The organism is Rhizobium herbae (genome assembly GCF_017873135.1).
GTDB lineage: Bacteria > Pseudomonadota > Alphaproteobacteria > Rhizobiales > Rhizobiaceae > Pararhizobium > Pararhizobium herbae.
Genome location: NZ_JAGGJV010000005.1, coordinates 447,677 through 503,151 on the forward strand (window position 1 = coordinate 447,677; position 55,475 = coordinate 503,151).

At 62.0% G+C, this 55,475-nt stretch carries 59 protein-coding genes (2 of these 59 running past the window's edge); 38 read left to right on the forward strand and 21 right to left on the reverse strand.

Annotation, left to right across the window (positions count from 1 at the left end):
- From J2Z75_RS16315 to J2Z75_RS16370, 12 genes are all read left to right on the forward strand, one after another.
- Positions 1–148 carry the final stretch of a DUF6107 family protein gene (locus J2Z75_RS16315; RefSeq protein ID WP_209853805.1) on the forward strand. 179 nt of this gene lie to the left of the window's left edge, so only the last 148 of its 327 coding nucleotides appear in the window; the start codon falls outside the window, past its left edge; the stop codon is at positions 146–148.
- 134 nt (positions 149–282) lie between these two features.
- The gene (locus J2Z75_RS16320; RefSeq protein WP_209853806.1) at positions 283–840 is read left to right on the forward strand and encodes an HK97 family phage prohead protease; all 558 of its coding nucleotides are present in this window, start codon (positions 283–285) and stop codon (positions 838–840) included.
- Between the two features lie 16 nt (positions 841–856).
- Positions 857–2,125: a phage major capsid protein gene (locus tag J2Z75_RS16325; RefSeq protein ID WP_209853807.1), complete on the forward strand. Its 1,269-nt coding sequence runs from the start codon at positions 857–859 to the stop codon at positions 2,123–2,125.
- A 135-nt stretch (positions 2,126–2,260) separates the two neighbouring features.
- Entirely contained in the window at positions 2,261–2,833 is a 573-nt protein-coding gene (locus tag J2Z75_RS16330) for a head-tail connector protein (protein WP_209853808.1), read from the forward strand.
- A gap of 2 nt (positions 2,834–2,835) precedes the next feature.
- Complete coding sequence (locus tag J2Z75_RS16335; RefSeq protein WP_209853809.1) at positions 2,836–3,171, forward strand: phage head closure protein; 336 nt, start codon at positions 2,836–2,838, stop codon at positions 3,169–3,171.
- Complete coding sequence (locus J2Z75_RS16340) at positions 3,168–3,566, forward strand: DUF3168 domain-containing protein (protein ID WP_209853810.1); 399 nt, start codon at positions 3,168–3,170, stop codon at positions 3,564–3,566. The genes J2Z75_RS16335 and J2Z75_RS16340 overlap by 4 nt, the downstream gene beginning before the upstream one ends.
- A 101-nt stretch (positions 3,567–3,667) precedes the next feature.
- On the forward strand, positions 3,668–3,943 hold the full coding sequence (locus J2Z75_RS16345) for a type II toxin-antitoxin system TacA family antitoxin (RefSeq protein ID WP_209853811.1): 276 nt from the start codon (positions 3,668–3,670) through the stop codon (positions 3,941–3,943).
- Positions 3,944–3,948: 5 nt separating this feature from the next.
- Positions 3,949–4,455 (forward strand): GNAT family N-acetyltransferase, encoded by a 507-nt coding sequence (locus J2Z75_RS16350; protein WP_209853812.1) that lies wholly within the window; start codon positions 3,949–3,951, stop codon positions 4,453–4,455.
- An 87-nt stretch (positions 4,456–4,542) separates the two neighbouring features.
- On the forward strand, positions 4,543–4,950 hold the full coding sequence (locus tag J2Z75_RS16355) for a phage major tail protein, TP901-1 family (RefSeq protein ID WP_209853813.1): 408 nt from the start codon (positions 4,543–4,545) through the stop codon (positions 4,948–4,950).
- Between the two features lie 2 nt (positions 4,951–4,952).
- Positions 4,953–5,309, forward strand: coding sequence for a gene transfer agent family protein (locus tag J2Z75_RS16360; RefSeq protein WP_209853814.1), 357 nt, complete (start codon positions 4,953–4,955; stop codon positions 5,307–5,309).
- On the forward strand, positions 5,306–5,542 hold the full coding sequence (locus J2Z75_RS16365; RefSeq protein ID WP_209853815.1) for a rcc01693 family protein: 237 nt from the start codon (positions 5,306–5,308) through the stop codon (positions 5,540–5,542). The genes J2Z75_RS16360 and J2Z75_RS16365 overlap by 4 nt, the downstream gene beginning before the upstream one ends.
- Positions 5,543–5,604: 62 nt before the next feature.
- Positions 5,605–6,180 (forward strand): phage tail tape measure protein, encoded by a 576-nt coding sequence (locus J2Z75_RS16370; protein WP_209853816.1) that lies wholly within the window; start codon positions 5,605–5,607, stop codon positions 6,178–6,180.
- A gap of 41 nt (positions 6,181–6,221) precedes the next feature.
- Here J2Z75_RS16370 and J2Z75_RS16375 read toward each other — a convergent pair whose 3' ends face one another.
- The 3 genes from J2Z75_RS16375 to J2Z75_RS29525 all read right to left on the reverse strand — a co-directional run bounded on the left by J2Z75_RS16375 (position 6,222) and on the right by J2Z75_RS29525 (position 7,339).
- Positions 6,222–6,551 carry a hypothetical protein gene (locus tag J2Z75_RS16375; protein ID WP_209853817.1) on the reverse strand — a complete coding sequence of 110 codons (330 nt, stop codon included), beginning with the start codon at positions 6,549–6,551 and terminating at the stop codon, positions 6,222–6,224.
- A 169-nt stretch (positions 6,552–6,720) separates the two neighbouring features.
- Complete coding sequence (locus J2Z75_RS16380) at positions 6,721–7,128, reverse strand: DUF6924 domain-containing protein (RefSeq protein ID WP_209853818.1); 408 nt, start codon at positions 7,126–7,128, stop codon at positions 6,721–6,723.
- Between the two features lie 85 nt (positions 7,129–7,213).
- Complete coding sequence (locus tag J2Z75_RS29525) at positions 7,214–7,339, reverse strand: hypothetical protein (protein WP_268842080.1); 126 nt, start codon at positions 7,337–7,339, stop codon at positions 7,214–7,216.
- A 357-nt stretch (positions 7,340–7,696) separates the two neighbouring features.
- Between J2Z75_RS29525 and J2Z75_RS16385 the strand changes: the two genes are divergently transcribed.
- From J2Z75_RS16385 to J2Z75_RS16465, 17 genes are all read left to right on the forward strand, one after another.
- Positions 7,697–8,338 (forward strand): DUF2460 domain-containing protein, encoded by a 642-nt coding sequence (locus J2Z75_RS16385; RefSeq protein ID WP_209853819.1) that lies wholly within the window; start codon positions 7,697–7,699, stop codon positions 8,336–8,338.
- Positions 8,335–9,225, forward strand: coding sequence for a DUF2163 domain-containing protein (locus J2Z75_RS16390; protein WP_209853820.1), 891 nt, complete (start codon positions 8,335–8,337; stop codon positions 9,223–9,225). Before J2Z75_RS16385 ends, J2Z75_RS16390 begins: the two co-directional genes overlap by 4 nt.
- 115 nt (positions 9,226–9,340) lie before the next feature.
- On the forward strand, positions 9,341–9,757 hold the full coding sequence (locus J2Z75_RS16395) for an NlpC/P60 family protein (protein WP_327791263.1): 417 nt from the start codon (positions 9,341–9,343) through the stop codon (positions 9,755–9,757).
- Between the two features lie 5 nt (positions 9,758–9,762).
- Positions 9,763–13,602: a baseplate multidomain protein megatron gene (locus J2Z75_RS16400; RefSeq protein ID WP_209853822.1), complete on the forward strand. Its 3,840-nt coding sequence runs from the start codon at positions 9,763–9,765 to the stop codon at positions 13,600–13,602.
- 47 nt (positions 13,603–13,649) lie between these two features.
- Positions 13,650–13,856, forward strand: a complete 207-nt coding sequence (locus J2Z75_RS16405; protein WP_209853823.1) for a hypothetical protein — start codon at positions 13,650–13,652, stop codon at positions 13,854–13,856.
- Positions 13,857–13,987: 131 nt separating this feature from the next.
- Positions 13,988–14,239 (forward strand): hypothetical protein, encoded by a 252-nt coding sequence (locus J2Z75_RS16410; RefSeq protein WP_209853824.1) that lies wholly within the window; start codon positions 13,988–13,990, stop codon positions 14,237–14,239.
- Between the two features lie 129 nt (positions 14,240–14,368).
- Positions 14,369–15,055, forward strand: coding sequence for a response regulator transcription factor (locus J2Z75_RS16415; protein ID WP_209853825.1), 687 nt, complete (start codon positions 14,369–14,371; stop codon positions 15,053–15,055).
- A 100-nt stretch (positions 15,056–15,155) separates the two neighbouring features.
- Positions 15,156–16,544 (forward strand): sensor histidine kinase, encoded by a 1,389-nt coding sequence (locus tag J2Z75_RS16420; protein ID WP_209853894.1) that lies wholly within the window; start codon positions 15,156–15,158, stop codon positions 16,542–16,544.
- A 192-nt stretch (positions 16,545–16,736) separates the two neighbouring features.
- The gene (locus J2Z75_RS16425) at positions 16,737–17,186 is read left to right on the forward strand and encodes a hypothetical protein (protein WP_209853895.1); all 450 of its coding nucleotides are present in this window, start codon (positions 16,737–16,739) and stop codon (positions 17,184–17,186) included.
- Positions 17,187–17,282: 96 nt separating this feature from the next.
- The gene (gene ccmI / locus J2Z75_RS16430; protein WP_209853826.1) at positions 17,283–18,437 is read left to right on the forward strand and encodes a c-type cytochrome biogenesis protein CcmI; all 1,155 of its coding nucleotides are present in this window, start codon (positions 17,283–17,285) and stop codon (positions 18,435–18,437) included.
- Positions 18,434–18,886, forward strand: a complete 453-nt coding sequence (ccmE, locus tag J2Z75_RS16435) for a cytochrome c maturation protein CcmE (protein ID WP_209853827.1) — start codon at positions 18,434–18,436, stop codon at positions 18,884–18,886. The genes ccmI and ccmE overlap by 4 nt, the downstream gene beginning before the upstream one ends.
- Positions 18,883–20,868, forward strand: a complete 1,986-nt coding sequence (locus J2Z75_RS16440) for a heme lyase CcmF/NrfE family subunit (protein ID WP_209853828.1) — start codon at positions 18,883–18,885, stop codon at positions 20,866–20,868. Before ccmE ends, J2Z75_RS16440 begins: the two co-directional genes overlap by 4 nt.
- The gene (locus tag J2Z75_RS16445; protein ID WP_209853829.1) at positions 20,865–21,320 is read left to right on the forward strand and encodes a cytochrome c-type biogenesis protein; all 456 of its coding nucleotides are present in this window, start codon (positions 20,865–20,867) and stop codon (positions 21,318–21,320) included. Before J2Z75_RS16440 ends, J2Z75_RS16445 begins: the two co-directional genes overlap by 4 nt.
- Before the next feature lie 199 nt (positions 21,321–21,519).
- Positions 21,520–23,094 (forward strand): Do family serine endopeptidase, encoded by a 1,575-nt coding sequence (locus tag J2Z75_RS16450; RefSeq protein WP_209853830.1) that lies wholly within the window; start codon positions 21,520–21,522, stop codon positions 23,092–23,094.
- Positions 23,095–23,243: 149 nt separating this feature from the next.
- Positions 23,244–23,945 (forward strand): response regulator transcription factor, encoded by a 702-nt coding sequence (locus J2Z75_RS16455; RefSeq protein ID WP_060640009.1) that lies wholly within the window; start codon positions 23,244–23,246, stop codon positions 23,943–23,945.
- Positions 23,942–25,351 carry a sensor histidine kinase gene (locus J2Z75_RS16460; protein WP_209853831.1) on the forward strand — a complete coding sequence of 470 codons (1,410 nt, stop codon included), beginning with the start codon at positions 23,942–23,944 and terminating at the stop codon, positions 25,349–25,351. Before J2Z75_RS16455 ends, J2Z75_RS16460 begins: the two co-directional genes overlap by 4 nt.
- 49 nt (positions 25,352–25,400) lie before the next feature.
- Positions 25,401–28,355, forward strand: coding sequence for a bifunctional [glutamine synthetase] adenylyltransferase/[glutamine synthetase]-adenylyl-L-tyrosine phosphorylase (locus tag J2Z75_RS16465; RefSeq protein WP_209853832.1), 2,955 nt, complete (start codon positions 25,401–25,403; stop codon positions 28,353–28,355).
- A gap of 13 nt (positions 28,356–28,368) precedes the next feature.
- Here the strand turns inward: J2Z75_RS16465 and J2Z75_RS16470 are convergent, their stop codons facing one another.
- On the reverse strand, positions 28,369–30,738 hold the full coding sequence (locus J2Z75_RS16470; protein ID WP_209853833.1) for a PAS domain-containing sensor histidine kinase: 2,370 nt from the start codon (positions 30,736–30,738) through the stop codon (positions 28,369–28,371).
- A gap of 208 nt (positions 30,739–30,946) precedes the next feature.
- Positions 30,947–33,595, reverse strand: coding sequence for an aminopeptidase N (gene pepN / locus J2Z75_RS16475; RefSeq protein ID WP_209853834.1), 2,649 nt, complete (start codon positions 33,593–33,595; stop codon positions 30,947–30,949).
- A 522-nt stretch (positions 33,596–34,117) separates the two neighbouring features.
- Here pepN and J2Z75_RS16480 point away from each other — a divergent pair.
- The gene (locus tag J2Z75_RS16480; RefSeq protein WP_209853835.1) at positions 34,118–35,056 is read left to right on the forward strand and encodes a DMT family transporter; all 939 of its coding nucleotides are present in this window, start codon (positions 34,118–34,120) and stop codon (positions 35,054–35,056) included.
- 15 nt (positions 35,057–35,071) lie between these two features.
- Here the strand turns inward: J2Z75_RS16480 and J2Z75_RS16485 are convergent, their stop codons facing one another.
- From J2Z75_RS16485 to J2Z75_RS16505, 5 genes are all read right to left on the reverse strand, one after another.
- Positions 35,072–36,352 (reverse strand): MFS transporter, encoded by a 1,281-nt coding sequence (locus tag J2Z75_RS16485; protein ID WP_209853836.1) that lies wholly within the window; start codon positions 36,350–36,352, stop codon positions 35,072–35,074.
- Between the two features lie 225 nt (positions 36,353–36,577).
- Positions 36,578–36,724, reverse strand: a complete 147-nt coding sequence (locus J2Z75_RS16490) for a hypothetical protein (RefSeq protein ID WP_209853837.1) — start codon at positions 36,722–36,724, stop codon at positions 36,578–36,580.
- A 64-nt stretch (positions 36,725–36,788) separates the two neighbouring features.
- The gene (locus tag J2Z75_RS16495) at positions 36,789–36,965 is read right to left on the reverse strand and encodes a hypothetical protein (protein WP_209853838.1); all 177 of its coding nucleotides are present in this window, start codon (positions 36,963–36,965) and stop codon (positions 36,789–36,791) included.
- 153 nt (positions 36,966–37,118) lie between these two features.
- Complete coding sequence (locus J2Z75_RS16500; protein WP_209853839.1) at positions 37,119–38,018, reverse strand: uracil-DNA glycosylase; 900 nt, start codon at positions 38,016–38,018, stop codon at positions 37,119–37,121.
- 225 nt (positions 38,019–38,243) lie between these two features.
- Positions 38,244–39,542: an Hsp70 family protein gene (locus J2Z75_RS16505; RefSeq protein WP_209853840.1), complete on the reverse strand. Its 1,299-nt coding sequence runs from the start codon at positions 39,540–39,542 to the stop codon at positions 38,244–38,246.
- 378 nt (positions 39,543–39,920) lie between these two features.
- On the opposite strand from J2Z75_RS16505, the gene J2Z75_RS16510 reads away from it, so the two are divergent.
- From J2Z75_RS16510 to J2Z75_RS16520, 3 genes are all read left to right on the forward strand, one after another.
- A complete protein-coding gene (locus J2Z75_RS16510; RefSeq protein WP_209853841.1) occupies positions 39,921–41,585 on the forward strand; it encodes an electron transfer flavoprotein-ubiquinone oxidoreductase in 1,665 nt (554 codons plus the stop codon).
- A 5-nt stretch (positions 41,586–41,590) separates the two neighbouring features.
- Positions 41,591–42,241: a hypothetical protein gene (locus J2Z75_RS16515; protein WP_209853842.1), complete on the forward strand. Its 651-nt coding sequence runs from the start codon at positions 41,591–41,593 to the stop codon at positions 42,239–42,241.
- Between the two features lie 130 nt (positions 42,242–42,371).
- Complete coding sequence (locus tag J2Z75_RS16520; RefSeq protein ID WP_209853843.1) at positions 42,372–42,989, forward strand: L,D-transpeptidase; 618 nt, start codon at positions 42,372–42,374, stop codon at positions 42,987–42,989.
- A 73-nt stretch (positions 42,990–43,062) separates the two neighbouring features.
- Here the strand turns inward: J2Z75_RS16520 and J2Z75_RS16525 are convergent, their stop codons facing one another.
- Positions 43,063–43,968, reverse strand: coding sequence for a DMT family transporter (locus J2Z75_RS16525; protein ID WP_209853844.1), 906 nt, complete (start codon positions 43,966–43,968; stop codon positions 43,063–43,065).
- Positions 43,969–44,115: 147 nt separating this feature from the next.
- Between J2Z75_RS16525 and J2Z75_RS16530 the strand changes: the two genes are divergently transcribed.
- Positions 44,116–44,589, forward strand: coding sequence for an Lrp/AsnC family transcriptional regulator (locus J2Z75_RS16530; RefSeq protein WP_209853896.1), 474 nt, complete (start codon positions 44,116–44,118; stop codon positions 44,587–44,589).
- 59 nt (positions 44,590–44,648) lie between these two features.
- Here J2Z75_RS16530 and J2Z75_RS16535 read toward each other — a convergent pair whose 3' ends face one another.
- Positions 44,649–45,083 (reverse strand): DoxX family protein, encoded by a 435-nt coding sequence (locus tag J2Z75_RS16535; RefSeq protein ID WP_209853845.1) that lies wholly within the window; start codon positions 45,081–45,083, stop codon positions 44,649–44,651.
- 205 nt (positions 45,084–45,288) lie between these two features.
- Positions 45,289–46,302 carry a zinc-binding alcohol dehydrogenase family protein gene (locus J2Z75_RS16540; protein WP_209853846.1) on the reverse strand — a complete coding sequence of 338 codons (1,014 nt, stop codon included), beginning with the start codon at positions 46,300–46,302 and terminating at the stop codon, positions 45,289–45,291.
- Positions 46,303–46,404: 102 nt separating this feature from the next.
- Here J2Z75_RS16540 and J2Z75_RS16545 point away from each other — a divergent pair, with 102 nt between their 5' ends.
- Complete coding sequence (locus J2Z75_RS16545) at positions 46,405–46,752, forward strand: winged helix-turn-helix transcriptional regulator (protein ID WP_209853847.1); 348 nt, start codon at positions 46,405–46,407, stop codon at positions 46,750–46,752.
- A 118-nt stretch (positions 46,753–46,870) separates the two neighbouring features.
- Positions 46,871–47,767 (forward strand): diacylglycerol/lipid kinase family protein, encoded by an 897-nt coding sequence (locus tag J2Z75_RS16550; RefSeq protein ID WP_209853848.1) that lies wholly within the window; start codon positions 46,871–46,873, stop codon positions 47,765–47,767.
- Positions 47,768–47,785: 18 nt separating this feature from the next.
- Here the strand turns inward: J2Z75_RS16550 and J2Z75_RS16555 are convergent, their stop codons facing one another.
- Positions 47,786–49,303: an ArnT family glycosyltransferase gene (locus tag J2Z75_RS16555; RefSeq protein ID WP_234937373.1), complete on the reverse strand. Its 1,518-nt coding sequence runs from the start codon at positions 49,301–49,303 to the stop codon at positions 47,786–47,788.
- The gene (locus J2Z75_RS16560; protein ID WP_209853849.1) at positions 49,296–50,303 is read right to left on the reverse strand and encodes a glycosyltransferase family 2 protein; all 1,008 of its coding nucleotides are present in this window, start codon (positions 50,301–50,303) and stop codon (positions 49,296–49,298) included. The genes J2Z75_RS16555 and J2Z75_RS16560 overlap by 8 nt, the downstream gene beginning before the upstream one ends.
- A gap of 106 nt (positions 50,304–50,409) precedes the next feature.
- Between J2Z75_RS16560 and J2Z75_RS16565 the strand changes: the two genes are divergently transcribed.
- Positions 50,410–51,366 carry a lysylphosphatidylglycerol synthase domain-containing protein gene (locus tag J2Z75_RS16565; RefSeq protein WP_209853850.1) on the forward strand — a complete coding sequence of 319 codons (957 nt, stop codon included), beginning with the start codon at positions 50,410–50,412 and terminating at the stop codon, positions 51,364–51,366.
- 3 nt (positions 51,367–51,369) lie between these two features.
- Here the strand turns inward: J2Z75_RS16565 and J2Z75_RS16570 are convergent, their stop codons facing one another.
- The 5 genes from J2Z75_RS16570 to J2Z75_RS16590 form a co-directional block, all read right to left on the reverse strand.
- Positions 51,370–52,872: an AMP nucleosidase gene (locus J2Z75_RS16570; protein ID WP_209853851.1), complete on the reverse strand. Its 1,503-nt coding sequence runs from the start codon at positions 52,870–52,872 to the stop codon at positions 51,370–51,372.
- Positions 52,873–52,949: 77 nt separating this feature from the next.
- Positions 52,950–53,270: a YnfA family protein gene (locus J2Z75_RS16575; protein ID WP_209853898.1), complete on the reverse strand. Its 321-nt coding sequence runs from the start codon at positions 53,268–53,270 to the stop codon at positions 52,950–52,952.
- An 80-nt stretch (positions 53,271–53,350) separates the two neighbouring features.
- Entirely contained in the window at positions 53,351–53,524 is a 174-nt protein-coding gene (locus J2Z75_RS16580) for a hypothetical protein (RefSeq protein ID WP_209853852.1), read from the reverse strand.
- Positions 53,525–53,535: 11 nt separating this feature from the next.
- Positions 53,536–53,709, reverse strand: a complete 174-nt coding sequence (locus tag J2Z75_RS16585; RefSeq protein WP_209853853.1) for a hypothetical protein — start codon at positions 53,707–53,709, stop codon at positions 53,536–53,538.
- Between the two features lie 200 nt (positions 53,710–53,909).
- Positions 53,910–54,251: a DUF2147 domain-containing protein gene (locus tag J2Z75_RS16590; protein WP_209853854.1), complete on the reverse strand. Its 342-nt coding sequence runs from the start codon at positions 54,249–54,251 to the stop codon at positions 53,910–53,912.
- A 549-nt stretch (positions 54,252–54,800) separates the two neighbouring features.
- Here J2Z75_RS16590 and J2Z75_RS16595 point away from each other — a divergent pair.
- Positions 54,801–55,067 (forward strand): SEL1-like repeat protein, encoded by a 267-nt coding sequence (locus tag J2Z75_RS16595; protein ID WP_209853855.1) that lies wholly within the window; start codon positions 54,801–54,803, stop codon positions 55,065–55,067.
- 59 nt (positions 55,068–55,126) lie between these two features.
- On the opposite strand, the gene J2Z75_RS16600 is transcribed toward J2Z75_RS16595, so the two are convergent.
- On the reverse strand, positions 55,127–55,475 hold the final stretch of the coding sequence (locus J2Z75_RS16600; RefSeq protein ID WP_209853856.1) for a pyridoxal phosphate-dependent aminotransferase. 773 nt of this gene lie beyond the right edge of the window; the window shows 349 of its 1,122 coding nt (coding positions 774–1,122); the start codon falls outside the window, past its right edge; it ends in the stop codon at positions 55,127–55,129.

Sequence of the window (55,475 nt, forward strand, 5' to 3'; positions counted from 1 at the left end):
CGCCAGGCTCGGCATCGGCGGCAGCCTGTCGGGAACCGAGGTGATGCTGACCGGATCGGCGGCCGCCAGTCTTTCGGCCTGGTGGGTGCTGGGCGCGGCGGCGCGCGTGGCGGAACGGTACGGGCGGAACAAAGGCAATAGCCAATAGGCTGACGGTGCGCTGTTGCGTCACCCTCAGTTTCAGGCCGACGTTTTTCTACTGCCTACTGCCTACTGCCTACTGCCTACTGCCTACTGCCTACTGCCTACTGCCTAACACCTCTCAAATTTCGGAGATATCCCATGACGACCGACAGCTTGCCTGTCTGGCGAACGAAGAAGTTTGCCAATCTGACGCTGTCCGGGGTGACCGGCGAGGGGCGTTTTTCCGGCTATGCCAGTGTCTTCGGCGAGGTCGATCTCGGCAAGGACGCGATCGCGCCCGGCGCCTTTGCTCAGTCTCTGGCCCGGCGCGGCGCCGCTGGCGTGCGCATGCTGTTCCAGCACGATCCGGGCGAGCCGCTGGGGGCCTGGAAGACCATCCGCGAGGACGCGCGTGGACTTTACGTCGAGGGGCTGCTGTCGCCCGGCGTGGCGCGGGCCAAGGAAGTGCACATGCTGATGAAGGCGGGCGCGCTCGACGGACTTTCGATCGGCTTCCAGACCGTCAAGGCCAAGACCGACGGCAAGACCGGCGTGCGCCGCATCCTTGAAGCCGATCTCTGGGAAATATCGATCGTGACCTTTCCGATGCTGCCATCGGCCCGGGTTTCGAACGTCAAGAATGCGCGGTTCTTCCGCGACACGGAAACGGAGCTCGTGCGCGCCATGCGGCGGGCGGCCCGGATGATGAAGCTCTGACAAGAAGGACAAAGCGATGACAGAGACGAGCAGTGTGGCACCGGAAATCAAGGTTGCCCCTGAAATCAAGACGGCCCCGGAGACGATGACCGCCGCCTTCGAGGATTTCATGGGCGCCTTCGAGGCATTCAAGGAAACCAACGACCGACGCCTGGGCGAGCTTGAAAGCAAGCTGACGGCCGATGTCGTCACCCGCGACAAGATGGACCGCATCTCGCGCACCATGGACGAGCAGAAGCGGCTGATCGACCAGATGGCGCTGAAGAAGGCGCGGCCGGCGCTGGGGCGAAGCGGCGAGACCAGCCTCGAGGCGGTGGAGCACAAGGCGGCGTTCGAAAGCTACATCCGCAAGGGCGACGAGCAGGCGCTGCGCGAGCTGGAGGCCAAGGCGTTTTCGATCGGCTCGGCCAGCGACGGCGGCTACCTGGTGCCGAACGAGACGGACACGGAGATCGGCCGCAGGCTTTCGGTGGTCTCGCCGATCCGCTCGATGGCGACGGTGCGGCAGGTGTCCGGCGCGGTGCTGAAAAAGCCCTTCGCGCTGGCCGGCATGGCGACCGGCTGGGTGGCGGAAACGGCGGCCCGGCCGCAGACCACGACACCGCAGCTGGCCGAACTGTCCTTTCCGACCATGGAACTCTACGCCATGCCGGCGGCAACGGCTGCCCTGCTCGACGACGCGGCCGTCGATATCGAGAACTGGATCGCCTCCGAGGTCGACATCGCCTTTGGCGAGCAGGAGGGCACGGCCTTTATCACCGGCGACGGCACCAACAAGCCGAAGGGGTTCTTGAGCTACACAAACGTGGCCGAAAGCGCCTGGAGCTGGGGCAATATCGGTTACATCGCCACGGGGGCTGCCGGCGCCTTCAAGGCGAGCGGCCCGTCCGACACGCTGATCGACACGATCTATGCGCTGAAGGCCGGGCACCGACAGAATGCGTCCTTCGTGATGAACCGCAAGGTCCAGGCCGAGATCCGGAAGTTCAAGGATGCCGACGGCAATTACCTCTGGCATCCGCCGGCCACCGCCGGCCAGCAGGCCTCGCTGATGGGTTTCCCGATCGCCGAAGCCGAGGACATGCCGGATATCGCCGCGAGCAGCATGGCAATCGCCTTCGGCAATTTCGCCGCCGGCTATCTCGTCGTCGACCGCACCGGCGTCCGGGTGCTGCGCGATCCCTATTCGGCAAAGCCCTATGTGCTGTTCTACACGACCAAGCGTGTCGGCGGCGGAGTGCAAAATTTCGAGGCTATCAAGCTGGTCAAATTCGCGGCATCTTGAAAAGCGTAAGGCAGCCCTTTCTCAAGGGGTACGACCATTCGCGCCGGCGGTCTTCCCTGCCGCTGCGCGCGAGGGCGGACGCAGCTCCCCTCCCGCTGCGTCCGCTCATTTTCCTGTCCTTCGACGGAGATTTTCATGACCATCACCGAACTGGCATCGCCCCTCGGCGAGCCGCTGACGCTTGCTGAAACGAAGGCGCATCTGCGCATCGACGGCAGCAGCAGCGAGGACGATCTGATCGCATCGCTGATCCGGGCCGTGCGCGAGCACATAGAGAGCGAAACGGGGCTGGCGCTTCTGACCCGGACGTTTCGTCTCTATCTCGACGACTGGCCTTTGTCGCGCGTGATTCAGATTGCCAGAGGTCCGGTGCAAACGATTGAAGCGGTTACGGTTTATGATACCGGTGGCATTGCGGTTGATGTCGATGCGAGTGGTTTCGTGCTGGACGGGCAGGCACGGCCAGCGCGTCTCGTCCTGCCGCGGCAGCCGGGGCCGGGGCAGGCGATCAACGGCATCGAGATCGATTTTTCCGCCGGCTTCGGGGCGACCGGCGCCGATGTGCCGGACACGCTGAAACGGGCGATGCTATTGCATCTGGCGCTACTCTACGAATTCCGCGGCGCGGTGCCGCCCGACAGCCAGCCGGCGGCGGTGCCGGCCGGATATGACCGGCTGATCGCGCCGTTTTGCCGGCGGGGGCTTTGATCATGAGCGCGATCGCTCTCGATCCCGGGCAGATGTCGGCGCGGCTGGACCTGGAAATGCGCAGCGATGTCGGCGACGGCCAGGGCGGTATCGTCCAGGGTTTTATAACCGTCGCATCGCTCTGGGCGCGGATCGAGCCTGTTGCCATGGCCGAGGAGGAGCGGGCGGATGAGGCGGTGTTCACCGTGACGCATCGCATCTGGATCCGCTTTCGCGCGGACCTGGAAGCCGGCATGCGGTTTCGCAAGGGTGGCCGGATCTTTACGGTTCGGGCTTTTTACGATCCGGACGAGACAAGGCGCTATGTCGTTTGCCGGTGCGTGGAGGAAGGGCGATGAGTGCTGCCAGCGCCTTGCAGAAGGCGATCTTTTCAACACTGTCCGGCGATGCGGCGCTGACGGCGATGGTCGGGGCCGACGGGATTCATGACCATGCGCAGACGCGATCGCACCGGCCCTGCATCTTCATCGCGGCTATCGAGAGCCTTGATGCATCAACCGCGAGCGAGGCGGGTGAGGAGCATCTGCTGACGCTGGAGGTCTTTGCCGGAGAGGGCGGCAACCGGCTGGCGCAGGGGATTGCAGCACGTGTGCGGGCTTTGCTGGATGACGCCGATCTCGAGCTTGATGGCTTTGTGCTGGTCAGCCTGTTTCACCGGCGCACCCGGATCGGGCGGGATGCCAAGGCCAAGGGGCATGTGGCGGACATGGTGTTTCGGGCGGTGACGGAGTAAAACTGCCTGCTGTTTTGCTGTCCGCTAGTCGATAGCGATGTATTTACAATGAATACACAGAAGCGTATTTTCTGATAGCTGGATCGGGCGGGAGCGACTGCATGACGACTGTCAGAAAAAACGAAATTGTCAATTTGCGCATGGACGCAAACACACGCGACGTCATTACCCGCGCAGCGAAAATTCGCGGGAAATCCCTGACGGCGTTTATGACTGAGGCAGCGTATCAGTCAGCGCAGAAAGATCTGCTCGAACAACAGTTTCTGGGCGTCGATGCCTCTGTGTTCGATGCGGTTGAAACTGTGTTATCGCAGCCAGGCCGGGTTCGCCCTGAACTTGTCGAGCTGTTCAAGACAGACCTCGACTGGGCTGACTGAGGCGGATGTTGAGAAAACCGGCGCTGCTGAGCAGCGATCATCGCATCGACGAATTCGATAGCGGTAAACCGATGTTGGACGGATTCTTGAAAGAGGTAGCGCTCTATAACCAGCAGCACGGATATACGCGAACATTCGTCATTGCTGATACGGATCAAAAGGTTGTCGGATATTATTCCCTCTGCGCCGGCATGATGAGCCGGGATCATATGCCGCGCCGGATGAAGGGGCATCCCTCTCCAAAGGAAATTCCTTTGGCTTTGCTGGCCCGGCTAGCCGTATCCCGGTCGCATCAGGGGCGGGGTATCGGTAAGGCTCTGCTGAAAAATGCCCTGTTGATGGTGGCATCGACATCACAATCGGTCGCGTTCCGGGCCGTCGTTGTGCATGCGATCGATGACGAGGCGGAGCGATTTTATCTGAAGCACGGATTTTGTGCCGCCAAGGGGCTGGAGCGGACATTGCTTTTGCCGATTCAGGATATCGAAGCGTCGCTCCCCGCAAGCACCTGAACAGGCCCGGAAACAGGCATTGACATCGACAGTCGTAACATTGGCGTCCCTTGGGGGCGCCTTTTTCGTTTCGGAAAGGACAGAAACATGGTGGCGCAGAAGGGCAAGGATCTTCTTTTGAAGATCGACAATGGCGGCTCCTACGTAACGGTGGCGGGGCTTCGCTCCAAGCGGCTGGCGTTCAACGCCGAGACGGTGGACGCGACCGATGCGGAATCGGCGGGGCGCTGGCGGGAGCTTCTGGGCGGGGCCGGCGTGCAGCGGGCCTCGGTCTCGGGCGCCGGCATCTTCAAGGACCAGAGTTCGGACGCGCTGGTGCGTTCAGCCTTCTTCAACGGATCGATCCTCAACTGGCAGATCGTCATTCCCGATTTCGGCACGCTGACCGGTGCCTTCCAGCTGACGGCGCTGGAATATTCCGGCCAGTACAATGGCGAGATCCTGTTCGAAACGGCACTGGAATCGGCCGGTGCCCTGACCTTTGCGGCGCTGTGACCATGGCGCGGCACAATGTGACCACAGGCCGGGCGAACCGGCATCGCGGCGAGGTGGAGGCGGTAATCTCCGGCGAGCGGCGCATTCTCTGCCTGACGCTCGGCAGTCTTGCCGAGCTGGAGACGGCCTTTGCGGCCGACAATCTGATGGAGTTGGCCGCCCGTTTTTCGACCGGGCGGCTGAAGGCGGAGGATATGATCCGCATCCTCAGCGCCGGCCTGCGCGGCGGCGGCAATCTGGTCTCCGACGAGGATGTCGCGGATATGAGCGTCGACGGCGGCATTGCCGGCCTGGCGCGGCTGACCGGCGAACTTTTGGCCGCGACCTTCGGCAGCGCGGAGGAAGGGTCAAACCCTTGAAGGCCGCAGCGGGCGACAGCGACGGTCTGCCGTCGCCGTTTCCCTGGGGACCGGCGATGCATGCCGGGCTTTGCCTGCTGCGGCTTCCAGCACGGGATTTCTGGGCGATGACGCCGCGCGAGATGCAGGCGGCGATAGGCGGGTTGCGGCCACGGAACGCCGTGCCGGACCGGACGGGGCTGGAGGCGCTGATGGGGGCGTTTCCGGATGGAGAGATAGGCAGTAGGCAGTAGGCAGTGGGAGTGCTGATCGATGCGGAATCGAAGGCCGCCATTGCCCCAGGAGGAGAGGCATCATGACCGACGAAACGGATTTTGCGGCGACTGCCGAGGAGGCGGGCGCTTTGAAAGAGGTGCTCGACGATCTGGAGCGGCGCTCGCGCTCGTTCGGCTCGGCTTTGACCGGGGCGCTGGCTTCGGCGACGCGCGGCGGCAAGGGGCTGGAGGATGTGTTGCGCAGCGCCGGTCTGCGGCTGACGGAGATCGCGCTTTCGGCGGGACTGAAGCCGCTGGAGGGGCTGCTCAGCTCGGCGATCTCGGGACTGGCCGGCAGCCTTGGCGGCGCGACGGCCTTTGCCGATGGCGGGGTGCCGGGCCGGGTCACGCCCTTTGCCGCCGGCGGCGTGGTTTCCGCGCCGACCTATTTTCCGATGGACGGGCAGACCGGCCTGATGGGCGAGGCGGGGTCGGAGGCGATCCTGCCGCTGAAGCGCGGGGCCGATGGCGTGCTGGGCGTCGCCTCATCCGGTGGTGGGGCGATGAACGTCGTCTTCAACGTGACGGCGCCGGATGCGCAGAGCTTTCGCAAATCGGAGGGGCAGATTGCGGCGATGCTGACGCGGACGGTGGGGCGTGGGCGGCGGGGGATGTGAGACTGGTGTACGCTCTTCTCTGCAACACCCCCACATTAGGATCAATGGACGCCTTGCCGTTTGGGATCATCAACCTCTAAGAATACAGACGCGGCCATTTCAGAGAATTTTTTTACGGCAAGCTCTCTCAAATCGTCATTGCCGTAGATTGGGTGTTCATAAGCCAGCATTACCAAGCTCAGAAAGAGCTTTCGATACGTCTCGTCGGGCGCGGCACTTTCCGCTTCACGAACGCATCGCGCCAATTCCGCACCTGACTGTCTCAACTTCATAAACCCTGCTGTTGCTTCACGTATGAATTTGCGAGCGCCTGGAGTGATGTGGATCAGTTTGGTGTTGACTTGTTCTGTTTTATCTGGATCCGAGGTCAACTGTTCCCCCATGTGTTTGTGTCGGATCATTGCACCCGTCAACGTTATTCATGTCACCTACCAAGCATGACGTGCGGCAAGTGTCGAGGCGGCCATCAGGCGAAGCGGCACTGCCATCCGACCCATCGCCTGCAGATCAAAGCCGCGCTGGGGCATTCTTTAAAATCGTCTATTTGAACCCCCTGAACACACCATCGCGATCTAGCGCAGCGGCAAATTCAGAGAAGTCCATGTTGGCGAGTGACACATTGTTCTCTACGCCCCAAAGATGCTCTGGTATTACTCTGAATTGCCCACCTGGTGGAATAGTATCCACACAGAGTAATGGCATTTCGGCGTTGTTCATCGTGCTGCTATCGGCAATGATTAGCAAAACGTGGTCGCTACTCGTATTCGCTGCTTCGGCGAGCGCAGCGGGATCGGCGTTGCTAAAGGAGCGATCATCCAGAACATACAGTTTTGCGCGAAAGCCATCTGTTGATGCAGCAGAGGCTGCATCAACAACACGCCGCCACGCTTCGTCATTCACGAAATCCGTCCTGATTAGCGGTGTGCGATCGTTCTGCGGGAATTTCATACTAGCCTCCAATCCTCGGGACCCAAATTTAAACCGGGGGAGTATAATGATGGCAAATCCGCATAGCGGCCCCACACCCCAAGACCTACTGTGCATTCGCAACCGTTCCCGCCGCGCTCTTGGCTTCCTCGATCAGTTCGTTGAGATCATAGCCGGTTCTTTCGATACTCCTTCCCAAAGGGTCTGTACCGATGACTTTATAAACACTCATCGACACCTCCTCGACTGTGAAGGTCCAATCCGGCAATTCGTCAAATGTCATGGCTGGTCTTCTTTTCAAAAAGCTTCAGGGGCTGCATCACACATCTACGCGAAGCTAAGGCAACAGAACAGCACTACCCTCATATCGCACGGCGTAACCGCCACCCCCGCGCCCGCAGAGAGGGAGAGGGGGCGATTGAGATTGCCGGAGCCCCTCGGGCGGAGGCATGGGCGACGGGGCCTGCCGTTCGCCCTGCTGCTCCGCTTGTGGGGTGCCCGACAGGCCGGATGAGGCGCCCCACTGCCGCCCTTGCAGCAATCCCTGAACACTCCCCGCCAACCGATTCCACACACACGGAAAAACATCATGTCAACAGGCTTCCACGAAGTCCGGTTTCCGCTGCGCCTTGCGCTTGGCACGAGCGGCGGGCCGGTCAGGCGGACGGATATTGTCAGCCTTTCGAACGGGCGGGAAAATCGCAACCGGCGCTGGCGCGATGCGCGGCGGCACTATGATGCGGGATCGGGGATCAAGTCGATCGGCGATCTCTATGCCGTGCTTGCCTTCTTCGAGGCGCGGGCAGGGCAGCTCTATGGGTTCCGGTTTCGCGATCCGCTGGATTTCAGGTCCTGCGCGCCGGGCGGGACTGTCGGTGCCAGCGATCAGGTGATCGGGACGGGGGATGGGGTGACGGCTGCGTTCCAGCTTGCCAAGACCTATGGCGATGCGGGCGGGGCGACTGTTCGCGAGATCGCCAAGCCGGTTGCCGGTACGGTGGTGGTTTCGGTCGCTGGCGTGGCCGTTGCACCGGCGGATTTTGTGCTGGATGCGGCGGCAGGGCGCGTGACCTTCGTGCCATCGAAAATTCCGGCAGGCGGCGCGGTGGTGCGGGCGGGTTACGAATTCGATGTGCCGGTGCGCTTCGATACCGACCGGATCGACGTCGATCTGGCGCAGTTTCAGGCCGGGCGCATTCCGTCCATTCCTCTGGTGGAGATCAAGCCATGAGAACGATTCCGGCAGCGCTGGCCGCGCATCTTGCAGGCGACGTCACGACGATGTGCCATTGCTGGCGGGTGACGCGGCGGGATGGGGTGGTGCTCGGCTTTACCGAGCATGACTATGATCTGCGGTTCGACGGGACGGATTTTTGGGCCGCCAGCGGTTTCCAGGCGGCCGATAGCGAGGCTGCGAGCGGGCTTTCCGTCGAGGCGGGGGAAGTGTCCGGCGGGTTTTCGAGCGCTGCGATCAGCGAGGCGGATGTGCTTGCCGGACGCTACGATGGCGCCAAGGTCGAGGTGTTCCAGGTCAACTGGCAGGCGACCGACGAGCGCATCCTGCTGCGGGTGCAGGAGATCGGCGATGTCGTGCGCGCGGGCGGGGCGTTTCGCGCCGAACTGCGGCGGCTGACGCACCGGCTGGAGCAGGTGCAGGGGCGGATTTACGGGCGGCGCTGCGACGCGGTGCTGGGAGACGGGCGGTGCAAGGTCAATCTGGGCAACCCGGCCTATCGCGGCAACGGTACGGTTGCTGCGGTTCTGGAGGAGACGCGGGTCATCGTCTCGGGGCTTGGTGACGCAGCGGCGGGGTTCTATCGATACGGCGTCTTCACGTTCACGAGTGGCGCAAATGCCGGGCATGTCTGCGATGTCGAGGATCACCGCAGGGAGGGCGCTGCGGTGACGCTGTCGCTCTGGCTGCCGCCGCCTTTGCCGCTGGCCGTGGGCGATGCGTTCACGGTGACCGCTGGCTGCGACAAGAGTTTTGGCTCTTGTGGTGAAAAGTTTTCCAACCGGCTGAATTTTCAGGGGTTTCCGCATATGCCTGGAACGGACTTTGCCTTCGGTTACGCCGATGGCGATACGGTGCATGACGGGCGGCCGCTGTATGAGTAAGGGTTGCGTGGAGAGCCGATTCGCTGGCTCTGAGGTTGCGGGCCCCCTCATCCGGCCCTGCGGGCCACCTTCTCCCCGCTGGGGAGAAGAGGGAGCGAGCCGGGCCGCCGAGCAGATTGTCGCGGCAGCGCAGGGCTGGATCGGCACGCCGTACCGGCATCAGGCGAGCCTGAAGGGTGTAGGCTGCGATTGCCTGGGGCTGGTGCGCGGCGTCTGGCGCGAAATCTATGGCACTGAACCGGAACTGCCGCCGGCCTATCAGCCGGACTGGGCGGAACGCAGCGGCGAGGACCGGCTGCGCGATGCGGCGCGGCGGCATTTCGGGGTGGAGTTGCCCGTGGCGGAGATGCGGCCGGGCGATCTGCTGCTGTTTTGCTGGCGGCCGGATTTGCCGGCCAAGCATGCTGGAATTCTGTGTGCCGGTGACCGGTTCATCCACGCCTATGAGCAGGCGGCGGTGATCTCGTCGGCGCTGGTGCCGTCCTGGCGACGCCGGATCGCCGGGGTCTTTCGCTTTCCTGAAAAGGTCTGACATCAATGGCAACCATTCTTCTGCAGGCGGCGGGCGCGGCCCTTGGCAGCGTTTTCGGCCCGGTCGGCGCGGCGCTCGGGCGCGCGGCGGGTGCGCTGGCGGGATCGGCCATCGACCGCGCCATCATCAACGGCAGCACGACGATATCGGGCGCGCGGCTTGGCGATGCGCGCATACCGGGGGCGGAGGACGGTACGGCGATCACGCGGGCCTATGGCACGGTCCGGATCGGCGGCACGCTGATCTGGGCGACGCGGTTCGAGGAAGAAGTGCGCGTCGAGCGGCAGGGTGGCAAGGCAAGCGGGCCGCGGGTGGAGACGTTTCGCTATTACGCCAATTTTGCGTTGGGGATCTGCGAGGGCGAGATCGCCGGCGTGCGGCGGGTCTGGGCGGACGGGCGCGAGGTCGACCTGACCGGGATCGAGATGCGGCTTTATCGCGGGACTGGCGATCAGCTGCCCGATCCGCTGATCGAGGCCAAGCAGGGGGCCGGAAAGACGCCGGCCTATCGCGGGCTGGCTTACGCGGTGTTCGAGCGCTTTCCGCTGGATGGCTATGGTAACCGCATTCCGGTGATCCAGTTCGAGGTGTTGCGGCCGCTGGGCCAGCTGGAAAAGGCGATCCGGGCGGTGACGATCATTCCGGGCTCGAGCGAGCACGGTTACGACCCGGCGGTGGTCCGGGAGGAGACCGGGGCGGGTGCGAGCCGGTTGATCAATCGCAATGTCTTTCACGCCGGCTCAGACTGGCAGGCTTCGATCGACGAGTTGCAGGCGCTTTGCCCCAATCTTGAGCGGGTGGCGCTGGTCGTTTCCTGGTTCGGAACGGATCTTCGCGCCGGTCATTGCCGGATCGTGCCGGGTGTCGAGACGGCAGTGCGCGACGGCGAAAGCCGGGCGTGGTCGGTGTCGGGCCTGTCGCGTAGCGAGGCGATGCTGGTCAGCCGCAACGGCGGCGGTCCGGCCTATGGCGGCACCCCGAGCGATGCGGGCGTGGTGGCGGCGATCGCCGATCTGAAGGCGCGCGGGCTGAAGGTCTATCTCTATCCGTTCGTGATGATGGACATCCCCGCCGGCAATACGCTGCCGAACCCCTATGGCGGGACGGGGCAGCCGGCCTATCCCTGGCGCGGGAGGATCACCGCGCATCCGGCGCCGGGATTGGCCGGGAGTGCCGACAGAACAGCGGCTGCCCGCACGCAAGTGGCGGCGTTTTGCGGGGCCGCTGATGCGGGGGATTTCGTCGTTTCCGGCACGGCGGTGGCGTCGACCGGGGCTGACGACGGCTATCGGCGGCTGGTGCTTCACTACGCACTATTGACGGCAGCAGCGGGCGGGGTCGATGGGTTCATCATCGGCTCCGAGTTGCGCGGGTTGACGCAGCTGCGCGACGGGGCGGGCGCATTTCCGTTTGTCGAGCAGCTGATCGGGCTTGCGGCCGATGTCAGGGCTATTCTCGGTGCGGGCACGAAGCTGACCTACGGGGCGGACTGGAGCGAATATTTCGGCTACCACCCGCCGGATGGGTCGGGCGAGGTGCACTACAATCTCGATCCGCTCTGGGCGTCGGCGGCGATCGATGCCGTGGGGATCGACAACTACATGCCGCTGTCGGACTGGCGCGACGGCGATCTTTCGCAGGGCAATCCGGACGGCTTCAGGCTGGCGGAGGACGCGGACGCGATGCGAGCGATGATTGCGGCCGGTGAGGGCTATGACTGGTATTATGCCAGCGAGGCCGATCGGCGCGATCGTATCCGCAGTCCGATTACCGATGGGTTGGCGGGAAAGCCTTGGGTCTATCGCTACAAGGATATCGCCAACTGGTGGGGACGGGCGCACCACAACAGGATTGGTGGCATCGAACAGGCGTTACCGACGGCCTGGGTTCCGGCGTCCAAGCCGATCTGGTTCACCGAGCTCGGCTGCCCGGCGATCGACAAGGGGGCGAACCAGCCGAATGTCTTCACCGATCCGAAATCGTCGGAGACGGCGGTTCCGTATTTCTCGAACGGCGCGCGCTGCGATGCCATGCAACGCCGGTTCCTGGAGGCGCAGCACGCATTCTGGCAGGGGCCGGACGCGCCGGCCTGCCTCGATCCCGACCATATGTTCGTCTGGACCTGGGATGCGCGGCCGGTGCCGGCCTTTCCGGAAAATACCGGCCTCTGGTCCGATGGAGCAAACTGGCAGACAGGGCATTGGCTAAACGGGCGGCTCGGCGCATCGACGGCCGCCGATGTGATTGCGGCAGTGCTTGCAGACCATGGATTCGACGCCGGCGATGCAAGCCTCGTCAGCGGCGATCTCTGCGGCTACGTGCAGTCGGAACAGGCGTCCGCGCGTGATGTGCTCGAGCCGCTGATGGCGGCGTTGCAGGTCGATGCGGTCGAGGACGGCGGCACGCTGCGGTTTCGCTCACGAATGAAACAGGCGTCGTCGCCTCAGATTGTCTCGGTGTTGGCGGACCTCGACGACCAGGCGCTGTTTGAAGAGGCGCGGGGGCATGACAGCGATTTCGGCAGCGAGGCCATTCTCGATCATGTCGATCCGCAAAACGCCTATGAACGGACCACAGCACGGTCGCGCCGGGTCTCGCCGGCCAATGACCGGGTCCTGCGGCTATCGGTGCCCGGTGGCCTGCATGATAGTGCGGCTGCGAGCGCCGTCGAGGATGCGCTGCGGGATCACCAGGTGTCGCGCAGGAGCATCCGGTTTTCGCTGTCTCCGGCGGAGCTTGCGTTCGAGCCGGGCGATGTGGTCGCCTTCGACCAAGGTCCCACAGGCAATTTCATCGTCAGCCGGATCGAGGATGGTGCGGTGCGCTCGGTCGAGGCACGGGCGTTCGTGCCATCAAGCGGCGGCGGGCCGGGCCGGCAATCGCGCTCGATCGATCCGCCGCGCACGCCGTCGGACGGGTTTTCGCCGATCGTGCACCTGATGGATCTGCCGCAATACGAGGCGGGCGAGGCAAGCACTTTTGCACGCGGCGCCGTGTTCGCGCGGCCCTGGCGCGCGGTGACGCTTTCGTCGTCGGCGACGGCGGAAGGCTATAAGGCGCGGGCGAGGCTCGACCAGCCAGCCCAGACGGGCGTTCTGGTGGAGGCACTCGACGCGGGTGTCACAGGCAGGTTCGATTCCTCGCGGGCAATCACCCTCGATCTGCATTTCGGCGGGTTGTCTTCGGCAGGCCGATTGTCGGTGCTGAACGGGCAGAACCGCATTGCCATCCTTGCCGGAAACGGTGCGTGGGAAATCATCGGGTTCCGGGTCGCGGAGGAAATCGCAGCCGGGCGCTGGCGGCTTTCGAAGCTTTTGCGCGGGCTTCATGGCACGACGGACGCGATGTTCGCGGGCGCTGCGGCGGGAGCGGCCGCTGTCGTGCTCAACGCGGCCGTCAAGCCGCTGGGCCTGAGTGCCGACGAGGCGGGGCGTGAGATCAACTGGATCGCGGAAGCGGGAGGGCAGCAGGCAAATCCCACTGGGCCTTTCGCCTTTACCGGCGGCTTGAGGGCGGAAACGCCGGTTGCGCCGGTGCATCTGCGCGCCCGCCGCGAGACCGGCGGCATCCGCATTACCTGGACCCGCTGTGCCCGCCGTGACGCGGATCACTGGCTTGACGGCGACATCGCACTCGACGAGGCGCAGGAGCGGTATCGCGTCGACATTTTCGACGGGGCGGCCGTGAAGCGATCCGTCGATGTGTCCGAGCCGACTTTCGACTATCCGGCCGCCCTGGAGATCGAGGACTTCGGTGTGCCGCAGGCGGCCGTGTCGGTTCGCGTGCGGCAACGAGGCCAGAAGGTTGCCTTCGGCGTGCCGGCGCAAGCGTTGCTCGACCTGTAAGAATTCTCCCGGACACTTTCACCCGGATACTTTCAAAGGAGCGTCAAATGAACGATTTGAAGAACTGGTATATGTCCAAGACCGTCTGGGGCGGCGTGGTTGCAATCCTGGCGTCGTGTGGCAATCTTCTCGGACTGGACATCGCGCCCGAAGACCAAAGCGGGCTTGTGGACGGGCTGACCGCCCTTGCCGCGGCGGCGGGCGGACTTGTCGCCATCTGGGGCCGGATTTCGGCGCGCACGCGATTGCGCTAGGATATTGTTCAAGACCGTGCAAAACGCGGTGTTTTCAGGACATTCATTTGCCATTCAGACTGTATCGTTTATTGAATTTGCAACGATGCCTCCCAAGCCATCAATAGTGTTTTCAAGCCGAAAGTGCGTACATGTCCTCACCCTTGATCATAGCAACGCTTGCAGCGGGTCTCTCCGGATTCGCGCCGCCGGCGATTGATGTGCCATCGATGGTTGTCGAGGTGGACGGCGATTGTGGTCAGGCGGCCGCCGAGGTCGTGGCCAAGACCGGTGGCGAACTCCTCTCCGCGCAACCGACCAACGACGGCCAATGCGTCGTCACCGTGCTGATCCCCGGCAATGGCGGCCGCCCGAAAAAGGTGACGATGCGGGTGCCGATGTAACGGAGCCGCCGGATGCGTGCCTTGAAACGTTCTCGAACCGTGTGAAATAAGGTAAGCAGTAAATCTCGTTTTGCAGCGCGACGGAAAATCCGAAGGGATGCCCGGCGCGGAAGGGAAGAAAGTCTGTTCATGCGCATCCTGGTGGTCGAAGACGACGTCAACCTCAACCGTCAACTGACGGACACCCTGAAGGAAGCGGGATATGTCGTCGACCAGGCCTTCGACGGCGAGGAAGGCCACTACCTCGGCGAAGGCGAACCCTATGACGCCGTGATCCTCGATATAGGCCTGCCGGAGATGGACGGCATTACCGTGCTGGAAAAATGGCGCGGCGCCGGCAAGGCGATGCCGGTGCTGATCCTCACCGCCCGCGACCGGTGGAGCGACAAGGTCGCAGGCATCGATGCCGGTGCGGACGACTACGTCACCAAGCCGTTCCATGTCGAAGAAGTGCTGGCGCGCATCCGCGCGCTGATCCGGCGCGCTGCCGGACATGCCAGTTCCGAGATCGTCTGCGGCCCGGTGCGGCTGGACACCAAGGGGTCCAAGGCACTGGTCAACGGGATCGCGCTGAAGCTGACCTCGCACGAGTTCCGGTTGCTGTCTTATCTGATGCATCACATGGGGCAGGTGGTCTCGCGCACGGAACTGGTCGAGCATATGTACGATCAGGATTTCGACCGCGATTCCAACACGATCGAGGTTTTCGTCGGCAGGCTTCGCAAGAAGATCGGCAATGACCTGATCGAAACCGTGCGCGGCCTTGGCTATCGCATGCAGGCGCCGGGCATGGTCAACAAGGACGCTAAAACCTGAGCGGGCTCGAGATGATCAAGTTGAGAGCTCAGCCGTTTACGCACAAAGGTCGCGCGCCCGTCGTCTTGTGCTGTCATTTGCTTCGGCATTGCCGATGATGCTGCGCCCGCAATCGCTCACCGCGCGCGTTCTGCTGGTCTCCACCATCTGGGCGGTGGCGGCGCTGGTTGTGATCGGCGTGGTGATCTCGGCGCTTTATCGCCAGGGATCGGAGCGCGGTTTTCAGGATCTTTTGCGGGCGCAGCTCTACAACGTCATCAATTCGATCGTCGTCAACGACAAGTCGGTGCTGGCCGGCAGCCCGCAACTGGGTGATCTGCGCTTTTCCCAGCCGCAGACGGGCTGGTACTGGATCGTCGAGCCGATCGGCGAATTCAACACGCCGCCGCTGCTTTCGACCTCGCTCGGTTCCGGAAAGCTGCCGATCGCCAGCGTCGACGAAGTTCCCTTCGATATTCGCTACGAGCGTTTCTATACCACCATCGATTCCTTCAACAACGAGGTCGAGGTAGCCGAGACGGAAGTGGTGCTCGATATTCAGGGACATACGGCCCGGTTCCGCGTCGCCGGCAATCGCGACGTGCTGGAAGCCGACATCGACGATTTCAACCGCAACCTCTACCTCGCTCTGGCGATCTTCGGTTTCGGCGGCCTGGGCATGAATGCGCTGGCCATTCTCTTTGGTCTCCGGCCGCTCGACCAGGCGCGGCGGTCGCTGGAAAAGATCCGCGGTGGCGAAAGCGAACGGCTGGACGGCGAATTTCCGCGCGAAATCCAGCCTTTGGCAAGCGAGGTCAACGCGCTGATTGACAGCAACCGCCGTATTATCGAGCGCGCCCGCATGCAGGTCGGCAATCTCGCCCATTCCTTGAAGACGCCGCTTGCCGTGCTGATCAACGAGGCAAGGATACTCGAGGCGCCGCATGGCGACCTCGTCAAGGCGCAGGCGGACGCGATGCAGATGCAGGTGCAGTCCTATCTCAACCGGGCACGGATCGCCGCGCAGCGCGAGTCCGTGCTGGCGCGCACCGAGGTGGAGCCTGTTCTGGAACGGCTGGTCCGGGTGATGCGCCGGTTGCATCCGGAAAAGACCTTCCTGCTGACGGTATCGCCGCCCGGTTTGATCCTGGCGATGGAGCAGCAGGATGTCGAGGAAACGGTCGGCAATCTGCTGGACAACGCCGCGCGCTACGCCACACACGAGGTTCGCCTGACGGCACAGATCGCGCCCGAGGGCGTCCAGGGGAAAGACCCGGGACGGCGGAGCTGGATCGCCATAGACGTGGATGATGATGGTCCCGGCCTGGAACCGGACCAGATCGCCGTTGCAATCAAGCGAGGCAAGCGGCTGGACGAAAGCAAACCCGGGACCGGATTGGGACTTTCGATCGTCAGCGAGATTGCAGGCGAATATCAGGGCACTCTGGGGCTTTCACGCGGCGACCGTGGCGGGCTGAAGGCGCTGATCGTGCTGCCAGCTGTTTCATGATGGGACGCGTTTCGCGCCGTTGCGTGACTTTTTTGACAGGTTCGCAGGCAAAATTCCGCAATGCGACGGCTTTAACCTCTCCGATGTTGCCTGCTCAACCGTGGAATGTAAAAAGATAATCAGCCATGGAATCGGCCTGAGGCCTCCCATGAACTGACGATGCAACGGAAATCGCGAGAGCTGCCCGATACGATGAAGAACAAGGCCCGTTTCCCGACCATTTTTTCCGCTTCTCCGGCTGCCTGCCTGATTGCCTCGTCGCTGCTTCTCGCCGGCTGCGGCACCACGGCGCGTGACGCAGGTAAAATCGGCGGCACCGTCACGTCGAATAGCTCGGCCTCCTATATCGCAGCGCTTGGCGGTGGGGTTATCGGTCGTCAGGCAGGGCTTTCGATCAGCAAGGCCGACCGCCAGCGGGCGCTGGAGGCCGAATATCGCGCACTGGAAGCCGCTCGCGGCGGGCAGCCGGTGGTCTGGCAGGGATCCGGTATCAGCGGCTCCGTCGTCGCTGCGGCACCCTATCAGGTCGGTTCGCAGAACTGCCGCCAGTACAGCCATACCGTGACGGTCAAGGGGCAGGACAGTGTTGCGCGCGGCGCTGCCTGCCGGAATGCCGATGGCACCTGGACGCCACTCAGCTGACGTTACCAGCGTACTCTTGCGGCGAAACGCCTCAAATTTCCGTCATTTCCGGTTTTCCGATTGGAATGGCGTGCTGCGCATAGTAATTGAGCGCTCATGCTGTTCTGGATCCTAGTTGCCACCCTGACGGCGGCCGTCGCCGCTGTTCTACTGCTTCCGCTGCTGCGCGCCGCCGCCGGCGCCGAGGCTCCCCAATCCCATGACGTCGAAGTCTATCGCGACCAGCTCGAAGAGCTAAAGCGCGACGAGAGAAACGGCCTGATTTCCGGCGAGGACGCCGGTTTTGCGCGCGCCGAGGTGGCCCGTCGCCTGCTGGTCGCGACCGACGCCGTGAATGCGGCCGGACCTGTTCAGCCGGCACGGCGATCCAATCGTCTGGCGCAGCTCGCCATCATCCTCATCCTGCCTGCCGTTGGCCTCTGTCTTTATTTGCGGACAGGCAATCCGGATGTGCCGGATGCGCCGCTTGCCGCGCGTCTGGCAAACCCCGGCAACGACATGAATATCCTGATCGCGCGGGCCGAACAGCAGCTCGTTGCCAATCCGGACGATGGCGCCGGATGGGACGTGCTGGCACCGATCTACTATCGCAGCGGCCGTGTCGAGGACGCGGCGGCGGCATTCCGCAACGCGCTACGGATTCTCGGGGCCACGCCGGCACGGCTCGGCGGCTATGCCGAAAGCCTGATCGCGCTGTCCGGCGGACTGGTGACGACCGAGGCGCAGGACGCTTTGCAGAAATCTCTGGCGATCGAGCCCAACGATCCGCGCGCTCAGTTCTATCTTGCTCTGGCCTTGAAGCAGGAAGGCAAGGCGCCGGAAGCGCTGGCGGCGTTCCAGCAGATCGCCAGGACGTCGCCCGCCGGGGCACCCTGGCTGCCGCTGGTCAATGAACATATCGCCGGTCTCAAGCACGATGGCGCAGCTCCGGCGGGCGCTCAGGCCAGAGCCAAATTGGGCAACCCGACCGGCGAGGACGTCGCTGCGGCTGAGGATATGAGCGCCGGTGATCGCACGGCGATGATCGAGGGCATGGTCGGCAGCCTCGCCGAAAAACTGAAAGCGGATCCGAAGAATTTCGAAGGATGGATGCGCATCATCCGTTCCTATTCGGTACTCGGTCAGAAGGACAAGGCAACGGACGCCCTGAAACAGGGGCTGGCCGCCTTTCCGGCTGATGGCGATGAGGGTAAACAATTGCTGGTGCTGGCAGGCGAACTCGGGCTGAAGGCCGATGGAGGCGTGAAGTGACCCGCAAGCAGAAGCGTCTGGCGATCATTGGCGGCGGGGTGACTTTCATCGTTGCCGCGGTGCTGCTGGTGATGTTTGCCTTCAGCCAGGCAATCGCCTATTTCTATGTTCCCGGCGATCTTGCCAAGGCGCATCTGGCGCCGGGCACGCGCATCCGGCTGGGCGGCCTGGTCGAGAACGGCTCGCTCAAGCGCGGCGACGGCATGACCATCACCTTCAGCGTCACCGATACGCTGGACCGCGTGCCGGTCACCTATACGGGAATTCTGCCGGACCTCTTTCGCGAGGGGCAGGGCGTCGTCGCCGAGGGCAGTTTCAAGGATGGCAGCCCGGTTTTCGTGGCGGACACCGTGCTTGCCAAGCATGACGAGACCTATATGCCGAAGGACGTAGCGGACCGGCTGAAGGCGCAGGGCGTTTCTCTCGGCGGCAAGGAAAACATTCAATGATCATCGAGCTTGGCCATTATGCACTGGTTCTGGCGCTTGGCGTATCCCTGCTGCAGGCAGTGCTGCCGATCATCGGCGCGCTGCGCGGCGACCGGGCCTTGATGGAGATCGGCACGGTCGCGGCCAAGGCGACGTTCCTGCTCGTTGCCATTTCCTTCGGCGTCCTCACCTACGCCCATGTGACATCCGACTTTTCCGTTCAGAATGTCTGGGAGAATTCGCATTCGCAGATCCCGTTGATCTACAAGTTCTCGGGCGTCTGGGGCAATCACGAAGGCTCGATGCTGCTCTGGGTGCTGATCCTGACCTTCTTTTCGGCGCTCGTCGCTCTGTTCGGGGACAATCTGCCGGAGACGCTGAAGGCCAATGTACTCGCCGTCCAGGCCTGGATCGCGGCGGCCTTCTCGCTGTTCATTCTCTTGACCTCCAACCCCTTCAACAGACTGTTGGACGCACCGGGCGAGGGGCAGGACCTCAATCCGGTGCTGCAGGACATCGGTCTCGCCATCCATCCGCCGCTGCTCTATCTCGGCTATGTCGGCTTTTCCGTCTGCTTCTCCTTTGCCATAGCAGCGCTGATCGAGGGACGGCTCGACGCGGCGTGGGCGCGCTGGGTGCGGCCGTGGACGCTGGCAGCCTGGACTTGCCTGACGGCCGGCATCGCGATGGGATCCTACTGGGCGTACTATGAACTCGGCTGGGGCGGCTGGTGGTTCTGGGATCCGGTCGAGAATGCCTCCTTCATTCCGTGGCTTGCCGGCACGGCGCTGCTGCATTCGGCGCTGGTGATGGAAAAGCGCGAGGCGCTGAAGATCTGGACCGTGCTTCTGGCGATCATGACCTTTTCGATGTCGCTGCTCGGGACGTTCCTCGTCCGCTCCGGCGTGCTGACCTCGGTTCATGCCTTTGCCACCGATCCGACGCGCGGCGTCTTCATTCTGATGATCCTCATCCTCTTCATCGGTGGCGCACTGTCGCTGTTTGCCTTCCGCGCCGCGCGATTGAAGGCGGGAGGACTGTTCGCGCCGATTTCGCGTGAGGGCGCGCTGGTCTTCAACAACCTGATCCTGACGACGGCTGCTGCCACCGTTTTGACCGGCACGCTCTATCCGCTGGCGCTGGAAGCAGTGACCGGTTCGAAAATTTCGGTCGGCCCCCCCTTCTTCAACATGACCTTCGGATTGCTGATGCTGCCGCTGTTGCTGGCCGTGCCATTCGGCCCGCTGCTCGCATGGAAGCGGGGCGATCTGCTCGGCGTGGGGCAACGGCTGTTTGCAGCCGTGGCAATCGGGCTGGTTGTCGGCAGTGCGATCTACTACGCGCAGAATGGCGGGCCGATCATGGCGCTGTTCGGCATTGCGCTCGGGGCCTACATGATCGCCGGCTCTCTCACGGAATTGTATCTGCGCTCCGGGCTTGGCAAGGTGACGGGCGCCGTAGCGCTCCGCCGCTTGTCCGGGCTGCCGCGTTCGGTGTTCGGGACGGCGCTGGCGCATATCGGGCTCGGCATCACGCTGATCGGCATCGTCGCGGTAACCGCGTTCGAGACCGAGCATATCGTCGAGATGAAACCGGGTATGACCACGGATGCGGGTGGATACACTCTGCGCTTCGATGGACTGCGCAACGGCAATGGGCCGAACTACAGCGAGGAATCTGGGCATTTCACGATCAGCCGGGCCGGCGTGGCGGTTGCCGATGTCTGGTCATCGAAGCGGTTTTACACGGCGCGGCGCATGCCGACCACCGAAGCGGGTATCCGGACGTTCGGCACGAGCCAGCTCTATGTGTCGCTGGGCGACGGCATGGCCGACGGTGGTGTCGTCGTGCGGATCTGGTGGAAGCCGATGATCCTCTGCATCTGGGGCGGGGCGCTGTTCATGATGGCCGGCGGTGCCGTTTCGCTGAGCGACAGGCGCCTGAGGATCGGGGCTCCTGCGCGGGCCAGGAAAAAGAAACCGTTGCTGGAGCCTGCGGAATGATCCGCCGGCTGATCTTCGTTGTTCTCATGCTGCTTTCGGCATCGCCGGTTTTTGCCGTCAATCCGGATGAAGTCCTGGCTGATCCAGTGCTGGAGGCGCGGGCGCGGGCGCTGTCCGCGCAACTGCGCTGCATGGTCTGCCAGAACCAGTCGATCGACGATTCCAATGCCGAGCTTGCCAAGGATCTGCGCTTGCTGGTGCGCGAGCGGATCACCGATGGCGATAGCGACGAGGCGGTGATTTCCTATGTCGTTTCGCGCTATGGCGAGTTCGTGCTGCTCAATCCCCGTTTCGAGACGAAGACGCTGATCCTGTGGGGCGCACCGATCGTGCTGCTTCTCGCCGGCGGAGCCGCCATGGCGATTGCGGCGCGGCGCCGGACGGGCAAGGCGACGGGCACAGCACTTTCCGTCGAGGAGCAGGCGCGGCTGGATGCGGTATTGAAGGATTGATTTCTTTCCGTTTTCTGGACTCGTCAGCATTTGCGGTGTCTCGGCATCGTATACAGGCGGCGTAGCGGCGTGGTTCTTTCTCCAACATTACCAAAAGTTCATGTTGCGGACACAAGTCAGTAAGGTGCGTTCGACTATTCCTTTCTCATCGGCTGTTCCTCCAGTCAGCCAATGGACATGAAGAGAAAAGGCAAATCGGATGTTTAAGACAAACGCACTGCGTCCCTCCCTCAAGACTGTTTTGAAAGCATCGACCGTCGCAGGCCTCGCGGTCGTCATGCTGTCGACCGGCATCCCCGCCAGCGTCACCCATTCCTTTGCCGCTGCCGTCAAGATCGAGGCACCGCAGGTTCCAAGCTTTGCCAATGTGGTCGATGCTGTTTCGCCGGCCGTCGTTTCCGTCCGCGTCCAATCCCGCGCCAACCCCGTTTCCGACGATGCCAGCAACGGCTTCAGCTTCGATTTCGGCGGCCGTGGCCTTGACGAGCTTCCTGATGATCATCCGCTGAAGCGCTTCTTCAAGGAGTTCGGTGGCCCGAACGGCGGCCCGCACGGCGACAAGCGCGCCGAGCGCGGTCATGGACCGCGTGATGGCAAGCCGGGTCGCTTGCGCCCGACATCACAGGGCTCGGGCTTTTTCATCTCCGAGGACGGTTATCTCGTCACAAACAATCACGTCGTTTCCGATGGTTCCGCTTTCACGGTCATTCTGAACGACGGTACAGAACTCGATGCCAAGCTGATCGGCAAGGACAGCCGCACCGATCTGGCCGTTTTGAAGGTCGATGACAAACGCAAGTTCACCTATGTAAGCTTTGCCGATGACAGCAAGGTTCGTGTCGGCGACTGGGTGGTTGCCGTCGGCAATCCGTTCGGCCTCGGCGGCACGGTGACCTCCGGCATCGTTTCGGCTCGTGGCCGCGATATCGGTTCCGGCCCCTATGACGATTACCTGCAGGTCGATGCGGCCGTGAACCGCGGCAATTCCGGCGGTCCGACGTTCAACCTCAATGGCGAAGTGGTCGGCATCAACACGGCGATCTTCTCGCCCTCCGGTGGAAATGTCGGCATCGCCTTTGCCATTCCGGCATCCGTCGCCAAGGACGTCGTGGCCGACCTGATGAAGGACGGCGAGGTGTCACGCGGCTGGCTGGGCGTACAGATCCAGCCGGTCGACAAGGATGTGGCCGAATCGCTCGGCCTTGCCGAAGCAAGCGGCGCGCTCGTCATCGAACCGCAGCCCGGTTCTCCGGGTGAAAAAGCGGGTATCAAGAAGGGTGATGTGATTACGGCCGTCGACGGCGACACCATCAAGGGGCCGCGTGAACTGGCGCGCAAGATCGGCGCAATGCGCCCCGGCACGAGCGTCGATGTCGCCCTTTGGCGGGATGGCAAGGCCGAGAGCGTCAAGCTGGAAGTCGGAACCCTTCCTGCAGAAACCAAGGATGCTTCAGCCGGTGCCGACCAGCAGCAGCAGGAAGAAGAGCAGCCTTCGAGCGAGAAGGCACTGGCCGATCTCGGCGTGACCGTGACACCATCGGACGACGGCAATGGCGTGATGATCTCTTCGGTCGATGCAGACTCCGACGCCAGTGATCGTGGGCTGAAGGAAGGCCAGAAGATCGTTTCGGTCAACAATCAGCAGGTCAAGTCTGCCGATGACATCCTTAAGGTGATCGAGGCTGCCAAGAAGGACGGGCGCACCAAGGCCCTGTTCCAGATCGAGGCCGACAATGCCAGCCGCTTCGTGGCGCTGCCGATCAACCAGGGCTGAAGCGGTTCCACTGAATAACCGGGCGCCGCGGACCTTCCCCAGGGTTTCGCGGCGCCCGGCGTTTCAGGGCACGGTTTACCTGCACAACCGGGCAGGCGAGCGTGATTTCCCAGGGGCAAACCGGTTGTGGAAGATACGGGTCCGGGACTATGGTCACGCGCATGAAGATTCTGATTATCGAAGATGACCTCGAAGCTGCCGCCTATCTGGCGAAGGCCTTTCGCGAGGCTGGCATCGTCTCCGACCATGCCAGCGACGGCGAAAGCGGCCTGTTCATGGCGAGCGAGAACAGCTATGACGTGCTCGTCATCGACCGCATGCTGCCGCGCCGCGACGGGCTGTCGGTGATCTCGGAATTGCGCCGCAAGGGCATTCATACACCGGTTTTGATCCTCTCGGCGCTCGGGCAGGTCGACGACCGCGTGACGGGCCTGCGTGCCGGGGGCGACGACTATCTGCCAAAACCCTATGCGTTCAACGAGCTTCTGGCGCGGGTCGAGGTGCTGGGTCGCCGCAAGGGCGCGCCGGAGCAGGACATGGTTTATCGCGTCGGCGATCTGGAACTGGACCGGCTGTCGCACACGGTGCGCCGGCAGGGCCGGGAACTCCTGCTTCAGCCGCGTGAATTCAGGCTGCTCGAATACCTGATGAAGAATGCCGGCCAGGTGGTGACGCGCACCATGCTTCTGGAAAACGTCTGGGACTATCATTTCGATCCGCAGACCAACGTCATCGACGTGCATGTGTCGCGGCTGCGCGCCAAGATCGAAAAGGACTTCGATCAGCCGCTGCTGCGCACCGTGCGCGGCGCCGGCTACATGATCAAGGAAGACGGACGCACGGACGCATGAACAGGTTGAGCGTCCTCTTCCGCACGACCGCCGTTCGCCTCTCGGCGCTCTATCTCCTGCTCTTTTCGCTGTGCGCCGCCTTTCTGGTCTTCTACGTGACGGCCATGTCGCAACGGCTCCTGGAGCAGCAGACGAAAGACGCAGTGACGGCGGAGGTCGCCCAGATCGAGCAGATCTACAGCCGGGCGGGCGTCAACGGTTTGCTGCGGACGCTGGAGCGGCGGGCGCGGCAGCCGGGCGCCAATCTCTATGTCATTGCCGGACCGACGGGCGAGATCCTCGCCGGCAACGTCGCCTCGTTGCAGCCGGGCCTGCTCGACAGGGAAGGCTGGACGGGCGAAGCCTTCCGCTATCAGCGTTACACGGACGAAAGCCGCAAGGAGACCCATGTGGCGCTTGCGCATGTGCTGGTACTCGACAACGGCCTGCGTATCCTGGTCGGGCGCGACCTGCAGGAGCCGGAGAAATTTCGGGTCCTCGTGCGCCAGGCTCTGGTCGTTGCGCTCGGCATCATGGGCATCGGCGCGCTGATCATCTGGTTTGCCATCGGCCGCAACGCGCTGAAGCGGATCGACCGGATGTCGGACGCCAGCACGCGGATCATGGCGGGTGATCTTTCCCAGCGGCTGCCGATGAGCGGTTCAGGCGACGAATTCGACCGATTGTCGGAATCGCTGAACGCCATGCTCGGGCGGATCGAGAAGCTGAACGAAGGCCTGCGGCAGGTCTCCGACAACATCGCCCACGATCTGAAGACGCCGTTGACGCGCCTGCGCAACAAGGCCGAGGCGGCGCTGGCGCACAAGGCGACCAACTCCGGTTATCGCGCCTCGCTGGAGGAAATCATCGGCGAATCCGACCAGTTGATCCGCACCTTCAATGCCCTGCTGATGATCTCGCGTGTCGAAGCCGGGGCCGCTGCCGCCGAGATGAGCGATGTCAACCTTTCACAGAGCGTTGCCGACTGCGTCGAGCTCTACGAGCCGGTGGCCGACGAGCAGGCGTTGAAGCTCGAGGCCGACGTGCCTGCCGATATTCACGTTTCGGGCAATCGGGAACTGATCGGACAGGCACTCGGCAACCTGATCGACAATGCCATAAAATATTCCGATGGCGGCGCAAATCCGCTGATCACAGTCAGTCTTGGCACGCGGGACGGGGCAATTGTTCTATCCGTTGCGGATCATGGCCCAGGTGTGCCGGCCGACAGGCGCGAGGATGTGGTGGAGCGTTTCGTGCGGCTGGACGAAAGCCGCAGCAAGCCGGGAACGGGACTTGGACTATCGCTTGTCGAAGCGGTGATGGAGATGCATCAGGGTGCTCTCGAACTGAGCGATACGGTTCCAGGGGCTGAAAACAATCGTGGTTTGACCGCCAGCATGGTTTTCCCGGCCCGCTCAGGCTGATAGGCATGGCCTAGCCGAAATCGGGAGCGTCGGCTTGGGAGAGGTCACGATGCAGACGGATACGCGGCGTTTAACGGAGATTGGTGCATGCGCCATCCGACCGATGAGCCAGACGGACGCAAAGTCCGTTCTTTCCAGCCTCAAGGACATGGCCAAGGGCCATCCGCACGTTGCCGGTCTGCTGGCTGCAGAAACCCCGCTCAAGGATTTCATCGTCGCGGCTTTTTCGCTTTCTCCCTATCTAAGGGACACGGCAGTCGCTCATCCCGAAGTTCTTGTCCGGGCTCTTGCCGGGCCGATTGTCCCTTATCTTGAAAGCTGCATTCAGGCAGCACGCGACGCCTGGAAAGGTGTTGAGGCAGGCAAGCCCCTGTCCGATGCCGAGATCATGACGCGTCTGAGGCAGGCCAAGCGGGACATTGCCTTTGCGCTTGCACTTGCGGACCTGTCCCGTCTTTTGGATGTACGGGAAACGACCCGCTGGCTGAGCGATTTTGCCGGCGCGGCCGTCTCTGCCACGATCGACCACCTGCTTCTGAGCGCCTATGACGGCGGCAAGCTCAATGTCGTCGATGTCGCGCATCCAAGCGAACAGTCGGGCGTGGTCGTGCTTGGCATGGGCAAGCTGGGCGCCTTCGAGCTGAACTATTCCTCCGACATCGATCTGGTTGTCTTCTACGAGCCGCAGGCGCCGTTGATAACCGATCCCGAAGACGCGCCGGAGACCTTTGCCCGGCTTTTGCGGCGGCTGATCCGCATCCTGCAGGAGCGCAGCGGCGACGGCTATGTCTTCCGCACGGACCTGCGTCTGCGTCCCGATCCCGGTGCGACGCCGCTGGCCATCCCGGTCGAGGCGGCGATGCTCTATTACGAGAGCAGGGGGCAGAACTGGGAGCGGGCGGCGTTCATCAAGGCGCGTCCGGTGGCGGGCGATCTCAAGGCCGGCGAGGCCTTTTTGCGCGAACTCACCCCGTTCATGTTCCGCAAGTATCTCGACTATGCGGCGATCGCCGACATTCACTCGATCAAGCGGCAGATCCATGCCCACAAGGGCCATGGCGAGATCGCGGTCAAGGGGCACAACATCAAGCTTGGCCGCGGCGGAATCCGGGAAATCGAATTCTTTGTCCAGACGCAGCAGTTGATCGCCGGCGGGCGGATGCCGGAACTGAGATTGCGCGCAACGGAGCCGATGCTGAATGGTCTGGCGCGGGCGAACTGGATCGATGCGACGACGGCCGAAGAACTGATTTCCGCCTACTGGTTTCTCCGCGACATCGAGCACCGGGTCCAGATGGTGCGCGACGAGCAGACGCATGTGCTGCCGACCACGGACGCCGAACTGAAGCGCATCGCCTATATGATGGGCTTTGCAGATGTTTCGACGTTTTCGGCGGAGCTTTCACGTAGGCTGAAGACGGTGGAGCGGCGCTACGCGCAGCTTTTCGAGCAGGAGGCAAAGCTTTCGACCGAAACCGGCAATCTGGTTTTTACCGGGCAGCGGGACGATCCGGATACGCTGGATACCCTGAAAAAGCTGGGTTTCGAACGGCCGCAGGATGTTTCCCGCACCATCCGCACCTGGCACTACGGCCGCTACCGGGCAACGCAGTCGGTCGAGGCGCGCGAGCGGTTGACGGAACTGACGCCGGAACTACTGCGCGTGTTCGGCCAGAACAGGCGCGCCGACGAGGCGCTGCTGCGCTTCGACCATTTCATCGCCGGCCTGCCGGCCGGCATCCAGCTGTTCTCTCTGCTGGGCAACAATCCCGGTTTGCTGTCGCTGATCGTCAACATCATGTCGTCTGCTCCCCGCTTGGCCGATATCATTGCCAGCAAGCCGCATGTCTTTGACGGCATGCTCGATCCGCGACTTCTGGCGGAACTGCCGACGCGGGACTACCTCGCCGATCGCATCGGCGGATTTCTGGCGGGTGCCAGGCACTATGAGGATATCCTCGACCGGCTGCGGATCACGGCATCGGAGCAAAGGTTTCTGATCGGGATACGGCTGCTGACCGGCGTTATCACCGGCGTGCAGGCGGGACATGCCTTTACCGATCTGGCCGACCTGATCATTACCGCCGCGCTGGATGCCGTGCTGCGCGAGGTGGAAACCGCGCATGGGAAATTTCCCGGCGGGCGGGTGGCCGTTGTCGGCATGGGAAAGCTCGGCAGCCACGAGCTGACGGCCGGGTCCGATGTCGACATCATCCTCCTTTACGACCATGACGATGAGGCAGGAGAATCCGACGGAGCGAAGCCGCTCGATTCCATTCGCTATTTCACGCGCATCACGCAGCGCCTGATTGCCGCACTCTCTGCGCCGACGGCCGAAGGCGTGCTCTATGAGGTCGATATGCGTCTGCGCCCATCCGGCAACAAGGGGCCTGTCGCCACCCGTATCAATGCCTTTGCAAAGTACCAGCGCGAGGAGGCCTGGACCTGGGAGCATATGGCGCTCACACGCGCCCGTGCGCTGTGCGGTGAAAAAAGCCTGATTGCAGAAGCCGACACGATTTTCCGCGAAGTGCTTGGCCAGGTCCGCGATGTTGGCAAGATCACGGCCGATGTCGCGGAGATGCGCGGGCTGATCGACAAGGAGAAGCCGCCGAGCGACCTTTGGGATTTCAAGCTCATTCCCGGCGGGTTGGTCGATATCGAGTTTATAGCGCAATATCTGGCACTGATCGCGCCTGCGCGCGGCGTCGAGCCACCACTGAACGGAACATCGACGGCGGACGTGCTGCGGCTTCTCGGGCCTGCATTGATTTCTCCCGGTGACCTGGACACGGTACAGGAAGCGCTTGCGCTGTTCACCGACCTCTCGCAGATCGTGCGGCTGTGCATCGAGGGGGATCTGGAGCTGAAGGATGCGCCGGCCGGGCTGATCGAGCTTTTGTGCCGGGCCGGCGATGCGCCTGATGCCAAGGTGCTGGAGGCCGACATCCGCCGCCTGTCGAAGGCGGTGCGGCGGATATTTCAGACCACCGTCAAGCCCTGAGATCAGGTCCGATTCAAGCGTAGACCGGATCGGCCTTGGTCTCGGAAACGGCGCGCGGCGCCGTATCAGGGATGCGCAGGGAAATGATCGTTCCGACGTTTTCCTGCGAATAGATCTTCATGGCGCCGCCGTGCAGGTTGGTGAGCGACCGGGAGATGGCAAGGCCGAGACCGGAACCGCCCTTGCTCTTGGCGTACTGGCTCTGAACCTGTTCGAACGGCTGGCCGATCTTCTCCAGCGCGAGGCGCGGAATGCCGATGCCGGTGTCGGCGATGGTGAGCGTCACTGCGCCGGCGACCTTGCGGGCGCGCAGTGAGATCTTGCCGCCTTCATTGGTGAATTTGACCGCGTTCGACAGAAGGTTCAGCAGGACCTGTTTCATTGCCCGGCGGTCGGCGGTGATCGTCAGGCCGGAGGAGATCTGCTGGTCGACGCAGATGTTTTTCTGCTGCGCCGGAATGGTGGTGAAGCGCAGGGTTTCCTCGATCAGCGGCGCGAGATCGATCGTTTCCCGGTTGATCTTCATCTGCCCGGCTTCGATCTTCGACATGTCGAGGATGTCGTTGATGACGTTCAGCAGATGTTTGCCGCTGTCGTGGATGTCGTGGGAATATTCGTCGTATTTTTCGGAGCCGAGCGGGCCGAACATCTGATTCTGCAGGATTTCGGAAAAGCCGAGGATGGCGTTCAACGGTGTCCGCAGCTCGTGCGACATGTTGGCGAGGAATTCGGATTTCGCCCGGTTGGCCGCTTCCGCGCGCTCTTTTTCGGCCTGATAATTGGCATTGGCGACGGAGAGTTCGGCCTTTTGGCGCTCCAGCGTGATGCGGGAGGTCGAGAGGTCGCCGATCGTCGCCATCAGCCGCCGTTCGGATTCGCGCAGGCGCACCTGATGCCGCTTGAGCAGCGTGATGTCGGTGCCGACGGAGACCAGGCCGCCGTCGCGCGTGCGCCGGTCGTTGATCTGCAGCCAGCGCTGGTCGGCGAGTTGCACCTCTGATGTCTGCGAATGATTGGACCGGTCGGGATCGGCGATCCGCCGCTCGATGATCGGACGGGCGGCGGCCGCATTGACCACGGAGCGTTCCGTGCCGGCAACGAGAACCCGGTCGGGCAGCCTGTAGGCCTGTTGATAGTGGGTGTTGCACATCACCAGCCGGTCGTTCTTGTCCCAGAGTACGAAGGCCTCGGAGGTGCATTCGATGGCGTCGGCCAGACGCTGGTCCGCCTCGGCGTAACGCTGGGCGAGCCGATGCTGCTCGGTGACGTCCATGGCGATGCCGATCAGGTGGACGCGGCCGGATGTGGTGCGGATGACCTGTGCACGCGCTCGCATCCAGACATAATGGCCATCGGCATGGCGCATGCGGAAAATCTGGTCGATCTGGCGGGCATCACCCTTGGCGATGGTGCGGGCGACCTTGTAGATGCTGCCGTCATCCGGGTGCATCAGCCGCGCGGCATCACCGAAAGATAGCACGCTGCTTTGCGGCGGCATGCCGAGCATCTCGTACATCGATCGAGACCAGAAAAGGCGGCGGTTGGGCATGTCGAAATCCCACAGGCCGCACCGTCCGCGCGAAAGAGCCGTCTCGACCCGCAGGTTGGATTCCGCGAAGATCTGGTCGGCGTCGCGGGCGCGCTTGGCCTGGATGTAATAGGCATAGAGCACGACGAGCAGGATCGCCGAGATACCGGCGAAGAGGGTGACGTTGAGAGACACCTCGTCGCGCCACAGCTTTTCAATCCGCGCCAGGGGTGTTGCAACGAGCAGCGTCCCGGCCCCACCCGGCACCTGCATCAACGCGACGATATGCTCGGCCCCGCCGATGAAGGTCTTCATCACTGTCGAGCGTTCACCGAAATACTGGAAGGCTGCGACTTCCGGCGCCACGACGGTCAATGTTCGGCCCGTGTAGACGGCACCTTCCGGGGAACTGGCGAAAATCCGGCCATCATTGCGCACGGTCAGGACGAAGGCGCCGGCTTCGAGCATGTCGGGAGACAGGAAGGTGTTGAGCCGCTGCTCGACGTCCCATTTCTGCGCCTTGTCAAACAGGGCCACCCCGTTCTCCTGAAGTGCCGCGCTCGCGGTTGCTGCGGCAAGCATGGTGATCTGGCGGGAACTCGCCTCCATGCGCGCATATTCGACCATGATGCCGCTGATGCGGGAAATGGCGACGACGAGAAGAAACGCGGTGATCAGGATCGGGATCGAGCGCTTCAGCAACGGCTCGGCACGCGCCAGGCGCAAAGCCGCCGGCTCGGTAAAAATCCGTGCGTGCTGGATGACGCCCTTTTCCAGCTTCGAAAAGCCTGGAAATTTTGGACGCAACCGCTCACCGGCTGCGCGTCCCCGCTGCGCTTCCGCCATCTTCGTCAAATCTGTAAATCCTCATGTGATTCGATGCGCCGCTCGCTCGAACCTGACCCAATGAATCAATTGTGATTCGCCTTGTCCAGAGGAAAACGTAAAACTTTGTTAACCATTTATCGTCATTGGAAAATGGTACTGCCGCGATTGGCGAGCCGCGAAAAACGAAAAAACCCCGCAATTGCGGGGTTTCGCCGACATTCCCACTTGATATTTCCTATCCCTTGAGCATGCGCTCGACGATGTCGCTGACGTCGGCGGACAGCTTCTTGCCCGCCGCGATTTCGCGCAGCGCCTTGCGGGCATGCTCGGCACGGACTTGCTCAAGCGAACGCCAGGAGCGCATCGAGGTGAGGATGCGCGCAGCAAGCTGTGGATTGCGCAGATCGATGTCGAGGATCTGGCGCGAAAGGAAGCGATAGCCTTCGCCATCGGCACGGTTGAACCCGGTCGGGTTCGAGAAGGCGAACGTGCCGACAAGGGCCCGCACCCGGTTCGGATTGGAGCCGTTGAACAGGGGATCGGCCATTAGCGCCGTGACGCGGTCGAGCGCCGCCGCGCCGGGAATGGTCGCCTGGATCGTGAACCACTTGTCGATGACGAGCGCATTGTCGGCGAAACGGGTCTTGAACGTGGCAAGGGCTTCCGCCGCCTCCGCCGATTCCGGGAACCGGTGTGCCAGGATCGTCAGCGCCTGACTAAGGTCGGTCATGTTGTTGGCGGCGTTGAATGCCGCTACCGCCCGGGCAGGCAGGTTCTCGGCATAGACGAGGTAGGAGAGGGCGGTGTTGCGCAGCGCTCGCCGCCCGGCGCTGGCCGCGTCGGGGCTGAACGGACCTGAAACGACCATCTCGTCGACAAGCGCCGCGAAAATATCCCGGCCGGCTTCGGCGATTGCCGACATGATCTGCTGCCGCCCCGCGTGGATGGCATCGGGGTCGTTGTTGCTGCCGATTTCGCGGGCAATGTCGGCTTCGCTGGGAAGCGCCAGCGCCTGTGCCCTGAAAGCGGGCTCGAGACCGCTATCGGCAGCTGCCGCAAGCAGGGCGTCGATCAGCGACGCATCGCATTGCACAGGCTCGCCTGCCTTGGCGCTGGTGGCGGCGGCGACAAGGTTTGGCAAAGCAAGATCGTTGAGTGCCTGCCAGCGGGCGAAGAGATCGCTTTCATGCCTGGCAATATGGGCGCGATCGGCCGGCGTCTGTTCGAAGTGCAAGTTGATGGGCGTGGAAAAGCCGCGGTTCAGCGACAGGACGGGACGCGAGGTAATACCGCTGAAGGTGACGGTCTGCTTACGCTCGACGAGATGCAGGACGTCGTCGGTCATTTCGGCGCCGGTGACGGCGGTAACCAGCGCTTCCGAGCCGTCTTCCAGCAGGAGACCGATACGCAATGGAATATGCATCGGCTCCTTGGCGCTCTGTCCGGGCGTCGGCGGTACCATCTGTTCCAGCGAAAGCGTGAAGGTCTGCTTCGCGGCATCATAGGCAGTCGAGGCCGTGACGAGCGGCGTGCCGGCCTGATGGTACCAGAGCGAAAACTGCGTCAGGTCGCGTTTGCTGACCTCGGCGAAGCAGGCGACGAAATCCTCGATCGTCACCGCCTGCCCGTCGTGGCGGTCGAAATAGAGATCCATGCCCTGCTTGAACAGATCGGCGCCGAGCAGCGTCGCGATCATCCGCGTGACTTCGCTGCCCTTTTCATAGACCGTGGTCGTATAGAAGTTGTTGATCTCGCGGAATTTCGTCGGGCGAACGGGATGGGCGAGGGGGCCTGCGTCCTCCGGAAACTGCTCGGCTTTTAGATGACGAACCTCGGCGATGCGCTTGACGGTGCGCGAGCGCTGGTCGGCCGAGAATTCATGGTCGCGATAGACCGTCAGACCTTCCTTGAGGCAGAGCTGGAACCAGTCGCGGCAGGTGATGCGGTTGCCGGTCCAGTTGTGGAAATATTCATGTGCGATGATCGCCTCGATATTGGCGTAATCGGCATCGGTCGCGGTTTCCGGATCGGCAAGGACGTACTTGTCGTTGAAGACATTCAGTCCCTTGTTCTCCATCGCGCCCATGTTGAAGTCGGACACGGCGACGATCATGAAGATGTCGAGATCGTATTCGCGGCCAAAGCGTTCCTCGTCCCATTGCATCGAGCGCTTCAGCGCGTCCATGGCATAGGCCGCGCGCGGCTCCTTGCCGTGCTCGACGTAGATTTTCAGCGCGACTTCGCGGCCGGACATGGTGGTGAACGTATCTTCGACGATGCCGAGATCGCCGGCGACCAGGGCAAAGAGATAACTCGGCTTCGGATGCGGATCGAACCAGGCGGCGAAATGCCGGCCATCGCCCATGCTGGCGCCGCCGAGATAGTTGCCGTTGGACAGAAGCAGTGGCGCGGTTTCCTTGTCGGCGATGATATTGACCGTATAGACGGCAAGCACATCCGGGCGATCGGGGAAATAGGTGATGCGGCGGAAGCCTTCCGCTTCGCATTGGGTGCAATAGACATCGCTGGTGCGATAGAGCCCCATCAGCTTGGTGTTGGCCTCGGGGTTGATCTCGGTGGTGATCGTCACCTCGAAGGGCGCTGTTGCCGGCAGGTTGCGGATGGTCAGCGTGTGTTCCGCCGCGTCGTAGTTCGCCGCCGCGATCTCTTCCTGGTCGAGCAGCAGGCCGGTCATCTTCAGTTCGTCGCCGTCGAGGATCAGCGGCGCGTCGGCGCTAATCCCTTCGCGCCGGTGAAAGATCAGCCGGGCTTCGACCTTGGTTTCCCTGGGATCGAGTTCGAAGGTGAGGTCCACCCTCTCAAGGACGAAATCCGTCGGCCGGTAGTCTTCCAGATGAATGATTTCGCCCGTATCTGTCCGCATTGTTTGTCCCGCTTGCATCGCCCGTCGCGTCAGGACGCCAGGGGTGAGGCTTGGTCTTGGTGAAGAGGCTGCGCGGATAACGCGGAGCTTCCGGTGTGATCGCAAGGCGGTTCTTTTCGTCGGCGCTTGCCGTGTTTCGGCGGGCGTGATCTGTCCCATTCCTGTGCTTGCATGAGAGACTTACGAAATTCGCCCTAACAATATTTAAACCAGTCGTGTATTTTTGGCACAGCTTATACAATTTTCCAGCTTGCCGTCCGCGTTCCCGTCCCAAACGCGAGATTGGAAGCGGTTGGCGGTGCGTGTCGGATGTTTTGCCGACGTGTTCTGTTCAACGTAGGGTATCGCTGCGGCGGCATCAAATATTTCCGCCTCGCATCACGAAAATTGATCCCTCTTTTGAAGATCGCGCGTTAAGGTGACGTTGCTTGGCGACGGATTCTCCGATCGCATCTTTTCCCGCAGCCCGTCGTTTCCACCGATTTCCGGCCCGCTGCCGTCAGTCCGTTGAGTGCGCCCCGCATGGATTCCGAACACTCCCAGCCGATGAAGGGTATTTCCCTCAAGGTTTTCTCCGTCGTGATTTTCGTATGCATGGCAACGCTGATCAAGGCGGCAGGAACCGGGATTGCCACCGGCCAGATTACCTTCTACCGCTCCGCCTTCGCCATGGTGCCGATCCTGGGATATCTGGCTTTCAAAGGGCATTTGCGCACCGCTTTCTACACCAAGGACTTTTTTGGACACCTGGCGCGCGGCTTCATCGGCATTCTGGCGATGAGCTTTGGCTTTTATGGTTTGGTGCATTTGCCGCTGCCCGAAGCCATCGCGATCGGTTACGCCATGCCGTTGCTTGCCGTGGTTTTTGCTGCCGTCTTCCTGAAGGAGACAGTCCGGATCTACCGCTGGTCGGCGGTGCTGATCGGGCTTGTCGGCGTCATGATCATTACCTGGCCGCGGCTGACGCTGATGCGCGATGGCGGCTTCGGTTCGCAGGAGGCGCTCGGGGCCTTGGCCGTGCTGCTGTCGGCGGCACTCGGCGCTGTCGCCATGGTGCTGGTGCGCAAGCTGATCGCCAGGGAACGCACGCACACCATCGTGCTCTACTTCTCCCTCTCGGCCTCCTGTTTCTCGCTGCTGACGCTGCCCTTTGGCTGGGAGCCCTTGCCTTGGAAAGCCTTCCTGTTGCTGATGGCGGCAGGCTTTTGCGGCGGTGTCGCCCAGATCCTTTTGACGCAGAGCTATCGTTATGCCGATATGTCGACGATCGCACCCTTCGAATACACCTCCATCCTCCTTGGGCTGCTCATCGGCTATTTCCTGTTCGACGAGGTGCCGTCCGGCATCATGCTGATCGGCACGGCGATCGTGGTCGGCGCCGGCATCTTCATCATTTTCCGGGAGCACCAGCTTGGCCTCGAGCGCAAGGGCGCGCGAAAACACGTCACCCCGCAGGGATGATCGTCGGCTGACGGTTCAGGGCGATTGGGCCGGAGCCGTATCATCTTCAATCAGATCGGCCGGCCGCACCGCCTGGTTCATCGCGTTGACCGCCTCGGTCCCTGGTGTCGGAACGGTGTTGGCCTGGAAATCGGTCTTGGCGACGAGACCGTCCCTGTGGCTGCGCTTCGCGATACGCCAGGCCGCATAGGCGGCGTAAAGGGCAAAATAGACGGCGATCACCATGAAAAGCGAGGCGGGACCGAACCGGTCCATCACCGGCCCGACCATCAGCGGTCCCGAGATCGTGCCGACACCATAGGTGATCATCATGCCCGAGGAGACCTCGACATACTCGTTCGGCCGGGCAAGATCGTTGGCATGCGCCACGTTGAGCGCATAGATCGGAAACAGAACCGAGCCGACGAAGGCCGCGATCACATAGAGCACCAGCGGGCTGGAACCGACGAAAACGACCATGGCAAGGCAGGAGATAACGCCGACGATGCCGCAGCCGACCATGACGATGCGCCGGTCCATCCGGTCGGATGTCCTGCCGATCGGGATCTGCGATATGGCGCTGCCGGTCAGGAGCGCTGCCAGCAGCGTGGCACCCTCGGCGGTCGAAAGGCCGATCTTCTGAGTGAAGACACCGCCGAGATTGAGCCAGGCGCCGGACATGGCGCCCGCAAGAAAGGCGCCGACGACGGCGACCGGCGAGCGGCGGAACAGCCCGGGAACGTCGAAATTGGCCTGGACCGGCGGCGCGGGCATTGCCGAGGACGAGAGCGCCGTCGGCAGCAGCGCCAGCGAGAACAAGACGCCGCAGAGAATGAACAGCGATGAATTGGTCGGATCGCCGAGCGGCACCAGATACTGCCCGCCGATCGTGCCGACCATGGTGGTGATCAGGTAGAACGAGAACAGCATGCCGCGGTTCTCGTTGGTCACCCGCTCGTTGAGCCAGCTCTCAATGACGAGGTAGCTACCCGAAATGGCAAAGCCGGAAATGGCGCGAAAGAAGATCCAGGCTCGCCAGTCGACCACCAGCCCGCACATCAGGATGGCGACGCTGAGCAGCGTGATCAGTGCGGCAAACACCCGCACATGGCCAACGCGCAACACGAATTTCGGCGTGACGATGCACGACAGGGTGAAGCCCAGCGTATAGCCGGTGGCAATCCAGGAGATGACCAGCGTCGACCAGCCCTCAGCCACCGAGCGAACCGGCAGCACATAGCTCGCCAGCCCGAAGCCGACCATCATCAGGAGCGTGGAGAGGATCAGGCTGAACACGGATCTGAGGCTGGCCAGCATGAACGCTCCGGATGCGCTGCCTGCCGGATGCTTGATGACGCTCAAGCGGTCAGGGATGCGCGGAAAAAGGTTGGAGCGGATTGCGCGACCTGAGAAACGCCCGGCACGCCGCTCTTGGAATCAAAGAACGAGTGTCGCTCTATCCAATTTCCCTGACGCTGTCGATTGCGACAGGCTTTGGCGCAGAAGAGGAATATGGCCGCGATGCGGCCCGAAGACGATGAATTACTTCGGCAGGAAGCCGCTAGCCGCATTCCGGTCCGCATTGGCAGCCGGCGCTTCCTTGCTCAGGCGCGTATATTCGCGCGAGGCGCGCACGGCGGTGCCGATGTCGTCGAGGAGGATCCGGATAGAGCGGATGGATGCTGACATGATCGGATACCTTTAGAAAAGCTGCAACAATACAAGGGCGCGCAGTTGCGCATGCCCTTGGGGGTTAGCGCTGGATGAATTCCGCGAAAATCTGGGCCGGACGTGTCTTGTGGCCGTAGCCGGCTGCCGTCATCTGTTCGTTCGCGGCCGAGCCAAAGCTGGCGAAGGGCGTGCGAAGGGGCGATCCGGCGTGGCGGAGCGTTTCAAAGCCGCTGTGCAAAGGGCGAAAACGGGCAGTCATGGTTCAATTCCTTATTCCAGTCCTCCCGTCTTTTTATATTGCACCGCAACATTGATTCCGCAACGGCCGCATGCGCGTTGCTGGTATGCGCAATCCGCATGGCTTTCTTCATCGTTTGTTCACAAATCAGGCAGGCGGTCTGTTCAGGCGGTTTTAACCACAAATCCGGGCGCGAAATGCCAGGAGATCCTGCCAGGCCAGCCGCTTGCTGGCCGGCGCCGACATCAGGTCCTGCGGGTGCAGGGTGGCGAGGGCGGGAACCGTCGTGCCGCCGGTCGGCCCGCCGATCGGAATATCGCGCCATTCGCCGCGCATGTGATGGATCATCTCGTTGCCGCCGAAGAAGAAACGGGCAGCGAAATTACCGAGGATCAGCAGGTGCCGGGGTTCCGCCAGTACGATCTGGCGCTCGATGAACGGACGGCAGATGTCGGTTTCGCGGGACGAGGGCGGGCGGTTCCCCGGCGGGCGCCAGGGAATGACATTGGTGAGCAGCACGGACGACCGGTCCAGCCCGATCGCTGCCAGCATGCGTTCCAGCATCTGCCCCTGCTTGCCCGAAAAGGGGACGCCCTCGCGATCGTCGTCACCGTTCGGCACAGGGCCGATCACCATGATGCCGGAGGACGGGTTGCCATCGGCAAAAACCATGTTTCGGGCGCTGTTTTTCAGATTGCAGCCGGAAAAGGCCTCCATGGCGCTCTTCAGTTCAGCCAGAGACCGGGCGGAATCGGCGGCAAATCGCGCTTCGGCGATTGCCTGTTCGTCGGGAATGGCCATTTGCGGGACGGCAGCCGGTGCCGCTGGCCCCTTGTTGCCGGCGGAATTGCCTCTTTCTCGGGCAGTTGGCGTATGTGGCGCATCGTTCCGCTCTGAGGCCTGCGCTTTTTGCATGGCTTGCGCGGCGCCATTGCCGCGTGCCGCCTTTGCCTGGGCAAACTCCGCGAAGCGATCGACAGGCTCGTCTTCCAGCAGCCATTCGACGCCCGCTTCCGCATGGAAATGTAGAAGGGCGGCAAGTTCGGCCGGGCTCATGGTGTCGCTGGAGATCATGGGTTTCTTGTACAGAAGCGCGGGCGGGCAGGGAAGACTATTGGTGATGCTATCGCATAGGGATTTACGATGTCAGCACCGCTCTCCCTCTTCTCCCCAGCGGGGAGAAGTGTCGAGCGTAGCGAGACGATGAGGGGGCGGTGCGGCAAATTCTTGTGTGCTTGGCCCCCTCATCCGGCCCTACGGGCCACCTTCTCCCCGCCGGGGAGAAGAGGGAACCACCAATCACGCCGCCATCGCCGTCCAGCGCTCGATGTCGTCGCGCTCGCCGATCAGCGCAAGGCCGTGGGCGATGGAGAGAAGCTCGCCGCCGCTTTCGATGCGGTCGGCCGCAAAGCGGTTCTCGAAGATGCGGCGGATGGCCGGCACGAAGGATGTGCCGCCGGTCAGAAACACCTTGTCGATGCCCTCGGGGAGCGTGTTTGTCGTGGTCAGTACCTCGTCCAGCGCCTCCTCGATCCGGGCGAGATCGGGGGCGATCCAGCTTTCGAAATCGCCGCGGCGCACCGTCTGCCGGCTCTTTTCGCCGAGCGGCGCGAAATAGAATTCCGTTTCTTCCGCGTGCGACAGCCGCATCTTGGTGGCCGACACCGCCTGATAGAGCGGGTAACCCTCGTCATGGTCGACGAGATCGACGAAGGCTTCGAGTTTTTCCGGCTCGACGGCGGAGCGCACCAGTTGCTTCAGGTCGGTGAAGTCCTTCAGTGTCTTGAAGATCGACAGCTGGTTCCATCGGCCGAAATTGGCATAGTAGCTGGAGGGTACGTCGAGCAGCTTGTCAAAACTCTTGAACTGGCTGCCCTTGCCGATCAGCGGCGAGACCACCGTGTCGATGATGCGGAAGTCGAAATGATCGCCGGCGACGCCGACGCCGGAATGGCCGACCGGAACCGCTGTCAGTTTGCCGGCATGGCTTTCGAAGCGGATGATCGAATAGTCGGTGGTGCCGCCGCCGAAATCGGCCACCAGCACGGTGGCATCCTTCTTGAGGTTCTGGGCAAAGTAAAACGCCGCCGCCACCGGCTCATAGACATAGTGGACTTCCGGAAAATCGAAGGAGGAAAGCGCCCGGTCGTAGCGCTCCAGCGCCAGGTTTTCGTCCGGGCTCGAGCCGGCAAAACGAACGGGCCGGCCGACGACGATACGCTTGTAGTCATCCCGCCAGCCATCGCCGGCATAATCGGCGATCCGCGTCAGGAATGACCGCATCAGATCCTCGAATGTGTTGCGCCGGGCAAAGATCAGCGTGCCCTGGAACAGGGGGCTCGCGGCAAAGGTCTTGATCGACTGCAGGAAACGCGCTTCGCCGGGATTGTCGATGAACTGCTGGATCGCCGCCTGGCCCGCTTCGATCTTCACCGCTGCGGCGCCCAGCTGCGCATGCTTCATGAAGGACAGGGCGGTGCGCATCGAATCGGTGGTGCCGGCCGTGCTGGTAAAGCGCAGCGACTGCGTCGTGTCGCCCTGCGAGGCGGCAAGCACCGAGTTGGTCGTGCCGAAATCGAAGCCGAGTGCCTTGGCCATTGTGGTCTCCGTCTGTGGTGTCCACCGGCCAGCGGCGGATGTCGTCTCGCCGGCGCACGCGCAGCCTCGGAATGCCTTGCGGCAACCGGAAAGCGGGAGATGGCGGAGGGCTCTGTCTATTTGGAGGGCGCCTCTTCGCATGGGGCGAAGGCCAAAGCAAGGCAGGATGGGGGGAGATCAATTGGTCGCAGTGCATTTCACATTTTTACGTTTACGTGCACGTCATATATTTGTATCCTGTCGCATGATGTCATGCGCAAATGCGCTTGGCTGCCGTCGCAGACTGGCTCGACAAGTCCTGCCGTATTTGCCATGACGGAGGCTAAGAATTGGGAACAAAACCGCGCAAAATGGCCGGGTGCGACTGGAGACGATGAGATGAGCGAGCCACAGGAACTGCCCGAGCGCGAATCGATGGAATTCGACGTGGTGATCGTCGGGGCGGGGCCGGCCGGTCTTGCCGCCGCCATCCGTCTGAAGCAGGTCAATCCGGAGCTTTCCGTCGTCGTTCTGGAAAAGGGCGCGGAGGTCGGCGCGCATATCCTGTCGGGCGCCGTGGTCGATCCGATCGGCATCGACCGGCTGCTGCCGGGCTGGCGTGAGGAAGGCGACCATCCCTTCAAGACCGAGGTCAAGGACGACCAGTTCCTGTTGCTGGGTCCTGCCGGTTCCATCCGCCTGCCGAACTTTTTGATGCCGCCGCTGATGAACAATCACGGCAATTACATCGTCTCGCTCGGCCTCGTCTGTCGGTGGCTCGCCGAAAAGGCGGAAGGCCTCGGCGTCGAGATCTATCCGGGCTTTGCCGCGACCGAAGTGCTCTACAACGATGCCGGCGCCGTCATCGGCGTTGCCACCGGCGACATGGGCGTCGAGAAGAGTGGCGAACCGGGACCGAACTTTGCCCGCGGCATGGAGCTGCTGGGCAAATACACCCTGATCGGTGAGGGCGTGCGCGGTTCGCTCGCCAAGCAGCTGATTTCGAAGTTCGATCTCTCGAAGGATCGCGAGCCGCAGAAATTCGGCCTTGGCATCAAGGAGCTCTGGCAGGTCAAGCCCGAGAACCACAAACAGGGTCTCGTGCAGCATTCCTTCGGCTGGCCGCTCGGCATGAAGACCGGCGGTGGTTCGTTCCTCTATCATCTTGAGGACAATCTGGTCGCCGTCGGCTTCGTCGTCCACCTCAACTACAAGAACCCCTATCTCTATCCGTTCGAGGAATTCCAGCGCTTCAAGACACATCCGGCGATCCGCGGCACGTTCGAGGGCGGCAAGCGGCTGACCTATGGCGCCCGCGCTATCACCGAGGGCGGCTACCAGTCGGTGCCGAAGCTGTCCTTCCCCGGTGGCGCGCTGATCGGATGTTCGGCCGGCTTCGTCAATCTGCCGCGCATCAAGGGCAGCCACAACGCTGTTCTGTCGGGCATCCTCTCGGCCGAGAAGATCGCCGATGCGATTGCGGCCGGCCGGGCGAATGACGAACCGGTGGAGATCGAGAACGGCTGGCGCGACAGCGCCATCGGCCAGGACCTGAAGAAGGTCCGCAACGTCAAGCCGCTGTGGTCGAAGCTCGGCACCGCCGCTGGCGTCGCGCTCGGCGGTCTCGACATGTGGACCAACACGCTGTTCGGCTTCTCATTCTTCGGCACGCTGAAGCACGGCAAGACTGACGCGCAGTCGCTGGAGCCGGCGTCGATGCACAAAAAGATCGACTATCCGCGCCCGGATGGCGTGCTGACCTTCGATCGCCTCTCCTCGGTGTTCCTGTCGAACACCAATCACGAGGAAAACGAGCCGGTGCACCTGAAGGTCAAGGACATGGCGCTGCAGAAGTCGTCCGAGCACGATGTCTATGCCGGCCCGTCGACCCGCTACTGTCCGGCCGGCGTCTACGAATGGGTGGAAAAGGATGGCGAGGACGTCTTCGTCATCAACGCCCAGAACTGCGTCCACTGCAAGACCTGCGACATCAAGGATCCCAACCAGAACATCAACTGGGTGCCGCCGCAGGGCGGCGAAGGGCCGGTCTATCCGAATATGTGAGATTCATGGAGAAGCGGAACTTCGAGAGGCAAACGGCATCGCTGCGATCTTTCTTGCAGACGGGTGAACTGGGGCCGATCAATTTCGCCATGACACTCCTGGACGTCGCAGCGCTGCTCGGTCCGCCCGAGTGGTGGATCACGGACAGCGACGACGTTGTTCCGCTGTACTGGGGGTATTCCGGCCTTGAGCTTTCGTTTTCGGAAGATAGTCCCCATAAACTTCGATGCATTAAGCTTGGCACCGGGTTTAAACCGGACGGAAAATATTCCACGCTCGGTCGCCTATTGCGTCTGTCTAATGACGGCTTGAGAGACGACATGAGAATGTCGGAGTTTCTGAAACTCTTCCCAGCCGGTGCCGAAGGCACTCAGGTCGGAGTGTGCGGAGCAAATTGGAGTCCAGTCATGGATATCTGCACACCAAATGTTCGTGTGATCTATGACCTCAGTACCCGTGATGAAGAACTTCTGGAAGACGCGGCCTCGGATGGTAAGTCGCCGATCGAGTTGATTGCGATGAAGGATGCATTGTCACGCCGAACCGGTATTTATTCGATAGCCGACCCGCTTGAAGATCGGATACCTGCAGAAAATTGGAGGGACTTCTCTGTAAACGAGTATTTGGCGCTAGTTGAAGGCCGCAAAACAAATTGAACAGCGTGCCAACTTCAGTTTTCTGATCCGAAATCATTGTCGATCTTCAACAACAGACGCGCGCTTAACCAGCCATTAACCATGTTTTCCTTAATTTCGGTGGCGTCAACCCGATTTTAAGGAAACTCTCATGTCGCTATCCCGCCGTGGCCTGCTGCTCGGCATGTCTGCTCTCCTTGCCGGTTGTTCGACCAACGGCCCCAACCATGCGGCCAACTACGCATCATTGCCGGACGAAAAATTTCCGCTGCCTGCCATGCCGCTGGAAAAGATCAAACCGGAACTGCGGCGGCAGGAGGTGGCTTACGCGACGAAATATGACGCGGGCACCATCGTCGTCGATACGCCGGCGCGGCGGCTCTACTATATTCTGGGGGACGGACGGGCGATGCGCTACGGCATCGGCGTCGGCCGAAACGGCTATGCGCTGGCAGGCTCCGCCTATATCGGCCGCAAGGCGGAATGGCCGACATGGACGCCGACGGGCAACATGATCCGGCGCGATCCCGGCAAGAACATGAAATATGCCGGCGGTCTTCCCGGCGGGCCGAACAACCCGCTCGGCGCGAGGGCGATCTATCTCTACCAGAACGGCAACGACACCATGTTCCGCATCCACGGCACCACGCAGCCTTGGTCGATCGGCCAGGCAATGTCGAGCGGGTGCGTGCGCATGCTCAATCACGATGTCGTCGAACTGTATGAACGGGCAACGGTCGGCGGCCGCGTCGTTGTCCTGCAGGCCTGATCTCCAGCCATTTCATACGAAAACGGCCCGGATAAACCGGGCCGCAGGACTGAAAGCAACGATGCAATCGGGCTCAATGCTTTCTTGAGAAAAATCCCGTCGAGAGCGCGACGCCCAGACCGGTGATGACGGCCGCGCTGATCTCCAACAGCCCGATCTCTTCGCCAAGCAACAGGCCGCCGCCCAGTGTTGCCAGCACCGGCGTGATCGCGGTGAAGGCGGCTGCCTGCGTGCCGCCCAGCGCCTTGACGGCCATGCCATAGGCGACCATTGCCGTCAGCCCGGAAAGAACGCCCTGGCTCAGCACCTGCAGCGCGATTTCATTGGCGGGCGTAATGCCGAGCGACGTTCCGTAGATCAATGCCAGGCCGATATGGATGAGGAACGACCAGAGGGCGATGACGGCACCGGCCTCGATGGCCGTCAGACCCGAGCGCTTGAAGGCGTGGGTATAGCTTGCCCAGAGGAGGGCTGCCGCCGGCAGTAGGATGAAGCTCGTCCACGGAATGACGGCGCTCGACAGGCTGCCGGCAAGCAGGATGCCGACGCCAGCGAGAATGGCGGCAAGGCCCAGCCAGCGGCTGGCATCCGGCCGTTCCTTGAAGATGAAGACGCCGATGAGGGCTGCGGCCAGCGGCATCGATCCGCCCAGCAACGTGCCGGCCGAGGCAGCGGGCGTGGCGTGGATGGCAAAGGTTGTCAGCTGGAAGAACAGCGCGCCGGCGCCGGCGACCATCAGGGCGAGAAGATGCGCCGGAACGCCCTTCGGCAATAGCCCCAGCCGCCACCAGACTGGGGCAAGCACTATTGCCGGAACGCCATAGCGGATCAGGCCGATATCGATCGTTCCAAGCGGCGTCGCGGCACTGTGGCGGGTGGCAAGGATCCAGCTTGCCCAGATCAGCACGGTGACCGTGCCGCCGACATAACCGGCAGTCGCCGAGGGGGAATTGGTGCGGGTGAAGGCGAGCGTATTCATGGAACCAACCTTTCTTTCGAGCGTGAAAATCTCTTCGTGTGAAAGAAAAGGTAGCGCCAAAGGTCGAGGCATGTCCTTGCTTTTTGTGCTCCAAAATTTATTATATAAGCAATTATCTGCCAATCGTAACGGGAATAATTCTTGAACATGCCAAGTCTCGATAAATTCGATATTGCCATCCTTCGCATCCTGCAGGAGGATGCGCGGGCGACGAACGTCGAGATCGCCGAGCGGGTTAACCTCTCGCCGTCGCCGTGTCTGAGGCGTATCCGCAATCTGGAGAAATCCGGCGTGCTGCGCGGTTATCGCGCCGATATCGACCGCAAGCAGGTGGGGCTCGGGCTCACCGTCTTTGTCGAAATCAAGGTCGCCCGGCACAGCCAGGAAAACGCGCTGTCGCAGCAGGAGTCGCTGATGGTCATCCCGGAAGTGGTCTCCTGTTTCATGATTTCCGGTAGCGCCGATTTTCTGGCCGAGGTGGTGGTCGCGGATCTGGCTGCCTATGAGACGCTGCTGACCGAAACGCTGCTTGCCCTGCCGGGTGTGGCCGACATCCGCTCCAACTTCGCCATCCGCACGATCAAGACCGGCGGCGCCCTCAAGCTGCCGGAGCCGCGTTGACGAAAAGCACCCGCCGGACGTACCCGGCAGGTGCTTCGCCCCTGTGCGTGTCGGTGGTGCTACGCGTTAATTTCCGCAAAGGCGGGACGGGAAGCTGTGACCGGCTTGCGCTGGGGGGCGGATTTCCAGGCGACCACCATCAGACCGCCGACCACGGTGATGTGTTCCATGACGACATAGAACTCCAGCGTCTTGATTGGCTCTTGCATGGTCCAGAAAGTATGGGCGATCGGGATGGTCAGCACGGTAAAGACCGCGAGTGCACCGGCGCCGAGCCAGGCCCAGCGATTGGCGATGATGAGTGCCGAGCCGCCGAGCTGGGTGACGATGACGGCTGCATTGAAAAGCGGAGCCGGTTCGAGGCCGAAATGGGACATCTCCGCCACGCCGGCGTTGAAATCGATGAGCTTGGCAAGGCCACTGGCCCAGAACATGTAGGTCAGGATTGTGCGTGCGAGATAGCCGAATGCGCGGGAACTGATAAAGGAAGGCATTTTTTCTCTCCGGGAACAGGTGATGAAACTGCCCCGGAGCCGGTCCCTGCTGCGGGCTTCGGGCCGGTCTCCGGGGCAGCGCTGCGTCATCGGACCGGGAGGCTGGTTTGATGCGCCGCGCTGTCTCCTGTTTATGGGGAGCGGTGAAGAGGCGGGGTTCCCGCGGGAACTGCGGAAAAGCCTCGATTTACGAATGCCGGATGCCTCAGAATCCGGCGAGCACCAGCTTGCCCTTGGTCCGGCCCGTTTCGATCAGCGCATGGGCCTTCTTCAGGTTTTCGGCATTGATCAGACCCAGCGTTTCCGTCAGCGTCGAGCGGATCTTGCCGGTATCGATCAGCCGGGCGACCTCGGTCAGAATCCTGTTCTGCTCTTCCATGTCCTTGGTCTTGAACAGCGAGCGGGTGAACATCAGCTCCCAGTGGATGGAAACGGCCTTGCGCTTGAATGGCATGACATCCAGCACCTTCGGATCGTCGATCAACCCGAACCGGCCCTGCGGTGCGATCAGTTGAATGATCTCGTCCAGATGGTCGGCGGTATTGGTGGTCGAAAAGACGAAGGCCGGTGCGCCGAGCGCCAGCTGGTCGATCTGGTGCGCCAGCGGCTTGGAGTGATCGAGTACGTGATGGGCACCGAGATCATAGGCCCATTTCTGTGTCTCGGGGCGCGACGCGGTGGCGATCACGGTGAGGTTGGTCAGCGCCCGCGCCAGCTGGATGGCGATCGAGCCGACGCCGCCGGCGCCGCCGATGATCAGGATCGCATTGGAGGCGCCAGGCACCGGATCGTTGACCTTCAGCCGGTCGAACAAGGCCTCCCAGGCGGTAAGCGAGGTAAGAGGCAGGGCAGCGGCGGCGGGGAAATCCAGCGTTTCCGGCTTCTTGCCGACGATGCGCTCGTCGACCAGATGGAATTCGGCATTCGAGCCCGGCCTGTCGATGGCACCGGCATAAAAGACCGCGTCCCCCGGCTGGAACAGCTTGACGCCGGGGCCGACCGCCTTGACGATCCCGGCCGCGTCCCAGCCAAGCACTTTCAACTGGTCCGGTTCCGGCTTCGCATTGGCGCGGACTTTCGTGTCCACCGGGTTGACCGAGACGGCCTTGATCTCGACGAGAATGTCCCGGCCCTCCGGTGTCGGAACGGGCAGCTCTACATCGAGCAGCGACGTTTCGGCGGAGATGGCTTGGGGGGTCTTGTAGGCAATGGCACGCATTGGCGAGCTCCTTCATGTTTGAACAGAAGCTAGATGCGCATTATGTTCCAAAGGCGCAAGAATGCACAGGAAGTGTATAGAGTACACAAAAGGATACCGTGAATGCCGCGTGTTCGCCACAAGCTGCTCGACTGTTCTCCCGGCTGCCCGGTCGAGGGTGTGCTTCACCTGATCGACGGCAAATGGAAGGGCGTCATCCTCTATCACCTGCTGGAGGGCACGATGCGCTTCAACGAAATCCGCCGCCGCCTGACGAGTATCACGCAGCGCATGCTGACGAAGCAGTTGCGTGAACTGGAGGCTGATGGCCTGATCGAGCGCACGGTTTTTGCCGTGGTGCCGCCAAGGGTCGATTACTGCCTGACGCCGCGCGGCCGCAGCCTTGAGCCCGTCATCATGGCGATGAAGCGCTGGGGCGACGAGCATATCATGCTGCAGGCTGCAGAATAGCTGGCCTGCTCGAACAGGTTTCCCGGTTGCGAATATAAACATTCGTTATTTTGCCAAGGCCCGCTGAAAACCAGCCCTTGCCGCTCCATATGTCCCTGACAAGCGGCAAGGAGCCCGAATGAAAATCAAAGCCATTTTCAATCGCGACGGTGGAACGTTTCGCACGACGGACATGGAGGCCTACGGCCAACAGGTCGATGAGGTTTTTCGCGGGGCGGGCCACGAGATCGAAATCGCGGTCGTCGATGGCAGCGAGATGAATGAAGCCCTGGAAAGGACCGCGCGGCGCGACGATCTGGACGCGATGATCGCAGGGGGCGGTGATGGCACGATCTCGGCGGCTGCCGCCGTTGCCTGGAAGAATGGCCTGCCGCTCGGCATCGTTCCAGCGGGTACGATGAACCTGTTTGCCCGGGCACTAAAACTGCCCCTTGATATCTGGAAGGTGCTGGACGTGCTTGCCGACGGCAGGGTGGTCGATGCCGATATCGGCAGCGCCGACGGCCGGGCCTTCGTTCACCAGTTTTCCATGGGCCTGCATGCCCGCATGGTGCGTTACCGCGAATCCTACAGCTTCGCCTCGCGGCTCGGAAAAATCCGTGCCAGCACGCGCGCGGCGGTGGGGGTGATGTTCAATCCGCCGGAGTTCGAGATCGAATTCGAGGTGGACGGCGTTCGCGAAAGGCGCGAGGTTTCCGCAATCTCGGTGTCTAACAATCATTTCGGCCCGAGCGCGCTGATGTATGCCGACGATGTGACCGGCGGCCATCTGGGCTTCTATACCGCACCGCCATTGAAGCCGTCAGGCGTCGCCAAGCTGACCTTCGATATCATGCGCGGCAAGTTCCGCGAAAGCGCGCTGATCACCGAAATGAGCGTATCGACCGTCAATCTGCATTTCCCGCGGGCGCGCCGCAACACCAACTGCGTCATTGACGGCGAACTGCTGCCGGTCGGACGCGACGTCGCTCTGCGCATTCATCCAGGCGAACTGAAACTGCTTGTCGGCAAGTGACCGGGTGACAGACAGGCTTCAGTTCTTTTCCTGCGGCAGCCAGAGATAGCCGAAGCCGTAGCGGTCAGCCTCCTTGCCGAGGTAATAGGCCGGTGCCGCATAGAGCGGCTTGATGTCTTCGCCCGCCACGCCGCCTTCGCGCAGCTTCCGTGCGAGGCTTTCGGGAAACGCCGGTTCAAGCTCGCCGTTGCTGCGCCAGATCACCAGAACCGGCCCTGCCGCCCGCCAGCCCGCGGCCAGTGGCGTTGGCGGGTCGGAAGGCAGGATGACAGGGGTGTTTGGCAGCTGCAGACGCGCATTGCCGGCAAGGTTGGTATCCTCGGCAATCAGCAGCGCAGGCTGAATGGACCGGTTTTGGGTAACCTCGCTGATGAAAGCGTCATAGGGGATATTGAGTTTGTTGTATGAGCCAAGCATCGGCGATGTCACGACCCGCGCCGACACGCCAACGAGCACCGCGATGATCATGATGAAAAGCGGGATGGCGAAGCGCTTCAGCCTGCCTGTTGTCTCTATGCCGGCTGCGTCGATCTTCAGACAGAGATAAATCGGCCAGAGCACGAGGAACAGTGCCAGCCATTTCTCCCGGATATTGCTGGCGCCGAGACCGAGAACGATCAACAGAACGGCAAACAGGCAAACGACGATCATCCGTCCGGCGATGCGGGTCCATTGGCTTTCGGTGCGACAGATCCGCTTGATATCGAACGGAAAAGCCACGGCAAAGAAGACGAGCGGCAGAACACTGCCGCCGACGAAGGCCGAAAATAGCGAAAAGGTTCCCTGGAGCGCCTGGGCCAACCGTCCGCCCGGCATACCCTCCTTCATTTCCTTGATCGTGCCGGCGGAGGCCAATGTCAGGTTGTTGAAAATCCAGTAGGCGTGCGGCAGGACGATCGCCCCGGCGACGGCAAGGGACACGATGATCCGCCAGTCGAAGATGCGCTGACGCAAATCCCGCTCCGGAAGGACGGCAAGGATCGCCGCGACCGGCACAAGCGCGAAATTGTATTTCGAAATCAGCCCTATGCCGACCGCGATCCCGGTTACGAGATAGGAAAAGACACTTGGACTGCGCAGCGTTCTGAAGAAGCCGTAGAGAAACAGCGACACCGCAAACAAGGCGGAGACCGTGTGCGAGAGGTCCCGTTGCGCCAGCAGAAAAACCGGCGGCAGGGTGAGTACCCCGAGCATTGCCATTGTTGCCAGGGACCTGTCCTTGATAACGATCCTGGCGGCAAGGCCGTAGAACAGACAGCACAGGAAAAGCTGTACATGTTTGAGAGCGGTCAGCGCCGTTAGTGAAATGCCGAACGTCTCTACCACGGCATATTGCAGCCAATTGTAGAGAGGCGGCTGGCGGCCGTAGCCAAGCGCCAGAAACTGCGAAACGAAAGCCTGTTCGCCTTCATCGATTTCAAGCGCGGAAGAGATGAAGACCCGTATGACCACACACAGGACAAAATAGGCGGCAACGGCGTAGATCATAGTGTCATAGAATATCGAGTCGGTGCGGCGGGAAGCGATATTAGACATCGGCCTCTTCTCGATCGAAGACCTTGCGCACGATATAGGGCGGCGTGTCGTTCTCACCGGAATAAAGCCGCGCCATCATCTCGGAAAGAATGCCGGTGGTGATCAGCTGGACCGATGAGAGGAACAGCATGACCCCGACGATCAGCATAGGTCTTGCGCCGATATCGTTGCCGAGCACGAACTTGTCGATGAACAGATAAAACAGGATCAGGGCGCTGAGTCCGCCGGCAGCCAGTCCTATCGAGCCGAAGAAATGCCCCGGCCGTGCCTTGTAGCGCATGAAGAACAGCACCGAGAGCAGGTCGAGGATGACGCGGAAGGTGCGCGAAATGCCGTACTTCGACGTTCCGTGCTGGCGGGCGTGATGCGTAACCGGCATCTCGCCGATGCGGCTGCTCGGCACGACACCGGCCACCCAGGCCGGAATGAAGCGGTGCATCTCGCCCATCAGCTTGACCTGCTTGATGATCGAGGCCTGGTAGACCTTCAGGCTGCACCCATAATCGTGCAGCTTGACGCCGGTGATCTTGCCGATCAGATAGTTGGCGCACCAGGACGGTATCTTGCGCAGGAACAGCCCGTCCTGCCGGTTCTTGCGCCAGCCGACGAGAAGGTCGAGTTCGCGCTCTTCGATCGCCTTGACCATCGCCGGAATGTCGCGCGGATCATTTTGCAGATCGCCGTCGAGCGTGGCGATCAACCGTCCGGTGGCGGTATCGATGCCGGCCTGCATGGCGGCCGTCTGGCCGAAATTGCGCTGAAGCTCAACGATCTTCAACCGCAGGCCGCCATCGGACAGCGCCTTGCGGGCGTTCAGCAGGGTGGCGTCGGTGCTTCCGTCGTCAACGAGGATCAATTCCCAGGACTTGCCGAAATTCGCCATGGCTTCGCTGATTCGCGTTACCAGCGGTCCGACGCTTTCCTCTTCATTGTAGATCGGCACGACCACGGACAATTCGATAGGCTCGACAATGCCGGCCTCTGTCCTGTTTGCTTCCAAGATGGGATCCAATATCAAAGCCTCTATAACGCCGCAGGTTCTCTCGCCTGGGTTCTCATGGTAACAGCCGTCTTCCCATAGCACCCGACAGGAAAGTAGCAAATATATGAATGCAGAAGGGGATGCCAGCCGGGGCTCATGGCTTGTCCGCAACCGGATGACCGTCCTGTCCCTGGGCGCAGTGATCGCCTATGCCGCATTCGTCCAGTGGATATGGGGCTGGCCGGCACTGTTTCGGCAATGGGCGGAAATCGGTCTCCTTCCGGTGCTATCGGCGCTTGCTCTGCTGGTCGGCACCTACTTCATCCGCTGCTACCGGATCTACGACTATTTCCCCAATGAGACGCACGGCCGCTTCCTGACGCTCCTGCGTGTGACCCAGGTCCATAATCTTCTCAACATCATGCTGCCCTTTCGGGCCGGCGAAACCAGCTTTCCCATTCTCATGCGCTCGGAATTCGCCGTCCCCCTGGCACGCAGCACATCGGCTTTGCTGCTGATGCGGCTGCTCGACCTGCATGCGCTGTTTGCCGCAGCGGGCATCGGTCTGGTCATCGGGACCGACAATCGGGCGCTGGGCTGGGTGCTGTGGGTTTTGTTCCTGGTCTCGCCGCTGGCGCTCTTCCTGCTGAAAGGCAGCATGATTGCCCTTCTGCAGCGTCTTCTGCCGGAAAAGCTCGGCAAGCTGCTGGTCGAGGTGGAAGCGGGGCTGCCGGCCAACGCGCTGGTCTTCGTCCGGGCCTGGCTGATGACCGTCCTCAACTGGTCGACGAAAGTCGCGGTGCTGGCCTGGGTGCTGGCCGTCATGGGCGTGCTGCCGCTTGCCGCCTGTTTCGGTGGGGCGCTTGGCGGTGAATTGTCGTCGGTCCTGCCGGTCCATGCGCCAGCCGGCGTCGGCACCTATCCGGCCGGAATCACCGCCGGCGCGATATCCTTCGGCGCGTCGGCGAAGGGGGCTGCCTTCGACCTGCTCGCCAGCGCCAGCGTCAACGCGCATCTGATGATCGTCGTGTCGGCAGTTGCCGGCACCTTGCTGTCGATCGGGCTTTCGCCGCGCCGCTGAGGCCTACTGGAAGGCGGTTTCGAAGAAGCTGCGCAGCTTGCGCGAATGCAGCTTTTCCGGCGGCATGGCGGCCAGTTTTTGCAGGGCGAGAATACCGATTTGCAGATGCTGGCTGACCTGCGTCTTGTAGAAGGCCGTCGCCATCCCCGGCAGCTTCAATTCCCCATGCAGCGGCTTGTCGGAGACGCAGAGCAGCGTTCCATAGGGCACGCGGAAACGGAAGCCGTTGGCGGCGATGGTGGCCGACTCCATGTCGAGCGCGATGGCGCGCGATTGCGACAGCCGCTTGACCGGCCCGCGCTGGTCGCGCAGTTCCCAGTTGCGGTTGTCGATCGTGGCGACGGTGCCGGTCCGCATGATCCGCTTCAGGTCGTATCCCTCATAGCCGGTCACCTCAGCCACCGCGTCCTGCATCGCCACCTGAACCTCGGCCAGCGCCGGGATCGGGATCCAGACGGGCAGGTCGTCGTCGAGCACGTGGTCTTCGCGCACATAGGCATGGGCCAGCACGTAGTCGCCCAGCGTCTGGCTGTTGCGCAGGCCGGCGCAATGGCCGAGCATCAGCCAGGCATGGGGTCGCAGCACGGCGATATGGTCGGTGATGGTCTTGGCGTTCGAAGGGCCCACACCGATATTGACGACGGTGATGCCGCCATGCCCCTTTTTCTTCAGATGGTAGGCAGGCATCTGCGGCAGGCGGGCCAGCGTCAGGTCCGAATCCGGCTTGTCCGATCCCGGCTGCGTAACGATGTTTCCCGGCTCGACGAAGGCGGTGTAGCCATTGCCGCCATCGGCCATCTGCTGGCGCGCCCAGATGCAGAACTCGTCGATGTAGAACTGGTAGTTGGTGAACAGCACGAAATTCTGGAAATGTGTGGCACTGGTCGCCGTGTAGTGGCTGAGGCGGGCCAGCGAATAGTCGACGCGTTGCGCGGTGAACGGCGCAAGCGGCGAGGGTTCGCCGGGACCCGGCTCGTAGGAACCGTTGGCGATCTCGTCGTCGGTCGTCGTCAGGTCTGGCGTGTCGAACAGGTCGCGCAAAGGGGTGTCGATATTCTCAGCCATCGCCGCTTCGACATAGGCGCCTTCGCCGAAAGCGAAATGCAGCGGGATCGGTGTTGCCGATTCGGAGACCGTGACGCCGACGCCATGGCTGCGGATCAAAAGGCCAAGCTGCTCCTTCAGATAGTGGCGGAACAGTTTCGGGCGGGTGACGGTGGTCGTATAGACACCGGGAGAACTGACATAGCCGTAGGATAGACGCGAATCGACATGGCTGAAGCTGCTGGTCTCGATGCTGACCTGCGGATAGCAGGCGCGATAGCGTGACGTCGGCGTTCCAGTCCGGCCAAGCTCGGTGAAGGCATCGACCAGGAACTTCGTGTTGCGCTCGTAGAGCGCCGACAGCGCATCGACGGCTGCGGCCGGATCATCGAACGTCTGCGGTTCGAAAGCGTCCGGCGTTGCGATGGAAAGGGCGGAAAGAGAAGAGATTCGTTTGCTCATGCGGCATTATAGGATGGCGTTTTTTACAAGCAAACGACAAGATTTGAATGCAGCGCAACCCTTTGGAAAAAGTGTGGTCAGCGCGGTCCGGCAAGAATGATGACCGTGCCGGCAACGGCGAGGGTCACGCCGGTCGCATCCCACCGGTCGGGGCGAATGCCCTCGGCAATCCACAGCCAGGCGAGCGACGCGGCGATGTAGATGCCGCCATAGGCCGCATAGGCACGTCCGGCCGCGGCAGAATCGATCAGGGTGAGGAGCCAGGCGAAGACCGCGAGGCTCGCCATGCCCGGTACGAGCCACCAGATCGGCTTGTCAAGTTTCAACCACGCCCAGAAGGAAAAGCAGCCGGCGATTTCCGCAAGTGCTGCAAGAGCATAGATGGCGAATGCGGAGATGGGCATGGCGTTCCTTCCTTGGCGATCCATAGGAAGACAGCGGATTCAAATGTGCAAGTATTTTGCGCGCGCCTGCTGCGTCAGCTCATCGACTGGCGTTGCAGCGTCACGAACAGCACGAGGCCGGCGCCTTGCTTGCCGACACTCTGGCCGGAAGCCTTGCTGTAGGCGACGGCCCCCATCGGGGCCATCAGAATGCTCGCCAAAGCGAGCATGCGCAGTGCAACGGTCGCAGAGGTGAGCATGGTGGACATGGCTTGTGGCCTTAAAGCTTGGCTTGCTCGCAGAATTTTGTGGTGTGCACTGTGCAGTCGGCGATCGAGCCGGCGTAGTTGTGGCGCCGCCGCTGCGTGTCGGCACTGACGGCCGCGGCAAGCGTCATCGCAAAGACGACCATGAGAAGGCTGATGATGGTGAGGCGGCGGGCGAGAATGTCCATGGTTTTGTCCGTTTGGTCGGGGTGCGTCGATCGGGGTTCAACTCGATGATAGTCTTTTCGCACATGCAAACTGAACTCTTCCTGAGACCCCGGTTCATCTCCCGTTCATCTTCGCGGCTTGCGTCCCCGTCAGCATGCCAGACTGCCCGCAGAAAATTGAAAAAGCTCCGGCGCCATGAATCGCCGGAGCATCCGCTGGACTACATGCGCGTCCAGGTCTGCGACTTGCAGAGGATCTTCAGGACGCAGCCCTGCATCTTCAGCGAACTGCCGCTGATCGACGCATTGCCGGTATAGGTCTTGTCGTTTGCGGGATCGGTGATCTCGCCGGAATAGCTGTCGCCGCTGCCGGCCAGGTTGCCGATGCGCTTGCCGGCGTGTTTTCCCGTCTTCAGCGTGATGCAATAGCTGCCGCCGCAGGACGCGATGGCCGCCGTCTCGCCGCTCGCGGTCTTCCAGTTGCCAACGATCGGTTCGGCGGAAAAGCTCGAAGCAGTCGCTGCCAGCGTCATGGCTGCCGCGAGAATGAATGTGCGGATCATAGTGTTCCTCCCTTAAAGTTCGCCGGATAGCCGTGCCGTGGGCACATAGTCCGCGCGAGATGTTGCCAGAGCTGGTCTCCTCACCGCTCAATGGGCGAAAAATAGCTTACGCGGACGTAAACGTAAATATGCGATTTCCCCGTTTTCCGCTGAAAATTTGCGGCAAATCAGGGCTTGCGGCGTGGCTGTTTTCGCGAGTTGGAAGATGCGACCGTTTTGCGTGGTTAGCGATTGGTTGAAATCGTCATCTGAATTTTCCGTAAAGATTGAGGCAAAAGCCAGCATTTGAAGGCGGTCGGATGTTTAACAAAAAGCCAAGTTTACCAATCGTTTGAACTTTGTTCGTCTCACATTAATCATGCATTTTAAGCGTGTATTGAAACCACTGCTGCATAGTTCAATCCATAAGACGAGCAGGGAAAAACACCCCGCCGAAACCCTTCGAGGGGCGAAAGCCGCACAAGACGGCCGCCCCTCCAAGGAGCCTTAAAAAGGCAGGTAAAACAGGGACTGCAGACAGTACCAACCAGGCAAACAGGGACACGAGAAATGGCACGCTTTGACATTCAGAATGCTTCGGATGCCACGATGGGTGGCGAGAACCGCGCGGACGTTTTCTGCGAAATGGGTTTGATGTATGCAACCGGACGTGGTTGCGATATCGATCTTGTCGCCGCGCACAAATGGCTTAACATCGCAGCGATCAAGGGCTCCGACCGGGCAGCTGCGCTGCGCGCGGATCTGGCGATGACCATGAGCAAGACCGATCTTGCCACGGCCCTGCGTGCCGCCCGCGAATGGATGACAATGCATTGAAGTATGATCGCATCGCCGACAGGCGGTAGAGGCCGAGACCTCCGAAGATGGGGCGCGGTCTACTGCCTGCCGAGCGATTCAAGCACTTTCGGTAGAGCGTCCTCCAACATCATCATCTCCTCCTCCGGCCCGGTGCTGATCCGGATGCACCGGTTGAGAGGTGCTACACCCGGCATGCGGATGAAAATGCCGTGATCGGCCATCAGCCGATCGACGATCGCACGGGCAAAGACGGCGTCTTTGCCGCAATCAATCGCCACGAAATTCGTCGCCGAGGGCAGGGGCTTGAGCCCGTTGCTGGTGGCAATCCCGGCGATCCTGTCGCGGGAAGCGGCAATTTTCCGCAGAACCTCAGCCAGATAGTCCTTGTCCGCCAGCGCTGCCAGCGCGGCCGCGGTGCCGATCCTG

Bases quoted from the DNA above. Each gene is read 5' to 3' on its own strand.
- J2Z75_RS16320 (WP_209853806.1), top strand. From the start codon at position 283: ATGACGACCGACAGCTTGCCTGTCTGGCGAACGAAGAAGTTTGCCAAT.
- J2Z75_RS16325 (WP_209853807.1), top strand. From the start codon at position 857: ATGACAGAGACGAGCAGTGTGGCACCGGAAATCAAGGTTGCCCCTGAA.
- J2Z75_RS16330 (WP_209853808.1), top strand. From the start codon at position 2,261: ATGACCATCACCGAACTGGCATCGCCCCTCGGCGAGCCGCTGACGCTT.
- J2Z75_RS16335 (WP_209853809.1), top strand. From the start codon at position 2,836: ATGAGCGCGATCGCTCTCGATCCCGGGCAGATGTCGGCGCGGCTGGAC.
- J2Z75_RS16340 (WP_209853810.1), top strand. From the start codon at position 3,168: ATGAGTGCTGCCAGCGCCTTGCAGAAGGCGATCTTTTCAACACTGTCC.
- J2Z75_RS16345 (WP_209853811.1), top strand. From the start codon at position 3,668: ATGACGACTGTCAGAAAAAACGAAATTGTCAATTTGCGCATGGACGCA.
- J2Z75_RS16350 (WP_209853812.1), top strand. From the start codon at position 3,949: ATGTTGAGAAAACCGGCGCTGCTGAGCAGCGATCATCGCATCGACGAA.
- J2Z75_RS16355 (WP_209853813.1), top strand. From the start codon at position 4,543: ATGGTGGCGCAGAAGGGCAAGGATCTTCTTTTGAAGATCGACAATGGC.
- J2Z75_RS16360 (WP_209853814.1), top strand. From the start codon at position 4,953: ATGGCGCGGCACAATGTGACCACAGGCCGGGCGAACCGGCATCGCGGC.
- J2Z75_RS16370 (WP_209853816.1), top strand. From the start codon at position 5,605: ATGACCGACGAAACGGATTTTGCGGCGACTGCCGAGGAGGCGGGCGCT.
- J2Z75_RS16380 (WP_209853818.1), bottom strand. From the start codon at position 7,128: ATGAAATTCCCGCAGAACGATCGCACACCGCTAATCAGGACGGATTTC.
- J2Z75_RS29525 (WP_268842080.1), bottom strand. From the start codon at position 7,339: ATGAGTGTTTATAAAGTCATCGGTACAGACCCTTTGGGAAGGAGTATC.
- J2Z75_RS16385 (WP_209853819.1), top strand. From the start codon at position 7,697: ATGTCAACAGGCTTCCACGAAGTCCGGTTTCCGCTGCGCCTTGCGCTT.
- J2Z75_RS16390 (WP_209853820.1), top strand. From the start codon at position 8,335: ATGAGAACGATTCCGGCAGCGCTGGCCGCGCATCTTGCAGGCGACGTC.
- J2Z75_RS16400 (WP_209853822.1), top strand. From the start codon at position 9,763: ATGGCAACCATTCTTCTGCAGGCGGCGGGCGCGGCCCTTGGCAGCGTT.
- J2Z75_RS16405 (WP_209853823.1), top strand. From the start codon at position 13,650: ATGAACGATTTGAAGAACTGGTATATGTCCAAGACCGTCTGGGGCGGC.
- J2Z75_RS16410 (WP_209853824.1), top strand. From the start codon at position 13,988: ATGTCCTCACCCTTGATCATAGCAACGCTTGCAGCGGGTCTCTCCGGA.
- J2Z75_RS16415 (WP_209853825.1), top strand. From the start codon at position 14,369: ATGCGCATCCTGGTGGTCGAAGACGACGTCAACCTCAACCGTCAACTG.
- J2Z75_RS16425 (WP_209853895.1), top strand. From the start codon at position 16,737: ATGAAGAACAAGGCCCGTTTCCCGACCATTTTTTCCGCTTCTCCGGCT.
- ccmI (WP_209853826.1), top strand. From the start codon at position 17,283: ATGCTGTTCTGGATCCTAGTTGCCACCCTGACGGCGGCCGTCGCCGCT.
- J2Z75_RS16440 (WP_209853828.1), top strand. From the start codon at position 18,883: ATGATCATCGAGCTTGGCCATTATGCACTGGTTCTGGCGCTTGGCGTA.
- J2Z75_RS16445 (WP_209853829.1), top strand. From the start codon at position 20,865: ATGATCCGCCGGCTGATCTTCGTTGTTCTCATGCTGCTTTCGGCATCG.
- J2Z75_RS16450 (WP_209853830.1), top strand. From the start codon at position 21,520: ATGTTTAAGACAAACGCACTGCGTCCCTCCCTCAAGACTGTTTTGAAA.
- J2Z75_RS16455 (WP_060640009.1), top strand. From the start codon at position 23,244: ATGGTCACGCGCATGAAGATTCTGATTATCGAAGATGACCTCGAAGCT.
- J2Z75_RS16460 (WP_209853831.1), top strand. From the start codon at position 23,942: ATGAACAGGTTGAGCGTCCTCTTCCGCACGACCGCCGTTCGCCTCTCG.
- J2Z75_RS16465 (WP_209853832.1), top strand. From the start codon at position 25,401: ATGCAGACGGATACGCGGCGTTTAACGGAGATTGGTGCATGCGCCATC.
- pepN (WP_209853834.1), bottom strand. From the start codon at position 33,595: ATGCGGACAGATACGGGCGAAATCATTCATCTGGAAGACTACCGGCCG.
- J2Z75_RS16480 (WP_209853835.1), top strand. From the start codon at position 34,118: ATGGATTCCGAACACTCCCAGCCGATGAAGGGTATTTCCCTCAAGGTT.
- J2Z75_RS16485 (WP_209853836.1), bottom strand. From the start codon at position 36,352: ATGCTGGCCAGCCTCAGATCCGTGTTCAGCCTGATCCTCTCCACGCTC.
- J2Z75_RS16490 (WP_209853837.1), bottom strand. From the start codon at position 36,724: ATGTCAGCATCCATCCGCTCTATCCGGATCCTCCTCGACGACATCGGC.
- J2Z75_RS16495 (WP_209853838.1), bottom strand. From the start codon at position 36,965: ATGACTGCCCGTTTTCGCCCTTTGCACAGCGGCTTTGAAACGCTCCGC.
- J2Z75_RS16500 (WP_209853839.1), bottom strand. From the start codon at position 38,018: ATGATCTCCAGCGACACCATGAGCCCGGCCGAACTTGCCGCCCTTCTA.
- J2Z75_RS16505 (WP_209853840.1), bottom strand. From the start codon at position 39,542: ATGGCCAAGGCACTCGGCTTCGATTTCGGCACGACCAACTCGGTGCTT.
- J2Z75_RS16510 (WP_209853841.1), top strand. From the start codon at position 39,921: ATGAGCGAGCCACAGGAACTGCCCGAGCGCGAATCGATGGAATTCGAC.
- J2Z75_RS16515 (WP_209853842.1), top strand. From the start codon at position 41,591: ATGGAGAAGCGGAACTTCGAGAGGCAAACGGCATCGCTGCGATCTTTC.
- J2Z75_RS16520 (WP_209853843.1), top strand. From the start codon at position 42,372: ATGTCGCTATCCCGCCGTGGCCTGCTGCTCGGCATGTCTGCTCTCCTT.
- J2Z75_RS16525 (WP_209853844.1), bottom strand. From the start codon at position 43,968: ATGAATACGCTCGCCTTCACCCGCACCAATTCCCCCTCGGCGACTGCC.
- J2Z75_RS16530 (WP_209853896.1), top strand. From the start codon at position 44,116: ATGCCAAGTCTCGATAAATTCGATATTGCCATCCTTCGCATCCTGCAG.
- J2Z75_RS16535 (WP_209853845.1), bottom strand. From the start codon at position 45,083: ATGCCTTCCTTTATCAGTTCCCGCGCATTCGGCTATCTCGCACGCACA.
- J2Z75_RS16540 (WP_209853846.1), bottom strand. From the start codon at position 46,302: ATGCGTGCCATTGCCTACAAGACCCCCCAAGCCATCTCCGCCGAAACG.
- J2Z75_RS16545 (WP_209853847.1), top strand. From the start codon at position 46,405: ATGCCGCGTGTTCGCCACAAGCTGCTCGACTGTTCTCCCGGCTGCCCG.
- J2Z75_RS16550 (WP_209853848.1), top strand. From the start codon at position 46,871: ATGAAAATCAAAGCCATTTTCAATCGCGACGGTGGAACGTTTCGCACG.
- J2Z75_RS16555 (WP_234937373.1), bottom strand. From the start codon at position 49,303: ATGTCTAATATCGCTTCCCGCCGCACCGACTCGATATTCTATGACACT.
- J2Z75_RS16565 (WP_209853850.1), top strand. From the start codon at position 50,410: ATGAATGCAGAAGGGGATGCCAGCCGGGGCTCATGGCTTGTCCGCAAC.
- J2Z75_RS16570 (WP_209853851.1), bottom strand. From the start codon at position 52,872: ATGAGCAAACGAATCTCTTCTCTTTCCGCCCTTTCCATCGCAACGCCG.
- J2Z75_RS16580 (WP_209853852.1), bottom strand. From the start codon at position 53,524: ATGTCCACCATGCTCACCTCTGCGACCGTTGCACTGCGCATGCTCGCT.
- J2Z75_RS16585 (WP_209853853.1), bottom strand. From the start codon at position 53,709: ATGGACATTCTCGCCCGCCGCCTCACCATCATCAGCCTTCTCATGGTC.
- J2Z75_RS16590 (WP_209853854.1), bottom strand. From the start codon at position 54,251: ATGATCCGCACATTCATTCTCGCGGCAGCCATGACGCTGGCAGCGACT.
- J2Z75_RS16595 (WP_209853855.1), top strand. From the start codon at position 54,801: ATGGCACGCTTTGACATTCAGAATGCTTCGGATGCCACGATGGGTGGC.